Genomic DNA, 53,928 nt, shown 5'->3' with positions numbered 1-53,928 from the left:
TCTCGGGCTCGAGGACCTGGATCAATTCGACACCATCATTCGTCGCCGTCCTCCCTTGAGGAAGGGCGAGTTGCTGTTTCGGCAGGGTAGCCCGTTCACCGGCGTTTATGCCGTGCGATCCGGAAGTCTCAAGCAACTCACCGCCGAGGGTGGCGGCGAGGAGCAGTTGACCCATTTCTATCTGCCCAGTGAACTGGTGGGGCTCGATGGCATCGACGAGGCCGCTTACGCCGGCTCGGTGATCGCCCTGGAAACCTCCACCGTCTGCGAGATTCCCTTCGACCGGCTCGATACGCTCTCCGAACGGATGCCTGTGCTGCGTGCCCAGCTCTACCGCTGCATGAGCAAGGAGATGCGCGAGGACCTGCGGATGATTCGACTGCTGTCGCACAAGACCGCCGACCAGCGGCTCGCGACCTTCTTCATCAGCATGTCCGACCGTTTTCGTCGGCGCGGCTACTCGCCCTACACGTTTCGGCTCTCGATGACGCGGGCGGATATCGGCAATTACCTGGGCCTGGCCGTGGAAACCGTCAGCCGCGTGCTGGGGCGCTTTCAGCAGCAGGGCCTGGTCGCTGCGGCCGGTCGTGAGATCCACATCCTCGATATGGACGTCCTGATCGCCGTCGGCGAGGAAAAGGGCGGTCGCTGACGCTTGCGCGGCACTCCTCTGCCTCGGAATCGAGCGTTGATGGCAGATATCCGCTAGCGGGCGACGCTTGCCGTTCCCACGCTTCATGGAGCGGCTTCCATGTATGGCAGAAATCTCGCCATACACGGGGCTCTGCGCTATGCCTGCTCATGTCAGGACATGTATGGAGCGGTAAAGCCTTGAGATTCGGTAGCTTGCGGGGTGCGGAGAAGCGAATCTGGAAGGGCCGTTGGAGCGGGTGAAGGGAATCGAACCCTCGTCTTAAGCTTGGGAAGCTTCTGCTCTACCATTGAGCTACACCCGCGAGGCGGATTTGATAGTAAATCCAATACCTTGGCCTTTGCAAGCTGTCTCACGTTTTTCTGATTTTTCCCTCGATAAGTGCTTGTTTCTGCGATTTTGCCTAGGGTGGCGTGAGACAGCCGGCCGGCCTATTTCACCGGCCGAATGGTGCGTTTCTTTCGACGGTAGTGCTGGCGCGTAATGCTCGGGTCGCTGTGGTCGAGCAGCTCCTGGGCGCGGCGTTCGTCCTCGGCGTCACTGCCCACCTTGGCTCGCAGGTCATGCCGGGTGAATGGCTCCTCCAGGTCGGTTTCCTTGATTGCCTGGCGCATGGTCTGCCGCCACTTGTCATCGAACGGCTGGCTCTTGCCGCTGGGGCTGACCTGGCAGCGGCCGAAGCGATTGGGCAGCAGGTAGAGCGAGGGTGCCGGCTTGCATGCCCTGGCCTGCTCGATGGCGGCGCGTAGAGCCTTGGTCATCTCGAACACGACCGGCCGGCTGTTCTTGCTGACGTGAATCGTCAGGGTTTCATCGGTGATGTGGGCTTCCATGATGCCCAGGCAGTCGCCCTTGCGAATACCGGTGAGCATGACGATGGCCGCAAAGGCCCGTTGTTGAGGCGTGGCCACGCTCTGCCAGGCGGCCAGCTCCCAGTCCTCGACGTAGCGATCCCGCTCTTTCTTTAAGCCATCCCGCTTGCCGAAGTACTTGACCGCCCCCTTGAGCGGGTTGCGCTCTATGATCCCCCAGCGCACCGCTGCGTTCATCACCTGGTTCAGCACCTTGAGGTCAGTGTTCGCCACCGACATGCCCTTGGCCTTGGCGAGGGCATCCATGTAGCGATAGGCCACTTTCGGCGTGATCGCCGCCACCGGGTTGTGGCCCAGGCCCTGGCGCAGACGGCGGATCGCCACCCCGTAGCCGTTTTGGGTGCTGATGCTGCGTTTCCCCAGCACCTCGACCTTGTAGCGATCGATGACACTGATCAGCTTCTCGCTCACCTGCAGTTCTTGGATGCCAGCGAATGTGCGCAACGCTTCGCTGTAGGTGCGGCCCAGGCGGTACCAACTTTTGTCGTCGAACAGCTCCCGTTCGCTATCCCTAGGCCGGTAGTAGTAGGCGCCGTGCTTGTAGGCCCAGCGCTTCGGCATGTCCTTCATGAATCGAGGAACCTCATGTTGATAGTCGCCTCCTCGTGGCGCGCGTCGTTGGCTGCCTCGCCGCCCAGGGCCTTCACTGCGGCGTCGCGTAGCACCACCGGCCATCCCTGGGCATTGACGCCGTAGGGGACGCCCAGGGCATCCAAGTGCTGGCGCTGGAGCGCGCGCTGGGCGCACCCCGTTAGCTCGCGCACTTCATCTCTGGAGAGTACCAAGCCCATCGTCAGTCTCCTGTGTGCCGGCGGCCGCCGTGGCCACGGCCGCCCCCATCTCGCCATTCCTGTTCACGCTGGACCCAGTCCGGCGGCTCCTTTTCCTTTTTCGCCTTCCTTGCCTGCAGTGCCTTCTGTACCTCGGGGAATGCCAGCACCTGGTCCCGCTGCTCGATGATCCGCGCCTGGCGCCGGATGATGCCGAGGGCGACGTCGGCCACCTGCCAGCGATCTTCCGGCGTCTCGCCGTCTTGGCGCACCTTCCCGAGCCCGAGGCACCCGCCACATGGGGCGGCCTTGTTGCCCTTGATCTGGTCGGTACCGGTGCCCATGCACACGGTGCAGTCGTCGGCGGCCACCTGGCGCCACTGCTTGCGCCAGTCCTCTAGGGTGGTAGCACCCTGAACGTCCTTGGTGAGATCGTGGTAGACGACCAGCGTCTGCCCTTGGAGCGGCCCGGTGCCGGGTGTCTCAGTGATCAAGGCGAAGCGCCCGCCCTGGAACTTGTGGGTGTGGGTGGGCTGGTTCATGCAGCCACCTTGAGTGCGCCTATCACGTCCCTAGCTACTGGTGGGCACACGGCATTGCCCAGCATGTGGAGGGGCAGGCTTTGCCTTTTGTGCTGGCGCTGACGAGTCAGAGCCCCGGCCCTGTGATGTAAGCCGACAAGGGCGAAGCGGCCGCCATTCAGGAGTGGTCGAAACGGTTGGGCCTGGGCTAGGGTGGTAGGCCCAATGATGGAGGTCCTTATGCAATGCCTTGTGTGCGGCGGTCTTGCCGAGGAGCTAGTCAGCTGCGGAGACCTCCGGGGATGGGATTGCCCCGAATGCGGTCCATATCGCGTCTCGGGTACGCTACTCATTTTGCTAAGTCGGCGTCGTTTTGACATAGGGAAAACTCGATCCAGGCTAGAGGAGGCTCGTCAGGAGTACGACACGCCCACCCTCAGTACGCTTGATGAAGATTTGCTGCATGAGCGAGGGGGCTTTAACTAGCACATCGTTTCGTCCGTGACTCCATAGTGAGGCCGCCAATCAGTGGTGGTTGGGGCGGATGGGCTGGACTAACTTGAGGTTCCAGACGGGGATGGAGGTGTTGAAAAATGAGAGAAACGTCGACGAATTACGGGGAGTGGCGCGGGTACCACTACAGCGTGCGTGTTTCTGAAGTTGTCCACCCATCTGGCGGATCGACTCCGGTGGCTGAATATTGGATTGCCGACAATAGAGGATCGCTGTGCGGGCACAAGATGATCGCAGATGAAGAAGCAGAAACTTACGAAGCAACCCTAGAAATCGGGGAGCGCCACGCGAGGGCCGCGATCGACAAGGTCCTCGATTAGCCTTAGCCCAACCTCTTCGCCTGCCGCTGGACTCTTCTCTTGGCACCAGGCTCGGGCTGTCGAGCCTGGTGAACAGATCGATAGCTATCATGCGCTCTTCCTTTTTTCGTGCTGGCGATTGGAGGCCTTGCGCCGCTTCTTGGCGGCGTCGATCCGGCCGATGGTCATGCGCGGCCACGACTGCCAGAGCTCATCGCCCATAGCGGTGCGCAGCGCCTTGATCTCGATGCCGATGTCGTGCGCGAGAGCGGTACGAGGCAGGCGCCGCTCGCGGTACCAGAGGGCTATCCGCGCGAGGGGCTTGCCGTGCTGGCGCTCGAAGCGGGCGATGCACGCCTGGCTGCTGCGGTTGGGGTGAACCAGGCCGCGCTCGGCGGCTCGGGTCTTCACGGCATAGATGCTGTGCCCGGTGTGCTGGGCTATCTCATCCAGCGGCACGCCATCGGGATAATCCCGATCGAGGATGGCGTGCTGTCGCGTGGTCCATTCTTTCCAGGTGCGCATTGCGACCTCCTCGTGTTGCCAAGCCAGTGGTCAAGCAATCCTTGACGACTGCTTCACCGCTGCCCTGAAAAAGCCCGGCCCGAAGGCCGGGAAGCGCAGGGAACTGATGGGGTGCTGGCGCTCGGGCAATGGTGAGAACCCGTCACCAGCTGCCGGCGTTTTGCTCGTGATCCCCGTGGCACTGGCCGGCGATGCCTGGGGCGAGGCCCTGGTGCGACCAGGGCGACCGGAGAGTGTTAGGCGGCCTGCTCTTGCTCTTCCTGGTAGCCGAGGAGGTCGCAGAGTTCTTTCACCACATCGGTGATCTGCTCGACTTCATCCAGAGCTGTCATGCGCCAGGCGTGGGCAGCGTCATCGGCGTCCTCTGACTCGTCGTCTTCGATGGGGCTGAAGTTGATGGACTTGAGGCGGAACTGGCTTGTGAGGCGGAAGTGCATGCGGCTGAGCACCATGCCGAGATCCTCGACCTGATAGCCTGCCTCCAGCTGCTCGAGCAGTTCGTGGTTGTTCGCCACGTCGGTGCCGGCATAGGTCACCTTCTCGACCTCGTCGAAGCGCCGGACGAGCTGGGCGTGATCGTCGATCCCCAGGCGCCCGAACGGTGCCTCAACGTCGCCACTGATAAGCTGCCGCAGGCGAGTGGTGACGCCGTGCTTGATGTCGCTGACATGGATCGTCTCGGTCTTCACGCTGCCGATCAGCTGGATCAGCGTCTGGGCGAGGCGGTCGGCCTTGGGCTTGCCTGCGGTATCTACGATCAGAAGCTGTTCTGCGGCGTGGTAGAACGCCCAGGTGTAGGTGGTGCTGGTCAACGCCTGGGCGCAGAGCGCGAGGAAAACCTCTTCCTTGATGGCGGTGCGGGACTTCCTGGGCAGCTTCTCGCCGTTGCGCTCCTCGATCTCGGCGACCTGCTTGTCCGTCTCGGCCTGGACGACGGCCGGCGGGACGATCTTCTCGTCGGTGCGCAGGCGCAGGGCGAAGCCTCCGGGGAAGTCGGTCACCAGGTCGCCGGTGGTTTCGTTCGCTACGAAACAGCTGCGGCGGTACTCCAGGTCATTCAGCTCCCGCCACTCGATTTCCTGGAGGTGCTGGCGCACCGCGTCGATGCTGGGAAGTTCGGCCTTGAAGACGATGGCGTTCTTGATCATGTTGGGTTTCCTCAATGTTGCTCAGGCGACAGCTGGTAGGCCGCCGGCTGGTCATCGAATAGGTCAGTGGCGGCGGGGATCAGCACACCCTGCTCGGCGAGCGCTTCGATCGTGCGGTAGTGAACTGGCGTGCCGTCGAATAGGCGCCACCCCCCCCCCATGCAAGTGGTGAACGAGCTGGCTGCGTGCCTGCAGGGCTGTGATGAGGCGCTTCTGTGGCTTGGTGAGGCGGAGAGTCATGCGGCTATCTCCTGCGCATCGAGGCGGCGGAACTCGACGACCCAGACCCAGGGGTTGGCGTCCCAGCTGTCGGGGCCGTTGATGCGTTTCCAGAGGAATCGAAAGGCTCGGCGCGGATTGTCGTGCCATGGAAGGCGGGCGGCGGCAGCTTCCGCCTCGCCGTCAACGCCCTCGGCTAGAGCATCGGTCTCGCTGATGTCCTGCAGCCGCTCGACGCGCACGGCGGTCACTTCGAGCAGGATGCGGCAGGCCCAGCGCGGCATGTGAATGGAGGGCCTCCAGCGTGCGACAACCTCGTCCTCATGGGCGTCGAAAAACTCGCAAGAGTCGCCGGAGGCGCGATAGGAGCAGTGCGCTGGGTCCTCGTAGGTGGAAAGGTCTTTGGCCCAGGTTGGGTGTTCCATCATCTCGTCTTCGCTGACCAGTGGCCCTTGCCACGCCTCCCGCACCCACAGCCGGTCGCCGGGCTGGCCGTAGGGGCAACCCACGTACATCGTGTCTCGGAAGTGGTACTCGGACTCCTTGATGCCCCAGCTGAACTTCCCCTCATCCTTCCGGCGGGAAGACTCAATCACGTAGCCCTTGAACGAATGCGTGGCCGGCGGCTGCGGCTTCACCAGCCGCCGCGTCTGCGTCTTCCGGCCGTCGAGCAGGGCGCGGACCATCTCGTCGTTGAACAGGATCGGACGTTCCTTCATTCCAGCACCTCCGCATCGTCCACCGGGGTCATCAGGGCGAGGGCCAGCGCGGTGGCTGGCTTCACTGCCAGCAGCACGATCTCTGCCTCCTCGGTCTCCCAGCGGCCCAGCTCGGTGAACCCATCCGGCACGTCGAAGTCCAGTCCCTCCAGGTAGGCGTCCGGGTCTTCGGTGAAGCGCTGATGCTCCTCCGGCATGTCATCCGGGCAGGGCGACTCCACGCTCTCGACGTGAACCTCGAATCCCATCGGCTCGAGCACGTGCTTGATGGGGCGCTCATCGAGGAGCGGGTGGGCTGTCAGCTGGTCGATCAGTCGCATGATGGCTCTCCTCAGAACTGCACCAGCTGGCGCTGGGCGGTGTGATCCATGGGTTGCACGCGGGCAGGGCACTGCTCGTCGGCGATCTGGCGGTAATCGGGCTGCCCAGCGCGGCGGTTCAACGGCACACCGCGCTCGACCTCTGAACGCCACAGGGCGACGTCCTGGCAATACTGGCGGTGCGCCTCGCTGGCCACCTGGGTGTCGATGCGGGTGACTGCTGCCATGGCGAGCATGCCGGCGGCGGCCATGACCAGGGCGGCGAACCCACCAACGATGCCGCCGGTGTTGCGGTCTGTGCGTGTCATGCGCATGGGGTGGCTCCCTCGTTGGCCATCAGGGCATTCAGGTGATCGAGCATGGCGCCCAGGTTGGCGCGGGCTTCACTGCTGGCCTCGGCGACCGTCATGCCGCTGGCGCTGGGAAACATGACCTCCCGAAGGCTGGCGGTGATGCGGGTGGTGTCCTTGCTGGTGGTGGCGCAGCACCCCGGACGGGTCACCAGCTCGAACACCGCGTAACCCTGGCCGACGTCCAGTTCGCAGCGCACGCTTGTATGCCCCTGCAGGGCGAGGTCGGTGGCGCGGTCTTGGATGCCGGCCATCAGGAATCGAAGGTGGCTCGGGATATTCATGCGATCAGCTCCCCCAGGTCCGGTCCGCGGCCACCTGAGGCGGCGCGGGCGGTGACAGTGGTCTGCTGGCGCGTGCGCACCGGCATGCGGGCTCGCAGGCTCTGGCCATGGAGGTCGGCGCACATCAGCAGGATCACGATCGGGGCAATCCAGGTACGCCGCAGGCCCTTCACGATGGCGTCAGCGGCGCGGGTGGCGTTCAGCCGGTAGTAGATGGCCTCGGCGGTGCTCTTCACGGTGGCCGGGCTGATGCCGCGCTCCCGGGCGATTTCCTTCTGCGTCATGCCGGCGGCGAGGCCGGCGAGTACCATGGCCTGCTTGGCGGTGGGCCAGCTCGACCCGCGGCCGCCGATGCGGCAGCGAAAGCCGGCGAACTCGATGTGCTGTGGTGCGTGATCCATGAGATGTCCCCTCATCCATGTCGTTACCTGGTGAGGTAACTATTACCCACGGGTAATTATCAGGTCAATACCTGTAGGTAATTTTTTGGTGAGCAGGCACAAAAATCCCACCCCATGGGCGGGCTATTGGCTATGTCTATGACCTAAGTCTATTGAGGCGATAAGTGGAGTCGGGTTAGCATCTTTCGCCCGGGTGAACCCCGGGAATGAAGATAATACCTACTACGCAAGGGAACTTATGAAAATCAAGGGGATGGCTGTCGCGGTTGCCGCGGCTAGCGTGATGACGCTCAGCGGTTGCGCGAGCATTGTGGGAGACAAGGAACAGGCGATCACCATCAATAGTACGCCGTCACAGGCGGATGTGGTGATTACCGACGAGCGCAGCATGGACGTGTTCGAGGGTCAGACCCCGACTACCGTGACCCTGCGCAAATCGGATGGCAGCTACTTCGGCGGCAAGGACTACAGCGTCACCATCAGCAAGGATGGATACCAGTCCCGCACGGTGGCGATCTCCAGCTCACCAAATGGCTGGTACATCGGGGGCAACCTGGTGTTCGGTGGTCTGATCGGCTGGCTGATCGTGGATCCGCTGACCGGTTCCATGTATTCACTGAGTCCGAACGAGATCAACACCAGCTTGGGTGAGAGCGTGGCCACCGCCGAGGATGGCAGCCAGGCGCTAAACATCGTGCTGGTGCAGGATGTGCCGCAGGAGCTGCGCGGCGACATGCAGCTGCTTGGCCAGCTGTAAACCAGCCGGTGGAACGAGAGAGGCCCGCGCCGGTTGGTGCGGGCCTTTTCGTTCGCGCATGAAAACCCGCCTGTAGGGCGAATTGAGACTGTGTCGAAGCCTCGCCGGTCAGTGCAAGGGGAGGGTGCCGGCGGCCCGGTGCTGAAGATCGGACAGCAGGGTAGCATGGGTCATGCGCCCCAGAACATCGCGCTCGGCTTCGGCCTTGAGCCGCGATGAACGGTCATCAATCACGAACAGCATGTCCGGGGTGTCCTCGTCACTTTGGAGCATCAACACTTTGCGAAGTCGGCTGTTGATGCTTTGGGCATTGGGGCGCAACGCATCCACGTAAGTGCTGCCCCAGCGAAGATCGAATCTGACTTCGCCTGAAGGGGTACTGAGTGTCGGCGAACGGATGACCTCTCGACTTGGCTCCAAGAAGTGCAGCAGCCGTTCCACTTCCTCCGTTAAACTGAAGTCCTGGTCGCCTTCGGTATAGTGCTCGCGCTCCCAGGCGATCAGCGCCGAGTAAAGCTGTAACAGCCTGTCGACGTGGCTTCCCAGTCGCTCTCGAGGAAACACAGCTGTCAGCTCGCCGTGCTCGGTGAGTTCGAAGCCGTATTCATTGGCCAGACTGATTAACCCCTTCCAACGACGTTTGTCTTCCAAGGCGTAGCCAATGCGATGAAAGTGGCTAAGGGTGTCGCCATCATCCGATAGGCGCAGACGACCACCGGGTTCCTCAAAGACGTAGATGTCACAGGGATGCCCCGTCGCGAATGTCACCGGCAGGGAAACGTACAGGCATGGTGTACCCTTGCTCGCCTTGATGGGCGTGCATCGCCAGCCTGATGCCTTGAAAAACTCGGTGCATTCCATGGTTCACCCGAACAAGTCGTCTCCGAAGGGGGGAAGGAGGATGGTAGAAGTATGGCCGAGCCAGGCTAGCTTGCCAAAGCGGCGGGCCCAGTCTCTCCAGTGGTCTCGCTCCGGCGGGACGCGCCATTCTCGCACACAATAGCTGCCGGCGCGTTTGTCGCCGAGCTGTACGTGGGTGCCGTAGATGTCCGTACCGTCTGGCTCAGCGTGGGTACGTTTCCAAACCTCGTCAATTTCGACACACAAAACTCGCCGATGTTGGCCCTTGGGTATCGGATCACGCCACATCAACTGGAAGTCGTACGTCTCTCGCCCCGTGCGTATGCCCAGGCGGTATTCGGCCTTGAAGTAGAGGTTTGGCATCGTTTCGCGCCGGGAATTTAACACCTGGGCGCGTAGCCACAGGGTGTTGGGTTGCTTCTCGCGCCACTCCTGGTGCTCCGGCTGGATCGCAAGGTACTTAACCTGTTGGCACCAGGCATGACAGTCATCGATCCATGTTGGGGCTTTCGTCATGCCTCTCTCCCTCGCGCGCTATCTCCTGCCAGGTGTGTAGTTCATAGCCGCGTCTTGGCCTCCACGGCCACGCCGAGGATCCGGCAGTTACCGTTGATGGGGATCAGCGGGTAGGCCGGGTTGAGTGCCTTCAGGTAGCGCTGCCCACTGTCCTCGATCAGCTGCTTGAAGGTGGCCTCGTTGCTGTCGGCCAGCAGGGCGGCCACCAGCTTGCCAGGCGCAGCCTCGATGCCGGTATCGAACAGCACCAAGGTGCCTTCGGGGACGCTGGGGCGCATGCCAGGCGGGGCGGTCATGGAGTCGCCTTGCACCTCCAACCAGAAGGCCTTGCCTTGGGCGCGGTAGTCGGTGGACTCCTCGTGCGGCTCGGCACCGGGCTCGTAGGGCGTGACGCATTCCGTCCAGGCGCCGGCCTGCACCCGGCTGATCACTGGATAGCGGTGGTAGTGCAGCGGCTGCGGGGCTTCGCGAATATTGGTGACCGACGCTCCCTCACTATTTGGGCGCTCACTCGCTTGAGGCACTGCCTCCGTGGTTTCCCGATCCATCCAGCCATTGGGAAGGGCCAGCGCCTTCTCGATGTGCCGTGCGAAGTCCTCGCCGATCTTCTTTCGGTGGGCCTTGTCGCTCAAGCAGCGGGATATATAGCTCGGCTCACGCTCGATGGCATGAGCCAGGGCGGCTTTCTTCCCCTCGAACCGCTCATTGAGCAAGGCCCGCAGGTTGTCACGGCGTAGGTCGGCAATGTTCATGTGGCTATATTCGGGCACTGTTACTCATAGGTAAATTACCCTCAGGTATTGACTAAATGATTACCCATGGGTAATCCTTTCGGGCAGCAACCAAAGGAGCTGCCCCATGAAGACCCGCCATGAAGGCCTGCTTTGCTGGCTGAGGAACGCCAGTGATAAGCAGGTCTCCGCCACTGGCACCACGCGTGCCTATCTCAAGCAGATCGCCTATGGCCACAAGCCAGCATCCCCAGAGATCGCAGTGCGTGTCGAAGTGGCTTCCTACGGTGCGGCAACTCGCAAGTCTCTTCGGCCGGATGATTGGCATGTCCTGTGGCCGGAGCTGCTTTCTTCCCATGCCCCAAAGCTTACGCCCGGCCGGGCTCCGGCAACGACCGCCTGACCGGGGTGGATAGCCATACAGGAAAAGGACAGGGGGACGAGATGACTGCCGCATTGATGCTGCCGAGCTACGGGAATAGCTCACGCACTGACTTAATCCTCGAGGTGGCCAGCCTCGGGCTTGCCGTTGAGAACGCGCTGCACGAGCTGGGGCCGGCCGGTGAGGCCCGCGCCCGGGCGCAGTTCCATCACGCCATGGCATCGCTGCTGGCGCTGGTGGAAGCCGAGCAGGAAGACGACGAGGCCCGAGAGCGGGTTGTCGAGAACTGGAGCCACCACGCGCAGCTGGTAGAGGAGTACAAGGCCGAGCTGGCGCAGCTCGAGGGAGAAACGCTGTGATGGAAGAGCTTCTTTACCTGGCCGCTGGGCTGGCGCTCGGTGCCTGCTTGGGGCGGCGGCGCAAGCCAGCCCGGTCATTCTCGGTAAGGCCTGAGCCATTGCCATGCGCGATGTTTTCGTCAGACACGTCGCCGGAGGAGCGAATTCGCTGGCTCCGCTGGATGGCAGATCGGCTAGAGGCCGAACAGGCGAAGGATGAGGGTAGTGATGATGCCAGCTAACACGCCCACGGCCACATCAGGCGTCCATCTCTTGAGGTGGGGCCGAATGGCCTCCCAGCGCGCCCGGAGCGGAGGTACAACCGGGAAGAAGCCAATGATCTGTGAGTCATCAATGACCTCGATGTCTTTCTCCCAGTGCTTGGCTTTCCAGCGCTTCCACCATTCCTTGAGCCGTCTCATGCCGATCCTTCAGCGGGGTGTGGGCAAGCTCAGCTTATCAGTGGGCACCGAGACCTTCTATTCGCCTGGAGGTGGCCATGTCGGTTGAAGCTACTTCCTGGGCCCTCCACCAGCAGGCTGTCACCGACCCTGGCGCCCGGGCGGTGCTTTTCGGCCTGGCCAATCATGCCAACCACGAAGGTCGCCATGCCTTCCCGAGCGTCGACCTGCTGCGCCGCTATACCGGCTTGGGCCGTCGCACGGTGATCGCCAAGCTCAAGCTGCTTCAGGAAGAAGGGCTGATCCGCAAGGGCAACCAGCGGGTTGCCGCGGCGATCATCGATCGGGCAGACCGTCGCCCCACGGTATATGACCTGGCACTGGGGGTGGGGCTGGAGGACCTCGAGCCGGTCGGCGACGAGCAGGAACCGGACATGCCCATCGAGCCGGGTGCAAATGCTGCACCCCGTGGAAAGGACTCGCGGGGTGCACAGGATGCACCCCGTGAAGAGAACGGGGTGCAGAATTCTGCCAACGGGGTGCAAATGACGACGCTACGGGGTGCAGGAGCTGCACCCGAAACGTCCTTAACCAACCCCTACTCTCTCTCCGGCGCGAGCGGCAATCCGAACGAGCACCAGGTGTTCGGCCAGGCTGCCGGTCGTGATGACGATGGCCAGCCGCCGGCCAGTGATCACCGCTTCGCCATGACACTCGACTGGCAGCCCGAGCCCGAGGCGTTCGCCATGGCCTGCCAGCGTGCTTGCCTGGCTGCCGACACCGAGTACACCCCGGCCCAGCTTGCCAAGTTCACCGCTCACCACGCCGATGCCCCAGGCCGCCGTCACGGACAGGCCGCCTGGCTCGCCAAGTTCGTCGACTGGATCCGCAACGATGACCGCCGCGCTCAGGCTGCGAAGAGCGCCACCACGGGAGGACAGCCTCATGGAAACCGCACAGGACATGCTGGCCAGCGTCAGCGCTTCGCCAACCTCAGCGCCGCGGAAGCTCGTCGCATCGTTGAGCAACGCCGCCGAGAGCAAGCAGCGGGCCCGTCAGGGGGCGAGGTCTACGACGGGGACACTGGCCCCGGTCACTGAGCAAACCATCGACTGGCTGTTCGATGCCCTGGGCCAGCTCTATGGCGTGCACTGGCGTCGTCGTTGCGCTGATGCCGGCTGGGGCGAGGAGGTCGAGGGCCAGTGGGTTTGCCTCGACGTCACCGGCGAGTGGCTGCGGGCCCTGCAGCACCTGAGCGAAGCCCACGTGACCTGCGGGCTGGCTGCCCTGAACGAGGCTGCCGCCACTGCCGTGGCCGAGGGGCGTACCGCCTGGCCACCGGATAGCCCGATGCTGTTCGCCAAGGGCTGTCGCCTGCGTCCGGAGCCGTTGGGGCTGCCGAGCACCGAGGAGGCTTGGCGCAACGTCCAGGAGCATGCCTTCGCCGGAAAGCCGTTCCTTCATGACGCCGTGGCGGCCGCCGCCGAGCACGTCGACCTGCACAACCTGCGTAGCGCGAGTTACCACCAGCTCGGCGAGCACCGCCGGCAGTTCCAGCACTACTACGCCAGCGGCAATCGAGACTGCGTTGTTGAGCGGGTAGCGCGGGGCGACAGCATGCGCCCCCGGGCGTCCCTGGAGCACGACGCCAAGCGGGGCCGTGCCGAATTGGCCGAGCGGGCGGGGCGCGAGGAGGCACAACAGCGCGTGGCCGATGCCGGGCTGCCGCAAAGCATGAACGCCGACCAGGGGCTCCGGTTTCTGCGGGCCGCCTTGGCGAGGGGATGACCATGAGCGCAGTGATGCAGCCGTCAGGCAATGAGGTTTCCCGCGAGGCCTATGACGATGTGCGCCGTTCCGGGCGTGCCAACCAGCAGCACAAGCTCGTGCTCGAGGCGCTGAGGCAGCACGGGCCCAGCACACGGCATGACCTGGTCGAGCGTACTGGTCTCGGCCTGCAGACCGTGTGCCCGCGCTGCCACGAGCTGCTGGACCGGGGCGAGATCGAGGTAGTCGGTACCGCTGGCCGGCCGGCACGCCAGGTGCTGGCGCTGACAGAGGAGGATAGCCCCGAATGACGATGATCAAGCACGAGACCGGCGAGCCGTGTGGCGGATGTGGCAGCCAGTCGGGACAACACCATGCGCCGGAATGCCCGAGCGTGAATGCCTTCCGTGCTGGTCGCATCCCGGCCAAGGGCGGCCAGCAGGCGCGGCGTGCAGCGATCCTGTGCCAGAACGCACGCTTCCGTCTCTACCTCGACCACACGCAGCGGCGTCGGCATGGCCTGAGCGTCACCGACCTGCCGGACGGTACCCATACCGAGCAGGATGCCGCCGACGCTGTCCGCCGAGCCTGTGGCGTGGGTAGCCGCGCTGAGATCGACCACGACGACGAGGCGCGGGCAATGCTCGACCGGATCGTCGCTGACTACCAGCGCTGGGAGCGGCAGCAGCGCCGGGCCGTATCCCCTGTAGGGGATAATCGCGAAATATCCGCCATGGGGGATAAAGCCCAGCCACAGCAACAGGAGCGGTGCCTATGACCATTGGGAGCAAGGCGCGCCCGGTCCGCTGCAAGCGCACCTGGCGGGAGAGGTCGCTCAACGCGCCGGCACTGGGCAGCAACGGGGCAGGGCGGCCGGCCGCTCCCCGCGTCGACCACGAGGGCAACGAACAGAAAGCGCTGATCCTGTGGCTCTACGGGGAGTGGCAGCGCGGTACCGAAGTGGGCCAGGCCTATCCGGTGACCTATCACGTACCCAACGGTGGCCAGCGCAGCAAGAAGACCGGCGCCGATCTGAAGCGCCAGGGCGTGAAGGCAGGCGTGTCAGATTTGGTCGTGATGGAGGCGCGCGGCGGCATGCATGGGCTCTACCTCGAGTTCAAGGCGACCCCGCCGAACCATGCCGCCGTTGCCGCCTCGCAGATCGACTGGCTGGCGCTGGCGGATGCTCGGGGATATGGCGCGGTGCTGGCGCAGGGCATCGAGGAGGCGCGGGAGGTGCTGCGGGAGTATATGGCCCTGTCCCCGACTCGGGTGGCTGGCGCTGTGCAGCGGATCGAAGCAGGGACGAACTGGAGGAAGTGATGCGAACCAGCCAACTGGTCGGTGGGGACCTGTCGCGTATGTCAGTCCGCCAGCTGGAGACGGTGATTCGAACACTGGGGCCGAAGGCGTCGAGAAGCCTCGAGGCGGCTCGGGCCATGGTAGCCGAGTTGATGGAGATCGAGGCGGAGTGGCGGCTGGGCCATCGCCATGCCAACCAGGGCTTCGCGCCCGTGTCTCCGGTGGCGGGGATCGGAGAGGGGCGAGGGGAGACGACCGGCGCCATCGATCACATGGCCGAGGCGGCGACCCGGTATCGCTACGAGAGTGAGCTGGCGCAGGTGGCCCATTCCTTGGTGGGTGGCCTCACCGAGCACCAGGCGGCGGCGGTGCTGATGTGCACCCGGATGGTGGCCAGGGCCATGGCGCCCCGCGACGAGCGCCGGGAGCTGACCAGCCAGCAGCTGGTGCATCCGTCACGGCAGGTGTGGGCGCTACAGCGTCTCGGCTTCGCTCCGGGTGGTGGCTGCCGGTTCCTGTCGGCAGGCGTCATGCGCAAGGCGGCGACCCAGGCTCGAGGGCGAATGCTGGACAATGTTATCCACAGAATTCACAGGGAATACACAACACCTTGCGCTTTGGTAACTGGATAGCTACTATATAGCCATTGTCGATTACTGCGCCCTGGCGGGCTTTCCCGCCGGGGCGCTTCTGTTTGTGCCGCCCAGTGCTTGTCGTCCCCTCAAGCACGTACTCCCGTGGGCGGCTCCCTATGTCTCCTTGCTCGCCTTGTGCGAGCTTTTTTGTTCCCGATTTGCAGGTTTGCCCATGCCTATCGATACCGGCCGTTGGATCGCCTACGGCGGCGGCCCAACAGTGACCGCCACCAGTCTTGTCTCTAAGGCGCATGCCTCGGCGGTTTCTATTACCCCGGAGCCGAGCGGTGTGGTGTCGGTCCTGCAATATCCGCTGTTCCAAACCGGCGGCGTCCAGCTGGTGGCGGCCGACCTTATTAGCGTTGGAGGCATCGCCCTGGTGGCGTGCCGGCTGACGTTTGATGTCTGGAAATACCTCGATCAGCGCCGCCGGGCGAGGGGGCGCGATGACGCTTCGTAAGCGACTAACCCGGGCGGTCGCCGGTGGGGCGGGGGCCATGGCTCTGGCCGCGATTATCGTGCCGCAATTCGAGGGTACCGAGCTGGGCAGCTATCGCGACGCGGTGGGGGTGTGGACGGTGTGCACCGGTCACACCGCAACGGCGGGCCCGGGGCAGCACAAAACGCCTGCCGAATGTCGGGAGCTACTTGAGTCTGACCTGGGCGTCGCGCTGGACGCCGTCGATCGCAGCGTCAAGGTGGAGATCGCCCCCGCTACCCGGGCGGCCCTGGTGTCGTTCACGTTCAATCTCGGCGCCGGCGCGCTGCGCCGCTCCACGCTGCTGGAGAAGCTCAACGCCGGTGACATCGTCGGCGCCTGTAACGAGCTGCCGCGGTGGATCTATGCCGGTGGGCAGCGTCTGCGTGGCCTGGCGCGCCGCCGGGCCGCCGAGCGGGATCTATGCCTCGAGGGGGTCAACGATGACGGGACTGCTGACACGGGCGCTGCCGTGGCTGATGACGGCGGCGATGGTAGTGATAGCTGGTTTGACCTGGCGACTGGCTGACGTCACCGGCGACCGCGATGCCCTGGTTATTGAACGTGACCGCGCCCAGGACGCGGCGGCGGTAGCCCGGGCGTCGCTGGCCATGCGCTCGCAGCAATACGGCGACCTGGTCGAGGCGATGGGGCAGCGGGAGGCCCGTCTTGAACAGTCCGAACGAACGATCGCGGATCACCGCGCCGCGGCCCGGCAGCTGGAGGACGATGACGATGCGACGCGCGATTGGGCTGATTCTCCTGTGCCCGCTGGGGTTCGCCAGTGGGTGCGCGACCTCGCCGCCGGCACCGATGCCGGTGATGACATGCCCGGCAGTGCCGGGGTTCATGATCGAGCCGAGGCCAGCCCCGACCAGGGTGGTCACCCATAACCGCGACTTGCTGCAGCTCCTCGCCGACTACGAGGCCCAGCGTATCCGCTTCAACGCCGACCGGCTGGGTGTGGCCCTGATCCTGGGCCACGACGAGGTTGGTGAAGAGGTCGAGTAGGAGGAAGTATGCCGCGTCGTCCTGCTAGTCCATGCCGCGTCCGCCTGTGCCGCAACCTGACCCGTGAGCGTCACGGCTACTGCGAGGAGCATGCCGATCACGCCAAGCCCTGGTCGCACGGTCGGGCAGGGCGCGGGCGTGGCGGTCGGCCATGGCGTCGTCTGCGCGACCAGGTGATGACGCGAGACCGGCACCTCTGCATGCCTTGCCTGCGCAAGGGCCAAGCGACGCCGGCTGCCGACGTCGACCACATCGTGCCAGAGGCCGAAGGCGGCCCCACAGCGGCGCATAACCTCGAGGCGATATGCAGCCCCTGCCACAAGGCCAAGACGCAGGACGAGGCGCGACGGGCCCGGGAGCGGGCCACCTGAGGGGGAGGGGGTGGTCAAATCCCTACAGCTCTCGCCACCGGACACCGCCCGTGCAGTCGTTTTTTTATGCATGAGAAATAACGAAAGTTTTTCTGGAGGGCCCGATGACCAACGCCGCACCGGTTCGGGCCTCTGGCGGAGGCCGAAAGCGGAAGACGCAACATCAGCACAAGAGCTCGCTGACCCGCATCGCACCGCCGGATGACCTGGTCGACGAGACGGCCGTCCGTATCTGGAAGACCCAGTCCAAGATCCTGATCGAGCGCGGGACCTTCGAGCTCGAGGATGCTCCGCTGCTGATCGCCTACTGCAACAGCTTTGCCTACATGCTCCAGGCCGAGCAGGAGATCGCCGCCCAGGGCATGACGGTGCCCACCGCCGACGGGAGCATCAAGAAGAGCCCCTATGTCGCGGTGCGCAACGACTGCATCGCCCAGCTCACTCGGACTGGCTCGCTCCTGGGTCTGGATCCGCTGACTCGGATCCGCATGCTCGGCGGCGGTAATAACGGCGACGAGAATAACGAGGGCAACGAATTCGACGAGTTCTGATCCATGGCCGCCTACCCGAATGTGAACGCGGCGCAGAGGTATGCGCGCGATGTGGTGGGCGGCCGGATTGTCGCCTGCAGTTATGTGAAAGCCGCCTGCGCGCGGCACCTAGACGACCTGAAGGCCGCCAAGGCCAAAAGCTACCCCTATCGCTTCGACCGAGACATCGCTGAACGGGTCTGCAAGTTCATCCAACTGCTGCCCCACACGAAGGGCGAATGGGCCCGGGGCTCCAAGCGGATCGAGCTTGAGCCCTGGCAGCAGTTCATGTTCGCAGTGGCGTTCGGCTGGGTCCGCAAGAAGGACAAGGCCCGCCGGTTCCGCGAGGTCTACATCGAGGTGCCGCGCAAGAACGGCAAGTCGATCATCGCCGCCGGCGCCGGGCTTTACGCCTTCTGCGCCGACAATGAATACGGCGCCGAGGTCTACTGCGGGGCGACCAGCGAAAAGCAGGCGTGGGAGGTGTTCCGCCCGGCCATGAAGATGGCCAAGAAGCTGCCCAACCTGCGCAAGAAGTTCGGTGTGGTGGCCTGGGCTAAGAAGCTTGAGCGAACCGACGGCAGTGTCTTCGAGCCGGTGATAGGTGACCCTGGCGACGGTTCGAGCCCCTCTTTCGCCATCGTCGACGAGTACCACGAGCACCCTGACTCGCGCCTCTACGACACCATGATCACCGGCATGGGCGCCCGGACACAGCCGCTGATGTGGGTGATCACCACCGCCGGTTACGACGTCTCCGGACCCTGCCACGAGATGCGCGAGCGCCTCGCAGAGATGCTCGACGGCGTGACCCGCGACGACGAGCTCTTCGGGATCATCTACACGATCGACAAGGGCGACGACTGGACCAGCGAGGCTGCGCTCTACAAGGCGAACCCGAACATCGGCGTGTCGGTGAAGCTGGACTACCTGCGTAGCCAGCAGGCGAGGGCAGTGGCCCGGGCCCGCTACGCCAACCAGTTCAAGGTCAAGCACCTCAACGTCTGGGTCACCTCCAAGGAAGGCTACTTCAACATGGAGGCCTGGCGGGTCTGCGAGGACCCGTCGCTCTCCATCGAGCAGTTCCGCGGCGAGGACTGCGTGCTGGCTTTCGACCTGGCGCGGAAACTCGACATGAACTCCATGGCCCGGCTCTTCACCCGGGTCATCGACGGCAAGGTCCACTACTACAGCATCTGCCCCCGGTTCTGGGTGCCGGAGGACACCGCCTTCGACAACGACGATCGCCGCCTCGGCGAGCTCTACCAGGGCTGGATCGAGGCCAAGATTCTCGACCCCACCGAAGGCAGCGAGGTGGATTACCGCGAGATCCTCGAATGTGCCAAAGAGGCCAACCTCGAGACCCCGGCCAGCGAGTCGCCCATCGACCCGCACGGCGCCGCCAACCTCTCCCACCAGCTGGACGACGAGGGGTTGACGCCGATCACTACGGTGCAGAACTACACCAACATGTCGGACCCGATGAAGGAGCTGGAGGCGGCCATCGTCTCCGGGCGCTTCCATCACGACGGCAACCCGATCATGACCTGGTGCGTGGGCAACGTGGTGGGCAAGCACCTGCCGGGCAATGACGACGTGGTACGCCCCATCAAGCAGGGCGACCACAACAAGATCGACGGCGCGGTGGCCCTGATCATGGGCATCGGTCGCGCCATGGCCGCGGCCCAACAGGGCGACAGCGTGCTCGACACCCTTTCCGATGACGACGTCCTGGTGATGTGATGCGCCACTTCCTGTTCGACACCCTGGGCCTGGCCGGCTTCGGGGCGATGACCTATGGCCTCTATCTGCGCTTCGGTCTGGCGGACGCTTTGATCACCTCGGGCGGGCTGCTGCTGTTGCTGGCGCTAGCCGGCGCCCGGGCCGCCAAGCGCGCCGCCGCCAAGGGGGATGCCGCATGATCCTCGACTCCTTGTTCTCGCCGGGAGCCGAGGGCCGATCCCTGGAGAACCCCGACGAGCCGCTGACCGGCCAGAACCTGGCCGAATACATCGACGACGGCGCCCCCGGCATCAGCGTGAACAACCAGAACGCGCTGACCCTGTCGGCGGTATACGCCTGCATCTACGTGCTGTCGTCCTCCATCGCCCAGCTGCCGCTGCACGTGATGCGCAAGCAGGGCGACAGCATTGAGGCCGCCAAGGATCACCCCGCCTACTGGCTGCTCCACGACGAGCCCAACGAGTGGCAGACCAGCTACAAGTGGCGCGAGACCAAGCAGGGTCACGTGCTGGGATGGGGCAACGGCTACACCCAGGTGGTGCGCTCCAACCGCGGCGAGCTTCGCGAACTGGTCGCGCGGCGCCCCTGGGAAACCCAGCTGGTCCGCAACGGTAACCGCTACCTCTACGCCGTCACCCCGGACGACGAGGAGAGCCGGGCGGTGCAGCTCGAGGACATGATCCACGTCCGCGCTCTGGGCTCCGACGGGCGCCTCGGCAAGAGCCTGATTCGTCAGCACGCCGAGACCATCGGCCTCGGCCTGGCCGCCCAGCGATACGGCAAGGACTTCTTCACCGGCGGTGGCCGGCCGACCGGCCTGGTGTCCGTGAAGGAGTCGCTCAACAAGGAAAGCTGGGAGCGACTCAAGACCACCTGGAACAATGCCGTCGGCAAGCTCAAGCAGTCGGAGAACAAGACGCTGATGCTGCCGGTGGGGCTCGACTACAAGTCGATCACCATCCCGCCGGAAGACGCCCAGTTCCTCGAGACCCGCAAGCTCAACCGCTCCGAGATCGCCGGCATCTTCAACGTGCCGGCGCACATGATCAACGACCTGGACAAGGCCACCTTCTCGAACATCAGCGAGCAGGCCATCCAGTTTGTTCGACACACGATGATGCCCTGGATCGTGAACTGGGAGCAGGAGATCAACCGCCGGATCTTCACCCGCGCCGAGCGGCGAGCCGGCTACTACGCGAAGTTCAATCTCGCCGGCCTGCTGCGCGGTACCGCCAAGGAGCGCGCGGAGTTCTATCACTACGCCATCACCGACGGCTGGATGGACCGCAACGAGGCCCGCGTCCTCGAGGACATGAATCCCCGCGACGGCCTCAGCGAGATGCTGATCAGCGTCAATGCCCAGCCGGCCAGCCAGCTCGGCCAACCCGACAACTCCCAGGAGCCGACCTCATGAGCGAAGTCGAAAAGCGAGCGCTCGCCGCCGAAGTGCGCGCCGAAGAAGGCGAGGAGGGCCAGCCCGCGCGGATCGTCGGGCATGGCGCCGTCTTCAACAAGCGCAGCGAAATGATCATGGGCATGTTCAAGGAAGAGATCGCCCCCGGCGCCTTCGACGACGTGCTTGGCGACGACGTCCGCGCCCTGTTCAACCACGACGCCAACTTCGTGCTGGGGCGCACCCGCGCCAAGACCCTCGAGCTGTCTGTCGATGCCGAGGGCCTGCGGTACGAGATCACTCCGCCGGACACCCAGTCCGTGCGTGACCTGGTGCTGGCGCCGCTGTCGCGCGGCGACATCACCGGTTCCAGCTTCGCCTTCCGCGTCGCGCCCGACGGCGACGAGTGGCGGGAAGAAGACGACGGTCTGATCGTGCGCACCATCACGCGCTTCAGTCGTCTGCTCGATGTCTCGCCGGTGACCTACCCGGCCTACCCGGATGCGGGCGCCGCCGCGCGCTCCCTCGAGGCCCGCTGCGCCGAGGTCCAGAACCTCGCGCGCAAGGCCATCAACGAGCGCCGCGCCCGCGAGCGCTTCCTTGAAATGATCCACGCCTGAATGCCCTGGAGGGCCAGCCATGAAACTGCACGAGCTGAAGCAGCGCTATAACACCATCGCCAAGGAGATGCGGGCGCTGCATGACAAGATCGGCGATGCCGAGTGGACCGACGAGCAGCGCACCGAGTGGAAGCGCATGAAGGGCGAGCTCGACGGCCTGAACGACAAGATCGAGCGGGAGGAGGAGCTCCGAGACGCCGACCAGCGCTTCGTCGAGGAGAACGACGAGGAGCAGCGTTCGGGTGCCGGCGATGAGGAGCGTGGTGCCCCTTCTAAGGACGAACAGCGCTCCCAGGCCTTCGACGCCTTCCTCCGCCACGGCGCCGCCGAGATGAGCGCCGAGCAGCGCGAGCTGCTGCGCGAGATGCGCGCCCAGGGCACGTCCTCCGACGAGAAAGGCGGCTACACCGTGCCCACCGAGCTACTCAACCAGGTCCACGAGGCCATGAAGGCCTACGGCGGCCTGGCCAGCGTGTCCCAGGTCATCACCACCGATCGGGGCAACCCCATCGAGTGGCCGACCAGTGACGGCACCGCGGAGGAAGGCGAGCTGCTCGGCGAGAACTCGGCGGCCTCCGAGGGCGACGTCGACTTCGGCATGGAGACCCTGGGCGCCAAGAAGCTCAGCTCCAAGGTCATCCGTGTGTCGAACGAGCTGCTCAACGACAGCGGCATCAATATCCAGGGCTTTCTCTCCAGTCGCATCGGCCAGCGTCTCGGGCGCGGCGAGGCCAAGTATCTGGTGCAGGGCTCCGGCGCTGGCACGCCTGTGCAGCCCAAGGGCCTGCAGGCCTCCGTGACCAACGTCAAAAATGCCGCGTCGCTGGCTGAATTCACCTGGCAGGAGGTGAACGGCCTGATCCATTCCGTGGATCCGGCATATCGCCGTTCGCCCGGCTTCCGCTTGGGCTTCAACGACAACACCCTGCAGCTGCTCACCGAGATGGAAGACGCCAACGGTCGCCCGCTGTGGCTGCCGGCCGTCGCCGGCGCGGCGCCGGCCAGCATCCTCGGCAAGGAGTACTTCGTCGACCAGGGCATCGCCAGTCTGGGCGCCAGTGCCAAGTTCATGTACGCCGGCGACTTCAAGCAGTTCGTGATTCGCCGTGTTCGTTACATGGTGCTGAAGCGCCTGGTGGAGCGCTACGCCGAGTACGACCAGACCGGCTTCCTCGCCTTCCACCGCTTCGACTGCGCGCTGCAGGACCGCGCCGCCATCAAGGCGCTGCAGGCGCCGGCCACCTGATCCACCGGGCCGCCACCGGCGGCCCCTGACTTCCTGGAGCCACGATGCTCGAGCTGGACATCATCAAGCAGCACGTCCGGCTCGAGCCGGACGAGGTCGAGGAGGACACCCTGCTCGACACCTACGCCACCGCCGCCCGGCGGATGGTGGAGCACCAGACCGGCCGGAACCTCTACGCCACCGAGGGCGAGATTCCGACCGACGCCGAGGGCAATGCCACCGACGAGCATGCCCTGGTGCTCGACGATGACCTGACCACCGCGATGCTGCTGCTGATCGGCCACTGGTACGAGAATCGGGAGGCCGTGGCGCTGGGCACCATCGCCACCGAACTGCCCATGGCGGTGCAGGCGCTGATCAGCCCTTACCGCCACTTCCACTTCGACTGAGGAGGCCGCCATGGCCAAGTCACCCGCAAAGCCACGTGCTGGGCGGCGCACTGCTGCGTCGGCCGAAACCGCTACCGCGTCACCGGAAGACATCGCCGTTCCGCCGGAAGCTGGCGCCGAGACGGCCACCAGTGAGCCCGCCGAGGAACGCCAGGACGTGCCCGGAGCAGGCTCCCCCGAGGACGAGCCAGCCCCGGCAGCGGCGGAGGGCGAAGGCGCGCCGGCCAGCGATGCCGAGCCTTCACCGGATGCTGCACCTCCCCGCGAGGACTCGGCGGAGGAGGGCGTCGCACCGCAGCGCGCCACTTCGGCGGGCATGGTCGAAGCCAAGCTCAAGGTGCGCTGGGCCAGCGGCGGGCGACCCCACGAGGCCGGCGAGACGGTGCCCATGACCCGCGGCACCTACGAGCGCCTGAAGAAGTTCGGCCGGGTGGAGTGACATGCGCGCCGGCAAACTCCGCCACCGCGTCACCCTGGAGTGGTACCAGAAGGGCCCGCGATCCGACTCCGGCGCCACGCCGCCCGATTGGGTGGCGGGCGCCACCGTCTGGGCCAGCGTCGAGCCGCTCAGCGGCCGGCTGCTGCTCGCCGCCCAGGAGGCCCAGAGCGAGACAAGTGGCAAGATCCGCATGCGCTGGCGGGCCGATGTGGCCGCCGCCACCGGCAAGACGCTACGCCTCCAACACAACGGATTGACCTATCGCATCGAAGGACGGCCGCTCGACCTCGACGGTCGCCGCCGAGAACTGGAGATCATGGTCCATGAGTGGGTTTGAGTGGCAGGTCGAGGGCGAAGGGTTCGATGCCGCCCGCCGCGACATGGCCGACCTGGAGCGCAAGCTGCAGCAGGGCGCCGTTCGCTCTGGCCTGGTGCGTGCCATTGGCCCCACCAAGCGTCTGGCCAAGCGCCTTGCGCCACACGATACCGGTGACCTGGCCAGGGCCGTGGGGCATCGCTCGATCAGCAAGACGGCCAAGGCACGGCTCGGCATCGAGCCCGACACCGTTGCCCTGCTGGTCGGCACCAACCGCCGCATCAACGGCCGATGGCAGGGGCGGAAGGGCCTCTGGCATGAGCGCGGCACCGAGAACATGGACGCCAATCCGTTTCTCTCGCCGGCCCTGGAGCAAACCCAGTCCGGCTTCGCCGGCCGCTTTTATGACGGCCTGACCCGCTACCTCGATCGCAAGGGCCTGCGCACATGATCGACACCATTCTCGCCGCGCTCGACAGTGCCGGCGTCACCGCCTGGCGCTCCAGCGATGCCGATCCCAGCCGGACCGACACCGTGCCCGGGTTGGTGACGCTCGTCGACCCGGTGGTGGGCGGCAACCTGTGGCCGGTGCATCTCCCCAACGACGCCCCGGACACTACCGGCGTCTACAGCCTGGCCGGCCAGGGCGACATCGAGGTCGATGGCTACCGCCTGAGCCGCGTTGACACCTACGTGCTCAGCCTGCGCAGCCCGACGTTCGACCCGCTGCGCACCATGAGTGACGACCTGATCGCCAGGGTGGCGGCGCACGCTGGCCTGGAGAGCTGGGAGATCACCGACGCCGCCACCGACTACGAGTTCGACCCGCGCCAGTACCGCGCCCACTTCGAGCTGCAGGCCACCAGCCTGGCCACCGCTGCCCCGGCACTGCCCGCAGCGTTTGTGCATCCGGTGCAGGCTGATGCCGAGCCCAACGCCATTGGCACCTTCGAGGTTCGCCAGACCGTTCACGAGCACATCGCGGTGACTCTGGTCGCCGAGCAGGGCGATCTCGATGCCCAGCGCCAGGCCGTGGCCGACGCGCTGCTGGGCCTTGAAACCGACGATGCCGTTTCCCCGCTGGAGTATGCCGGCGGCCAACGGGTGGCCGTTTCTGGCCGCCTGGTCTTCTGGCGCGAGCTCTACCGCTTCCAGCGCCTCCTCTCCACCTGACCCGACGGAGGTCCCCATGCCCAACCACGGTGGCCGTTACGAGATCCGTGACGGCAAGCGCGTGCTGGTCGAACGCACCAAGCCCGCGCCCGAGGCCCGGCCCGAGGCCCGGCCCAAGGCAACTGCCAAGGCCGAACCCAAGCCCGCCGCCAAGCCGGCGTTGAAGAAGCCAAGCAGCGATGTGAAGGAGCCGAGCGATGGCTAAAAAAAAGAAGTGGCAGAAGCGCTATGTGGTGGTCAAGGTTGAATCTGCCTATGGCGTTGCTAGTCCCGACATGACCGGCGCCACCATCCTTGAGGTGGTGATGCTCGATGGTGGTAATCCCTACGCTGGTAATACCGCGGAACGCGAGCGGCAGCGTGAGGGCTTTGGCGCCTTCGAACAGGTCAATACGGGACCCTACGTGGAACGGCAGATTCGTGTGCCATATGCCGGCTCCGGTACTGCCGGCGAGGCGCCGGCCTATGATCCACTGTTGCGCGCCTGCGGCATGAGCGTGGACGTCACCGCCGATCCCGCCCCCAGTGTGGTCTATCAACCTGGCAGCGAGGATGAGGAAAGCCTCGAGATGTGGTGGATGGAAGACGGCCAGATGCAGCACGTCAGCGGTGGTCGTGGAGACTGGTCGCTCACCGCCGATAGCCAGGGGCTACCGTATATCCAGTTCGATCTCACCGCTCTCTACAGGAAGCCCGAAGTGGCGGCGGATGCCTCGATGGCGACTCAGGCGGTGCAGGCCAAGGAATTGCCGATCAACAAGCAGAACACCACGGCAAACATTGATAGCCACCAAGCCTGTATGTCTTCGCTGTCCCTCGCCCTCGGCAACACCGTGCAATATCTCAACGACATCAACTGCGAGTCGGTAGAAATCACCGGTCGCCAGGCCACTGGATCCACCAACATCGAGGCGCCGGACCTGGCTTCCAAGGATTATTTCTCAGCGGTGGAGAGCCACAACGGCGTGTCCCTGGTGCCGGTGACACTGACACATAAGGATGCTGCTGGCGGCATCATCGAGCTCAAAGGCAGCCAGGTGCAGCTCAGTAGCATCTCGCCGACCAACAGCCAGGGCATCATGCACTACGACATTGGCCTGCGGTTTCTTCCCACGGGCTCCGATGACAACGACTTCACCCTCACCTTCAAGTAACCCGCCCGCGCCGTCGCCGGGCGGCGCTTGGGCATTGCTTCCATCGAGGACACCATGACCTTCGTACTCAAGCAGATTCCCGACATCGCCGTACCTGTCACCATTCAGGTGCCAGGTGATGACGAGCCTTCCACCATCCACGCCCGCTGGACGCTGCACCCGGTCAGCAAGACCCAGACGATCATGGAGCAGCAGCGTGCCGGCGAGCTGGACGACGACGCCCTCGTCGCCCAGGACCTGCTCGGCCTCGAGGGCATCACCGACGACAAGGGCAACGCCGTGCCCTTCAGCCAGGACCTCGTTGCCCAGCTGATGGAGCTGGCCTACGTGCGCCGGCCGCTGGTGATGAGCTGGTTCGCCGCTCAGCAGGGCCGCGTCGAGGCCGCGGCAAAAAACTGAGGGCCGCCGGCCGGTGGTGGGCGGGCGCCGGTCTGGTGGAAGATACTCGAGCAGCCGACGCTGAGGCATTCGGTATTGCGCCCCCGGACGACCCGCCCGAGGAAACGCTCTGCGAAGTGTGGGCCGAACACTGGCCCGCCCTCGAGCTGTTCACGGCGCTGCGCACCCAGTGGCAGGTCATCGCCGGCATGGGCGGTGTCGTCTACCGGGGCCTGGATTATCAGGCCCTCTATGGCCACCCGCGCTACGCCCGCCTGGACTACGACGCCCAGGGCGAAATGCTCGAGCAGATCCAGCAGCTGGAGGCCGGCGCGCTCGAGGGTCTGAATGCGTGACCCTTCATCAGGGCTTGCTGATCGATTACCTTGTATGGCTCAACACAACATCTCTTCGCAGGGAGATAACAGATGAAGCTTGCCATGGTGGGCATTGCAGCCTTGATGTTGACGGGGTGTGCTACATCCAGCTCAGTGAAAGAAGCACCTCTCAGTGCAGGTGTTTCGCGGGACTATGAAGCCCCATACCCTCAAGTGAAGCGCCTGGCACTGGAAAGCGTGCAGGGACTGAACGTCGACGTAACGTCAACCGATGAAACTGGAAGCGTCTACACGATCACTTTCACCAAGCCTATGAGTGCGTTCAGCTGGGGTGAAGTGGGGCTCGTTCGCGTCATGGATCTTGAACCTGATAGCCGGGTCAGCGTGGTGTCAGAGAAGCGCTATAAGATTCAGGTAACGGGCACCGAGGAAGATGAGTTCGCTTCCGCAGTTTTCGAGGGCATCGATCATGCGCTTGATCGCCGTTAGTGCCTGTACCTTGCTGGTCGGCTGCGGAGGCCTGGAAAGGCAACAGTATCCGGCAGCGGCAGATGAGGCTCTGCTGGTGGGTACAGTGAAGCATGTACAGCCCTTTGAAGGAGATACTTCAGAGAGCGGCTGGTCGAGGCTGGGATGGGGAACGCTGGCCGGTGGCGTCATCGTGGGTGCTGCTGCCGGATTGGCAGAACCCGGAGAGCACTCGTTTGATGCCTACAGCTACGTCGTGAAACCTTCTGGTGGTCGACCTCAGATAATCAACGCCTTCGACTCTCTGGAGGTGGGCGACTGCGTTGCTGTCTACCAAAGCGTGCGAGAGGGTATGCGCTCTTTGTCGCGCCTGCCGCCAGGGCGCTGCGACACTTAGCCCACAAAGCCCGCCTCGGCGGGCTTTGTGCATTGAGCGCTCGTCTGCTGGACTATACCGCTATCGCGGGGCCCCGTTGGGTGCTCTGCGGGTGTCGGTGCGGTGGCCGGTGCCGCCGAGGGTGGTGGTAGCGCGGTTGTCGCCCAACGGCGCGCCGTGCACAAGTGCCTGGAAGGGCGCGGCTATAGCGTCTTGCAGTAACCATCATAGCTTTCGCCCGAAACGGAGTTTTTGGTATGAGTACACCAGATAGATGCAGATGGGACGGCTGGGTGACATTTGTATGGCTGATAGCCATTCTGGCTTGTATTGCCGCCGTATTCCTTATCAATCAGTTGGGCACGATGCGCGTCCCTGAGCGCGATGTCCTAGGTAATATCAGTTGGACCACTGGGCCCAACATCCCAGTATGGGCGGCGGCAATTGGTCAAGCAGGTGCCGGGGTGCTGTTCGCTGTCCTGTTCAGCATGGTCAACAGCATCTACAAGAACTCGTGCGATCAATTGGCAGCCACTAGCTTGGGGTCTGCCGAATCTGCTGATACGAACGACGACGAAGAGGAGCTCGCAAAGGCGAAATACGTTGATCAAGGCGAGGAGTTGGAAGATACCGCTGAGTACTCCGCGCCGACCTTGATGGTTGATTCGGTGAGAAAAGGATCGCCATTTTATGGGCAGGTGGTGGCGGGGTATGCACTGATGGCCGTCAATGGCCAGGAAGTAGAAAGCGAAGATGATATTTCCTCGAACATGGTCGATGGATTGAATGAGTTCACTTTCAGAAACCGTAACTGGAAACAGATAAAGCGCTACGTAGAAATGAGTCCAGGGAGTTTGGGCATCAACTTCTACTACTGATCCGCTCATCAACAGCAACAGCAACAGCAACAGCAACAGCAACAGCAACAGCAACAGCAACAGCCCGCCACCCGGCGGGCTTTTTTGTGCACGAATGATGAGGTAGCCCATGGCCCGCCAGTACCGTACCGGCCTGATCATTACCGGCGATGCCAGCGGTGGCCTCAAGGCCATCCAGGCTACCGAGAAGGAACTGAACCAACTCAATCAGCGCTTCGAGCGCGGCGGCCGTCAGGCCCGGCAGTTCGGCGATGACGCCGGCCGCGCGGGGCGTCAGCTGGATGGCGTGACCGATGCCGCCGGTGAGGGCAGCCGCGAGCTGGACGTGCTGCGTGGCGCCGCCGTGAGCGTGGGCGCGGCGCTGGCTGGGGCCTTTGCCGCTAGCAATCTGGCCGGCCAGGCACGGATGATCGCCGACACCAATTCCCTGGCCCAGTCGCTCCAGGTCAGCACGCGCACCCTGCAGCAGTGGCAGTTCGCCGGGAAGTCGGTGGGGCTCGAGGCCGACAAGATCGGCGACATCTTCAAGGACGTCAGCGACAAGATCGGCGACTTCGCGTCCACCGGCGGCGGCGAGGCGGCGGACCTGTTCGAGAACCTGAATCTCAATGTCCGTGAGCTGCAGTCGCTCAGCCCTGACCAGCAGATCCTGCGCATCGCCGAGGCCATCGGTGAGCTCGAAGACCCCAGCCAGCGCACCTTCTACTTCGAGTCGCTCGGCGACGAGATGGTCCGCCTGCAGCCGCTGCTGGCGAATGGCGCCGAAGGGCTGCGGGATGCGGCGGAGATGGCCGATGCCCTGGGCGTGGCCATGGACGACATCGAGGTTCAGCGCGCCGTGGAAGCGGCGGAGTCCATGGACCAGCTGCAGGGCGTGGCGCAGGGGCTGGCCAACACCCTGATCGCCGATCTGGGGCCGGGGCTGGCTGACGCCACGGCCAACGTCATCGACTTCGTCGACGCCATGGGCGGCGCCGACGAGATCGTCGAAAGTCTAATGGTGGTCGGCGGCGGCCTAGCGGCGATGTATGGCGGCAAGCTGGCTCTGGCCATCGGTAAGAAGACGGCTGCACTGGTCGCCGACATCAAGGCCACCGATGCCGCCACGCTGGCCGATTCCCGCGCCGCCCAAGCCGCCACCGCGCGCACCGCCGAGATCCTGCGCGTCGCCCAGTCTGAGCAGGCCGCCGCGCAGCGCGCCCTGGCCAATGCGCGGGCCACGGCCGCCGCGACTGGCAGCACGGCCAACCGCAGCAAAGCGCTTACTCAGCTGGCCGCAGCGAACCAGCGAGTCGCCCAGGCGGAGGCGGTCAGCACTGCCGCGATGAACACGCATACGGCTGCCATGCAGAGAGCCAGTGTCGCCTCGCGGGCGCTGGCGGGGGCAAGCCGCGCCGCCTCGGGGGCGCTGGCGCTGGTGGGCGGGCCGCTCGGCCTGCTGGTCGGGGCAGGTGGTCTGCTCTATATGTTCCGCGACGAGCTGGGACTGACCCAGCACCGTATCGGGCTCACCGAGGACGAGCTGGAGAGTTTCCGCGAGGAGTTGGGCGAGATGTCCGGGGAGGACCTGGGCCAATCGCTCGCTTCCCTGAATGCCTCCCTGGAAGAGGCTACCCTCAAGGCGGCGGCCGCTCGTGAAGAGGTCGCGAAGCTGCGCGCCGAGGATGACGGTTACAGCATCACCGGTGTGGGCAACCTCTCGGAGCAGGTGGCCGGCATCAATGCCCTGGCCGAAGCTCAGGAGAAGCTGCGCGGGCTCGAGCAGCAGCGCAACGAGAGTCGCATCGAGCTATGGGGCCGTTGGTCCAGTGCCGTCGTCGATGGCACCAACGCCACGGACGAGAACAGCGAGTCCAACGACCACAACACCGAGACGATCGTCAGCCAGACGCAGGCGGCCGCGGAGCTGACCAAGCAGCTCGAGCAGCAGGCCACCGGTGCCCAGTCTCTTGTCGACGAGCTTTATCCGCTCCAGGCCTCACAACGCCAGTACGCAGAGGACAAGGCGTCCCTGGTCCAGTACGCCTTACAGGAGAACAAAAGCAACGAGTGGCTGGCGGAGTCCATGCGCCGGCTTGACGACAGCTACCGCAACGCCGGCACGGCTGCCGAGGCGTATGGACTCGAAGGCGAACGAGCGGCTGAGGGCGTCGAGAGCGCCTTTGATGCGTCGCTGACCGTCATGGAGCGGGGCGTGGAGCGCCTGGACGATGCGTTCGTGGATCAGTGGCGTGGCCTGCTGGATGGCTCCCAGGATGCGATGGACTCGCTCGAGGACATCCTGCTCGACAGCATGGCCCAAATCGCCCACAACCTCACCACCCGTCAGTTGATCATCCCGATCCAGGCGATGATCACCGGCGAGGGGCAGGCTGGCGGCGGGATCCTGGGCGGCAGCCAGTCGGGTGGCATGGACATGGGCACCCTCGCGAAGGGCGGCAAATGGGCCTATGACCAGTTCTTCGGTGGCGCTTCTGCTGGTGCGGCCGGTACGGCTGCGGTCGGTTATGGCGGCGGTGGCTGGGCGTCGTCAGTAGGGACGAACACCTATGGCGGATGGGCCGGGAACGCCTCTGGCGCTGCCAGTGCGTCGGGCGGCTCGCTGGCGAGCGGTGCTATGTCAGGCCTCTATACCGCTGGCGCCGGCATGGCGGGCAGCTGGGCAGGCTCCCAGGTCGGCGGCATGGTCTCCGACAAGCAGGCCAACTCCAACGTCGGGGCCACCGCCGGCACCGCCATCGGCGCCTATGTCGGCTCGATTTTCCCGGTCGTCGGGACGTATCTCGGCGCCGCCATTGGTGGGTTTCTCGGCGGCGTGGGCGACACGCTGTTTGGCTCGCCGAACAACGACCTGGACATCGCGCTGCAGCGTCGCCCATCGGAGCAGGGCCACCGCTGGGATAACGGCATCGTCGCGACCGGCGGCCTCGGCGCGGTGGGGTTCGACGCATCCAACAGCCACGAGATCAAGGATCTCTGGGACGTCGACGAGGCTCAGAGCGTTGTCGACGCGATCGCTCAGATGGACACCATGGTGGCCGGGCTGGCGCAGTCCTCCGACGAGCTGGCGCGGATGCAGGAGATTGCCCAGGGCTACTACGGCGAGACCAGCACCCCGGGGGACATCGCCGGGATAATGACCGAGCGCTATGGCCAGGTGTTCGAGGAGATCAGCGGTGCGCTCGGCGAGTATGTCAGAGGTCTCGAGGGCAACACCCAGGAGATCGTTCAGCAAGCGGCGCTCGCCAATGGCGCGTATGCGGTAATGGAAGGCGCGGTCGAGTCGCTGAATCTGCAGCTCGACATGACTCAGGTGTCGGCCTATGAAGCATCCGCCGGCCTGGCCGAGCTGGTGGGCGGGACGCAGAACCTGGCGTCGTTGCAGCAGGGCTACTACGACGCCTTCTACTCCGAGGACGAGAAGATCGCGCGGCTGGGCGAGGATCTTGCGGCGCGATTCGGCGAGCTGGGCCTCGAGCTGCCGACCACCGAGCGGGGCGTTCGCAACCTGGTGGAGGGCCTCGAGCAGGCGACCGAGTCCGGCCGCGAGCAGTATGCGGCGATCCTGCAGCTGGTCCCGGAACTCGACCGCTACGTCGAGGCGATGGAGGCACAGGGTAGTGCCCTGCAAGACGCCTTCGCCGGCATCATCCTCCCCGAGTCGTCGATCGACACCATCCAGGGCGCGCTGTCGACCTATCAGCAGGTGATGACCACCGCCGACGATGTCGCCAAACAGCGTGAGGCGCAGCTGGCCGATGAGCGCAAGGCCATCGCCTCGCTGCAATCGCTGTTGCGGGAACTCGCCCTGGGCGAGGCCTCGACGCTGTCGACGCCGGCGCGGCTGGCGACGGCGCGGGGGCAGTGGTCCGACCTGGTCGACCAGGCCGGTGGCGATCCGGATGCCGTGAGCGCGCTGTCCGGCGCGTCTCGTGACTACCTGGATCTCGCCCGTGACAACGCCTCGACCTCGCTCGAGTATGCGCGGGCGTTCGGCCAGGTCACCGGCGACATCGCCGGCCTGGAGGACGAGTACGGCGAGAGCGTGCACGAGCTGGGCTCGATCGAGTCCATCGCCTCCGATCAGCTGGCGCTGCAGGACCAGGCCCGCGAGACGTTGGTCGAGCAGCTGACCACGCAGATCGGCATGCTCGACGGCATCCACACGTTCAGTGCGCTGCTCGGCTCGCTGCCGGCCCACATCGCCGATCAGCTCGAGGGCATCATCGCCTCGCCGAGCGACAACGGCCGGGGCGACGTGCTACCCGACGGCGAGTACGTCGACGCCAGCGGGCTGTCACCCGCCGGCCAGGCCATCAACGACATCTATAACGATGTGCTCAATCGCAACGCCGATCAGCTGGGCCTCGAGTGGTATCTCGACCGCATGCGCGAGGGCGCATCGCTGAGCGACATCCGCGGATGGATCGAGGACGACAAGGCCCACGGCGCCCACCGCGACGGCCTCAATCGTGTGCCGTTCGACGAGTACCGCGCGATTCTGCACAAGGACGAGCTGGTGGCCACCGCCGAGGAGGCGCCGGCCGTGCGCGCGCTGCTCAACGGTGACCTGCCGATGCGCATGCCGGTACCGGTGCCGATGCCGCTGGGCGGTGGCACCGGCGGCGGGGCCAGTTATAGCGAGCTGCTCGAGGAGATACGGGCGATGCGCCAGGAGCTGGAGCGAGTGCGCGGCTATGCCCGCACCACCGCCGACAGCGCGTCCCAAAGCGCCGACCTGCACCGCCGGTGGGAGTATGCCGGCCTTCCTGAATCGAGGGTCTGATATGCAAATGATTCGGCCCATCGCCGTGGATGACACGGTGATGACGTCCGTCAATGTGCCCGAGGATGACGCGCCCGAGTGGTCCTCGGGCGATGCGCCGTATGCCAACGGTGATCGGGTCATCAAGACCGTCACGCACCTGGTGTACGAGTCGCTCGTCGACGACAACGGCGATGATCCCGAGGAAGGGGTCGAGCTGACGGCACCGTCCTGGGCGGTGGTCGGGGCGACCCGGCCGTGGCGGATCTATGACGAGCGGGTGCGCAACGCCAGCCGGGCGCTCGAGCCCTACGACCCCGCGGTCTATCACGCCTATGACGACGCCCAGACGGCAAACGGGATCGCCCTGACGCTGACGCCGGGCGCGTTCGTCGACAGCGTGGCGCTGCTGAATATCAGCGGCGTGTTTGCCCACGTCATCGTCGAGACCCCGGCCGACGGGCGCATCTACGAGAAGCGCGAGCCGCTGTCGGGCGGGCTCGAGGAGTCGAACTGGCACTCGTATTTCAACACCCCGATCGACCGCCGCACGCAGCTGATCCTGACCGACCTGCCGACCGCGCTGGATGCGGTGATTCGCGTTGCCGTCGAGGAGGTCGACCACGAGGCGCAGATCGGCGAGCTGATCGCCGGGCGCTCGGTCAATCTGGGCAACACCCAGTGGGGCTCGGGCACGAGCATCATCGACTACTCGAAAAAAGAGCGCGACGAGTGGGGCAACCTGCGCATCGTCGAGCGGCGGTACACCAAGGTGGCGGACTACCGGATTCGCATGGACCGGCGCATCACCGACACCGTGGCCCAGGTGCTCGCCGATGTGCGGGCCCAGCCGACGCTGTTTGTCGGGGTCACCTGGCATACCTCGCTCGTCGTGTACGGGATCTATCGCAACATGCGCATCACGTTCGAGAACCACGCGTTTTCCGAAGCCACTATTGAAGTCGAGGAGGTCTGATGGCCATCCCTGAAAAGCCCACGCTGACCCCATTGCCGCCGGCGCCGCAGCGCACCGACACGCCCACGGCGTTCGCCGACAAGGCCGACCCGTTCGTCGCGGCGCTCGACCCGTATCGGCAGCAGCTGGTCGCCGCCATCAACTGGCAAGAGGCCGTGTTCGAAGCGACCGAGGGTGAGGCGACCGCCGCCGCGCAGGCCCGCCAGGGCGCTCAGTCGGCGCAGTCATCGGCGGTGGGGGCCCGCAACAAGGCCGAGGCCTGGGCGGACGAGATGGAAGACGTCCAGGTCGAGACCGGCAAGTTTTCCGCCCGCCACCATGCCGCCAAGGCCCGGGGATACCACGACTCGGCCGAAGTCGCCGCGGCGGCCGCCCAGGCTGGCGCCGGGCTGCCATCGCTGGAGGGCAACGGCCGCCGCCCGTTGATCGTCAAGGCTGATGAGAGCGGCGTCGAATGGGGGGATGCCCTGCAGACCGGGTATACCGAGTTCACCAGCTCGGGGTCGTTCACGCCCGACCCGTCCTCGAGCTGGGTGTATGTCGAAGCCATCGGCGGCGGTGGGGGCGGGCTCAATGCCGCCGCGCCCAATAGCGGCACCGGGGGCGCCGGGGGGCATTATGCCGCCCGGCTGTTCCGGGTCGCCGACCTGGCGGCCTCGGTAAGCGTTGTCGTCGGCGCGGGTGGTGTGGGGGCCAGAAACCCCACCGGGGGCGGCGACAGCCAGTTCGCTGCGCTGGTGGCGCCGGGGGGCATCGATGGCAAATCCCAGGCCGAGTCCCTCGGGGGGCTGCCGGGCTACGCCAGCGGCGCGGGTGGCGATGAATATGGCCTCCATGCTCGCGGCGGCGACAGCGTGATGGGCGGCGGCGGCGGTGGGGCCCGCACCTCTCCCGGTGGAGCGTCAGCCAACGCCGGTGACGGTGGTGCGGGGTCACTGACCGGCGTGGCCGGCGACGGCCAGTTCCCCGGCGGCGGCGGGGGTGGCACCCAAGGCAATACGGCAGGCGACGGCGCTGATGGCGTCGTGCGGGTATGGGAGTGGTAACGATGAAAGCAGCGATCATTGAGAACGGCACGGTCGTCAACATCGCCCGTGTGAACGACGAGGCGTTCGCCGCGGACCAGGGGTGGGTCGTCAGCGACCGCGCACGGGTGGGCGACCGCTACGATGCCGCGACCGGGACGTTCGTGTCGCCGCCGGTGGCGGCGGTCGAGCCGCCAGCGGGCGAGGTCACGCGCGAGGATCTACGGGCCGAGCTGTCGCGGGTGCATGACGCTTATCGACAGGGCACCACCGCGCATCGTGGCGTCGAGATCCGTATCGACCTGGAAGCGCGGGTCAACGCCCGCGACAAGCTCGACGAGCTGCTCGCTGGCGCGCAGCCGCTGCCGTTCACCTGGTTCGCCACCGGCGAGGCGCTGACGATCGACAGCGTCGAGGCGATGCGCGCGCTGTACGAGGCGATTCTCACCGCCCAGCGTCGCGGTTTTGCGGCCAAGGCCAAGGTCCTGGCGGCCATCGACGGCATCGAGAATACCGCCGAGTACGATGTCGGCGTCGCGTTCCGCGCCCACCTGTAATCCCGAGGAAATCCCATGCGTTTGACCGGCGTTCTGTACAACGCGGGCGGGCCTCTTGCGTCCGTCACTATCCAGTTTGAGGCCACTCACACCACCATCAACGGGGTGCTGGTCGGCAGTGACGCCTATTTCACGACCCAGGTCGATGGCACCTACTCGATCGACCTGGAGCCGGGCTATTACAACGTCTACTGGCTCGAGAATGGCCGACGCGTTCGCCTCGGCGCGCTGGTCGCTGACGCCAATTCGTCGATGAGTCTGCCGGCGGCGATCGAGGCCGAATATGCCCCGGTGCAGCCGGGGCAGATCCAGGACGCGCTCGATCAGATGCTGGCCTATCTCGGCGAGGCCCAGACGGCACAGGAGGCGGCGGAGGCCTCGGCGACCTCGGAGGTCATCTACACCGAGGCCGCGGCGGAGGAGGAGACATACACCCTGGACGCGTCGGCGGGCGATGGGGTGTTCGATCTCACGCTGAGCGCGCCCAGCGTGGCGTTGACGATCCCGACGCCGGCGATCGACAACGGGCGGGCGCGGGTGGTCACCCTGCTGCTACGCCAGGGCACGGGGGCCAACCAGGTGACCTGGCCGGCGAACATTCACTGGGTCGGCAACCGGGCGCCGGTGCTCACCTACGATGCGGGCTCGCTCGACTCGGTGACGCTGATGGCGCACCTGGTCGACGGCGCGCCGGCGTGGCTGGGGTACTACAACGGGGGGTGGCACCATGTTTAATCCGACCGGCACTCGCAGCTTTCGGCCCTATGACGCCGGCGGCTGTGCCGCCGCCGTCAACATGATCGAGGGGCATCACCGCTTCCTGCAGGCCAACACCGGCGACACCCAGGACGCTCACACCGATCATTTCGTTCAGAACACCCAGGGCGTGTTGGCCAACAATCGTCATTTCCTGGGCGATACCCGGATGGAGTACCAGCCCAACGGGGACGCGACCACCGAGGGGCAGGCGCTGCACATCATCGGCTATTGCTACGCCTATCTAGCGACCGGCAAGCCCGAGTATCTCGAGGCGGCCGAGTTCCACTGGGATGCCTACGTCGCCTATTTCTACCGCGGCCAGCCGGTGCCCGAGACGCCGCAACGGTGGATTTGCAACTGGCTGGTCAACGGCAAGGAGCCGGTGCTGGCCAACTATCCGGTCAACCCGAGCGACCCCACCGGCGGCGGTTTCAAAGGCGTGCCGCTCGTGTTCACCAATGGCCGCGCCCAGATCCCCCACGGGGCGCCGTATTGGGGCGAGTATCTCGACGTGGCCACGTTCGCCCACCGGGGGCATATGTCCTATTCGGCGATCAATGCCTCGGTGCGCGCGATCCAGGAGGACGTCGACGGACTGATCGACTGGCAAGCGGTCTACGACAGCCACCAGGTGGCGGCCCCGTCACAGCCGTGGGACCCGCTGGCGTGGATCGACTGGCCGGGTTATCTCGGTGCCACCTATACCCCGGTGTGGGGCGGGGAGGCCCCGCCGCCGACCTATCCGGTCGCGTGGATTCAGACCTGGGCCGGCACGCGGGTCAGCGGCGCCGGCGACATCCTCCAGGAGGGGGTGGCGGCGGCCGATCGCGGTCTCGTGCAGCTCGAGGACACCACGATCAACGGCGTCTATCTGTTCAACTATGCCGTGCGCCTGCCGGTCGCCGATGGCGGCTATGAGTTCGCCCGCAATGAGCCCTGGCACAACCGGCCGGTGCATGCGCCGCTCCTGGGCGGCAACAACCAGATGGGTAACGCGGCCGACGCCGAGGTGTGGTTCGTCGATGCCTGCTACCTGCTGTGGCAGATCACTGGCGACACGCGCTATAAGAAGGCGCTCGATAGCGTGTTCTTTACCGCCCACGAGTACACCTACATCGACTCGACCGATCGGTTTTTTCGGCAAAGCCCGACGGCGGGAACGCCGTTCACCGACGGGATCAGCTACGACTACACCTACCCGAGCGCACTGGCGGTGAGCTACGGCCGAGACGCTGAGGGTTATATCACCGCGAGCCTACCCGAGGCCGGCGACCTGTTCCTCGAGCAGCAATCGGTGTGGTTCCGCATCAATGCGGACTCGGTGTTGCGGGTGACCGTTGGCGCCGACGTCTCTGACGGTAGCCCCATGGCCTGCCGCGCCACGCTGAATATCAACCAGGCCAAGGAGGACACCCCCGAGCAGGAGGCCTGGTTCGTCGACCTGCCGGCCGCGTCCAGCGCGGTTCCGGTGGTGCATGACGTGCCGATCAGCCACCTGGTCCGCGAGGTCGATCCCGCCACCGGCGAGGCATACCTGGTCGCCGAGTCGTCGGCGGTGACCGACTACGGTGGGTGCACCTGGGCCGAGCGCCTCGAGGAGGGGATCTACGACGGCCGGCCCGGCAAGATCGTCGAGGCGGCATTCCCCGACAGCGACGCCGGGTTCATCATCGGGTTCTGGGGGACGAGCACCGGCCGCGCGCCCGTGACCCAGATCGTCTACCGCTCCGATGCTGAGTTCGACCTGCGCATCGAGGATGACGACATGTGGCGCTGGTACTGGATCCTGCCGGCGACCGAGGGCGGCTGGCAGCTGGCGACCCTCGATCCCAACGACATGGTGTTGTCGGGCTATCAGCCCGAGCATGACGGCGACCCCGATCCGGCTGCCCCGGTGCTGAGCACCGTGGACCAGCTGACGGTGCTGCTGGAAAACGGCGGCGACACCGATCGCACGTTCAGTTACTACTGCGTCAATGCGCTGCCCGAGCGATTCGGGCTAACCGATGGCTGGACGATCCTGTTTACCCTCGAGCTGTCGGCAACGGCGGCGTTCACCGCCATCGTCGGTGACTGCACCATGCGCCATTACCGGCTCGATTCCCTGGACTACTGCCCCGGGACGATCCCGTTTTCGAACATCTATGAGGACGGGTCGTCCCAGATCGGGCCGTGGCGCGGCCTGCCGTACCCGGGCTATCAATACCCGATGATCTACACGATCCACGATGACCCGCAGTACGACACATGGATCGACAATCAGATCGAGTTCCTGTGGGACGCGCAACAGTGGTATGCCACCGAGATGGGCGTGCTGGGCCCGGTGGCCTCGGCGTATATCTGGAACCGCTGGGACGCGACCGAGTACGGCCCGGCGAACACCTGGACGATGTACCACTGGGGCGACGGTCACGCGTGGGACGGCTACCAGCCGAGGGCGATGATGGCCGGCGCGCGGGCGTGGTTCGAACTCGCCCACCGAGGCCAGCCGGTGCCGCCCCGATTGCGGGCGTACACCGAATATTGGTGCCTCTACCTGGTCGATTTCATGCAGCGCAGCGGCGGCCGGGCGCCTACCGAGTTCCCTTCGGCCAGCGCCCCGGATCCGACGGCCGAACACGATTTCGTGGGCCACATGAGCGGGCTGTACCTCGGTGCGGCGTGCTTTGCGGCGATGGCCGGCAGCGAGGTCGAGGGGCTGTCCTGGCTGATCGAGACGCTGTTCACCCAGATCCAGAACAACTACACCGTCACGCCGACACCCGGGCATCCCATGAACGGCAGCTGGACGCCCTGGGCCTCGCCCAGCGATGACGAGGGCATGTTCTACGGGTTTTGGGCCGGGGAGCTGCTGCGCGGGCTCGGCCTCTACACCCTCTACAAGGAGCATGGGCCCGGGGTGGACATCTATGCCCTGAGCGCGGCGGGTGAGGGGTGAAGCGTCACACTCTCTGACGCTATCCATGATCCGATAGTTTGGTAGCTGGCTGGAAGGTGAGGCTCGTGTTCGACAGTATGAGGAACCTGGTACTACGCTGAATCCGTGACGCGATCTCAGCATGCGCTTCACAGAGGTTGCAGTGCCACACTCCCTGCGTCACAGTCGGTGGGCAAGGGATTGTCCCGGCCAGGGAAGGCCACTCTTTCTATACTCCTCCCTATGTGTGGACGCTTCGCGATCTACTCCGACCCACCACCCCCACTGCAGCGGCTTTCGCCGCGCGAGATGTGGGAGTTGCTCACCGGGCGATACAACGTCGCACCGGGCACGTGGATTGCTGGCGTTCGGCGGAGAGACGATGACGCAGCTCCAACTCTCGACCGACTGTGGTGGGGTTATCGTCCATCGTGGGCAGGCCCCGACGCACCCCAGCCGATCAATGCTCGTGTAGAGAAGCTCACATCCAGCCGCTACTACCAGGCAGCGTTCAAGCACCATCGCTGCGTCATCCCTGCGGATGGCTGGTATGAGTGGCTCCCCATGCCTGGCGGCAAGGAGCCTCACTTCCTATGCCGGTCCGATCGCAAAATGCTCTGGCTGGCCGGTATATGGGCCGACTACGGTGATGACGCAGCCTGCTGTGCCATCATCACCGAACCGGCCCGTGGATGTGCTGCCGACATCCACGACCGCATGCCGCTCGTCCTTGCCGATGACAGTTTCGATGATTGGCTCGATCCTGAGTTGCAGGAGCGTGAAGCCATTCGCTCAGCTGTGCACCACCTCGATGGCGCTCTCCTTACACACTGGCCGGTAAGCCGCCGCGTCAATCGACCAGCAAACGACGATGCATCGTTGATTGAGCCGGATGACAACGCGCGGGCGTGATCTCTTACAATGCGGAGGCCCCCTAGGGACTAGGGTGAGATTGTGATGTCAGGCGCATGCGCGCTCTCGCTGGAGCCGCCGCCAGGAGGCTAGCCGACGCCACATCTCCGCAAGTAAGTTGAAGACCATGGCCAGGGATGGCCCTACTGCCATGGCACGCGTTTGGCAACCTGTCCCAGCCGCGCCCCGCGACGCCGGCAATACCGCCACACTCCCTCCGTGACATCGTGCCGCCGTTCGAGCAGATACGTCGGCGACCCCGGCTCCCACCATTCTGATCGACGATCACGTCGGCCCAGCTGCACACGACCGCTGATCAGCCAGCCCTGCCACACTACGTGATATTCCACCACTTGGCCGCTGGGCGCCGGCCCCCGGCGCAAGCTGACCCACCCGCGACGCTCCAGCCGTTTCCGCCACAGCAAAGCCTCACGGCCGGTGGCCATTTCACACCTCCGACGGAACCCAACTGACCAGCCAGCCCTCCGGGGTTCGCGTGATGGCCACGTTCTCGTTCTCGTCGATCTCGCCGATGATCCGCTCCCATGCCTCGACGTCATCGTCCTCTCGGGGACGCAGATGCACTTGGCGGATCTCGCGGCGGTTCGCTCCGGCGATCTCTATCTGGATGCGCTGGGCAAGCTGTTCATAGGCGGACGTGTCCGACATGGCCGGGTCCTCGTTTAACTGTATGGATGAACAGTATTAGAGGTGTTGGCCCAGAGACGCAAGGCCGTCATGGCTTGCTGGAATATTCAACGGGGGCAGATTGAAGCGTGAGACAATCGCCGAAAAGTGAGACAGAGGGTAGGGCAGAGCCCTGATACGGAAGGGGAATCGGGCCGGGTGTGGCTCTACCATTGAGCTACACCCGCGAGGCGGTTTGCCAGTATATCCAGTGGCTTAATGATTACAACCCCGCCCGCTGCCGCACAGCGGATAGATAGCGTGAAATTTTTTCGTCGCGGTGCTGAACTTTCCGTGCCAAGACTGTCATAACAGGTGCAGACGACATCAGCGATGGCAGTCGCTAGCACTGTCGCTCTGGCTTGCGATTCGATCCTTGACCGCCTCATCATCGATGAGGCGGTTTTTTTCGTGGCCCGGAAAAGCCGACACCCGGCGCCGGGCCGGGTGTCGGGCACATGACGAGAGGCTCAGCTGTGACGCATGCGCAGGATGGCGTTGAGTACGTCGCGCCGGGTCACGATGCCGACCAGCCGGCCCTGCTCGGTGACCGGATAGACCTTGGGCTTGGCACCCAGCATTTCCTGGGCCAGGTCGGTGATGCTCTTGGCGGGCGTGACGGAGAGCACCTCGTTGCGCATCAGCTCATGAACCAGCGGCGGCTCGTCGTCGAGATAGGCGCTTTCCAGCAGCTTGCCGATCACGTCCTGCTCGGAGATGAAACCGATCAGCCGATCATGCTCGTCGACCACCGGGGCTCCGGGAAGCCGGTGCAGTGCCAGGCCTTGGGCGAGGGTGATGACCGACGTCTTGCCGGTGACCCGGTAGCAGTCGCGAGACATGATTTCGCGCACGATGGTGGGGGCCTTGCTTTGCATGGCGGTTCTCCTTGTGCCGATGGGACCTCTCGCCTGGGGCTCCGGTCCGGGCGACTTCCCTGCACCCTTGGCCAGCCGGAGACCATGGCGTGTCTCGCGTTCATCATAGCCGACTCCCCTTGTGCTGCACGCGGGCGTTCACCAACGCAGAAGGGGCGTCTTGGAACCCGCCCTTGAGCCTCTACTCCAATGAGGCACAATGCCGCATCCCTCGATTGATGGAGACGTCCCATGGATGCCCGTGAATACCTGGCCCGCAAGGGGCTGGATGGAGAACGCGATCGCGAGCGCCCCAATACCCTGGAGGAGAAGGCCTGGTCCCGTGCCAGGGAATCCGGGGATCATCGTCCCCGGGCCGGCACGCCGCATGACTGGGAGGACTGGGAGCGTTACCACGAGCAGCTTGCCGAGGGCGCCGAGACTCTCGAGCAGAAGATCGACCATGACGCCCATCGGCGTGCCCTGGAGCACGAGCACGATAGCGTCCAGCATTTCACGCCCGATACCCCCGAGCGGTCGGCACCTGTCGAGACGACGCCAGCGGCCAGCGAGGCGTCGTTAGTGGAACGTCCTGGGCCCTTCGCGGCCCTGGTGGCCCTGGCCGTGCTGCTCCCGCCGCTGGCGGTGGGCCTGGCCGGGGGCGGGAAGCAACGGGTGCTGATCGCCCTGGGGCTGACCCTGCTCGGCTGGTTGCCCGGGGTGGCCTACGTTTTGTATCGGCTATATCTGATGAAACACTGACGGTTGGCAGGCGGGATGTCGCCGGTATAATCCCTGTCGACTTCCTTGTCATCACGGAGTTGACTCTTGGGTTATCTCGTCGGCATCACTGTACTCTGGGCGTTCTCGTTCTCGCTGATCGGCGCCTACCTGGCCGGTCAGGTGGACAGTTACTTCTCGGTGCTGACCCGCATCGCACTGGCGGCGCTGCTGTTTCTGCCGATGCTGCGTCCACACCTGCTGCGAGGACGCCAGCGCCTGGCGCTGATGGGGCTGGGTGCCGTGCAGCTAGGGCTGATGTACATCTTCTTCTATCAGTCGTTCCTGCTGCTGTCGGTGCCCGAGGTGCTGCTGTTCACGGTGCTCACGCCGCTTTATATCACCCTGCTCGACGACCTGCTGTTCCGGCGTTTCTCGCCCTTTCACCTGGTGACCGCGGCGCTGGCGGTGCTGGGGGCTGCGGTGATTCGCTATCGCGGCCTCGACGGCAATTACTGGCTGGGCTTCCTGGTGGTCCAGGGCGCCAATATCTGTTTCGCCCTGGGCCAGGTCGGCTATCGTCGTCTCTCTGGCGAGCTGCCCGCCGCCCTGCCGCGCCTGGCGGTGTTCGGCTGGTTCTACCTCGGGGCCCTGGCGGTGGCACTGCCCGCCTTCCTGTGGTGGGGAGATGCCACGGCACTGCCTTCCACTCCGCTGCAATGGGGCGTGCTGGCCTGGCTCGGGCTGGTGGCCTCCGGGGTCGGATATTTCCTGTGGAACCTGGGCGCGACGCGGGTCGATGCTGGAGCGCTGGCGGTGATGAACAATGCCCTAGTGCCGGCGGGGCTGCTGGTCAACCTGTTGATCTGGAACCGCGATGCCGACCTGCCGCGTCTCGCGCTGGGCGGGGCGATCATCCTGGCCTCGCTGCTGATCAACGAGTGGTGGCGGCGTCGGCGCGCGCCGCGACCGGCCTGAGGACGGTTTGCTCGGCCGGGGTCCAATCGCCATAATGAGCCGTCGCGAAGCGAAGGACCCGCGCATGCAAGCCTTCAATAACCACGCTTTCAAGAACATAGGCCTGATCGGCCGCCTGGGCAGTGCCAAGGTGGTCGAGACCCTCAAGCGGTTGAGCCGTTTCCTGGACGATGCCGGCTATCACGTCATCCTCGAGGACCGGACCGCCACCGTGCTGCTTGGCCACGCTCATCCCGAGGCCAGCCGACGCCGGCTGGGCGAGCTGTGTGACCTGGTGATCGTGGTCGGCGGTGACGGCAGCCTGCTCGGCGCCGCCCGTACCCTGTGCCATAGCGGCACCCTGGTGCTGGGGGTCAATCGGGGCCGCCTGGGCTTTCTCACCGACATTTCCCCCGACGAGCTCGAGGAGCGCGTCGGCGAGGTGCTGGCCGGGCGCTATGAGCTCGAGGAGCGTTTCCTGCTCGATGCCGAGCTCTATCGCGACGATGTCCTGGTCGGCGATGGCGATGCGCTGAACGAGGTGGTGCTGCACCCCGGCAAGGCGGTGCGCATGATCGAGTTCGAGCTGTTCATCGACGGCCAGTTCGTGCACAGCCAGCGCAGCGACGGGCTGATCATCGCCACGCCGACCGGCTCCACCGCCTATGCGCTGTCCGGCGGAGGGCCGATCATGCATCCCCGGCTGGATGTCGTCACCCTGGTGCCGATGTTTCCGCATACCCTGTCGAGCCGGCCCATTGCCATCGATGCGGCCAGCGAGATTCGCATCCACATCGGCGAGACCAACCAGACCTATCCGCACATCAGCTGCGATGGACAGACTCGCGCCGTGGCCAAGCCCGACGACGTTCTGGTGATCCGCCGCAAGCCCCAGCGGGTGCAGCTCGTCCATCCCCTGGGGCACAATTTCTACGAGGTCCTGCGCAGCAAGCTGGGCTGGAGCAACCGCCTGGGAGACTGAGGTGAGCAGAGCGCCCCTGGAAGGCTATGACCTGATCGGCGACGTGCACGGCTGCGGTGCGACGCTGGCGACCCTGCTCGAGCGCCTCGGCTACCACCAGCGCGGTGGCGTCTACCGCCATCCGCGTCGCAAGGTGATCTTTCTCGGCGACCTCATCGACCGCGGGCCGCGCATTCGCCTGGCGGTCTCCATCGCTCGGCGCATGGTCGAGGAGGGCGAGGCACTGATCGTGATGGGCAACCACGAGATCAACGCCCTGGCCTACAGTCATCGTGCCCCGCCCGAGCTGGGGCGGGAGTGGCTGCGCGAACACAGCCCTCGCCACAATCGCATCGTCCGCGAGACCCTGGAGCAGTACCGCGATCATCCCCAGGAGTGGGAGGAGGCGCTGGCCTGGTTCCTCGAGATCCCGCTGTACCTGGACCTCGACGGCCTGCGGGTCGTGCATGCCTGCTGGGACCAGGCGCTGATCGACGAGCTGCGCGTCTCGCGGCCGGACGGGCGTATCGATCTCGATTTCCTGGCCGCCGCCGTCCAGCCGGGTACCCGCGAGTTCCGGATTCTCGACCGCCTGACGCGAGGCAGCCACATACTGCTGCCCGAGGGGGTGCAGATCCACTCCGGAGACGGCTTTACCCGGCGCAGTTTTCGAGCGCACTTCTGGGCCCATTCGCCGCTTACCTGGGGCGACGTGGTCTTCCAGCCCGACAACCTGCCGGACGATCTCGAGCGGCGTCCGCTCACCGAAGCCGAGACGGCCCGCTTGAGCCACTACGGCCCCGAGGAGCCGCCACTGTTCATCGGCCACTACTGGTGCGAGGGCATTCCGGCACTGCCGGCGCCCAATATCGCCTGCCTGGACTACAGTGCGGTGAAGTTCGGCCGCCTGGTGGCCTATCGCTGGAGCGGCGAGAAACGCCTCGATGCCAACCGCTTCGTGTGGATTCGCGTGCCTCGCGAAGAACAGGCGCGACCCCAGCCCTGGGAGATCGATTTCGATTGATACAAAACGTTACCTAATTTTCGAGCGAGGGGGCGAACTTGCCGTCCACCGCGCCGTCAGAGTAGGTGTTCCCTTGAATGATCCCTTGCTCTTGTCCGGCGGCCCCCTCCGCCGGACTTTTTCTTTGTGCCCGGCACGCCCGGTTGGCCGACCCTGGGAGAGACCATGTATCGGGTGATGCTGCTGCCCCGTGACACCGACACCCGCGAGCTGCGCCAGGCACTCTGGGCGCATCGCATCGGCCACTTCTTCACCGATGAGGACGAGGGCCAGGTGCTGTGGCTGGTCGACCCACAGCAGCAGCAGGCCATGCAGCGCCTGGTAATGCGCTGGCAGCGCGGCGAGCCGCTGATGCCCAAGGGCGGTGACGGATCGCGGCCGCGGGCCCCTCGTTCCGGCATGCCCGCTTGGCTGGCGCCTTTTCGCCAGGCCCCGGTGACGGCCGCCGCGCTGGCGCTGTGCCTGATGGTATTCGCGGTGATGAGCGTGCTGGGCGACCTGGTGATCGCCGCCATGACCATCGTGCCGGTAGGGGTGGCAAAGGGCCAGTTGGCCGTCGGCAGCCTGGCCGAGACATTGGCCTCGGGACAGGTTTGGCGGCTGCTGTCGCCGGCGTTTTTGCATTTCGGCTGGATGCACCTGATCTTCAATATGCTGTGGCTGTGGTACTTCGGCCGTCAGGTCGAGGCATTCCATGGCCGCGGACGCATGCTGACGCTGCTGCTGGCCGCCGGCATCGGCGGCAACCTGGCCCAGTACGCCACCGGCACGGTGCTGTTCGGCGGCATGTCCGGGGTCGACTTCGCGCTGCTCGGTTACGTCTGGTTGATGTCGCGCCGGCGCCCCGGCGACGGCTTCTTCGTCCCCCAGATGCTGGTGGTGTTCATGCTCGGCTGGATGGTCTTCACGATGACCGACGTGGCCGAGCTGTTCGGCTTCGGCAACGTGGCCAACGAGGCGCACCTGGGGGGACTGGTCGTGGGGCTGGCGCTGGGCTGGTATCATTCGCGCCGTATCCAGCGACCCTGACCAGGGGCCTCGCCCGTCAACGACCGGTCTCGCCCCGATTCGTTTCTTCCGAGAGATTCCGCCATGAGCGATATGACCTTCGAGCGCATGATCCAGCAGATGACGCCGGCCATCTACGAGAGCCTCAAGCAGGCAGTGGCCCTGCGCAAGTGGCCGGATGGTCGCTTCCTGACGCCCGAGCAGACCGAGCTTTGCCTCGAGGCGGTGATGCGCTTCGAGGCCGAGAACAACGTGCCTGCCGATCAGCGCGTCGGCTATCTCGAGCGTCGCACCTGCGGTGCCGACAGCAGCGGCGCCGGCGTGTCGCCGGAACAGGCCGGCCTCGGTCGGGACGTCGGCCGTGACTGATGCCGTCGCCCTCACGGGCTGCTTGACCAAGATGGCCGTCGAGCCGGGGTCGCCGGCGCGCTACACCCTGCGCGCCGGCGACGAGCGGCTCGACCTCAACGCCCGGCTCGGCCAACCGCTGCGGCTGACCTGGACCGGTGCCATCGCCTGCACCCACTGCGGGCGGGCGACGAAAAAAAGCTTCGGCCAGGGCCACTGCTATCCTTGTTTCAAGAAGCTGGCGCGCTGCGACAGCTGCATCATGAAGCCCGAACAGTGCCACTATTTTCAGGGCACCTGCCGCGAGCCTGAATGGGGCGAGACCCACTGCTTCCGGCCTCACGTGGTCTACCTGGCCAACGCCTCCGGGCTCAAGGTCGGCATCACCCGCGAGACTCAGGTACCGACCCGCTGGCTCGACCAGGGCGCCGTCCAGGCGCTGCCGATCCTCGAGGTCGATTCCCGTCAGCAGTCCGGCTTCGTCGAGGTGTTGTTCAAGGACGAGGTCTCGGATCGCACCAACTGGCGAACCATGCTCAAGGGCGAGGCCGTGGAACTCGACCTGCCCGGCGAGCGCGACCGCCTGCTCGAGCGCCTCGCACCGGGCTTGCTCGCGCTGCGCGAGCGCTTCGGCCATGACGCCATCCGCGAGCTCGACGGCGCGCCCTGGGCCTTCGAGTACCCGGTGCTCGAGCATCCCACCAAGGTGGTTTCGCACAACTTCGACAAGCGGCCCGAAGTCGCCGGTACCCTGCTCGGCATCAAGGGCCAGTACCTGATCCTCGACAGCGGCGTGATCAACCTGCGCAAGTTTACGGGCTACGAGGTCACCGTCGAAGCCTGAGGCACCGCCTGGCCCGAGGGGGATTGGTGGCTGCGCTATGCTCGGAAGATGATCCGCACGAGGAGCGTCCCATGAGCGAGATGCGTGCCATGCGCCTGCACGCCGCGAATCAGCCGCTGCGCCTCGAACGCGTGTCGATTCCCGAGCCCGGCCTCGGCGAGGTGCGGGTCCGGGTGCTGGCCTGCGGGGTGTGTCGCACCGACCTGCACGTGGTCGACGGCGAGCTCGAGCACCCCAGGCTACCGCTGATTCCCGGCCATGAGATCGTCGGCGAGGTCGATGCGCTGGGGGACGGCGTCGCCGGTCTCGAGACGGGGCTTGAGACGGGGCTTGAGACAGGGCTTGAGACAGGGCTTGAGAGAGGCCAACGGGTCGGCATTCCCTGGCTCGGCTGGACCTGCGGCGAGTGCGAGCCCTGCCGGGCCGGTCGCGAGAACCTATGCGAGCGCGCCGAGTTCACCGGCTACACCCGCGACGGTGGCTACGCCGAGTACTGCGTGGCCGACGCCCGCTACTGCTTCGCGCTACCCGCCGACGACGCCCAGGCCGCCGCGCCGCTGCTGTGCGCGGGGCTGATCGGCTATCGCACCTGGCGGCTGGCCGGCGGCGACGAACCCAGGCGGCTGGGGCTCTACGGCTTCGGCGCCGCGGCGCATATTCTTGCCCAGCTGGCTCTCTCCCGCGGCCAGACTCTCTACGCCTTCACCCGGCCTGGCGACAGCGAGGCCCAGGCCTTCGCCCGGCGCCTCGGCGCCGCCTGGGCGGGCGGCAGCGACGAGGCCCCGCCGGAACCGCTGGACGCCGCCCTGCTGTTCGCCCCGGTGGGCGAACTGGTGCCTCTCGCGCTCTCCCACGTGCGCCCTGGCGGCACGGTGGTTTCCGGGGGCATTCACATGTCCGATATCCCGTCGTTTCCCTACCGGCTGCTGTGGGAGGAGCGCAGCCTGAAGTCGGTGGCCAACCTCACCCGCCGCGACGGCGAGGAATTCCTCGCACTTGCCCCGAAGGTACCGATCCGCACCGAGACCGTCGCCTACCCCCTGGAAGAGGCCAACCGCGCCCTCGACGACCTGCGCGCCGGACGACTGTCAGGCGCCGCGGTGCTGGTGCCCTGAGGCAGGTCGCGGTTAAAGCATGCGGCCTTCCATGCATGGAAAAGCCCCGCCGTGGCGGGGCCTTGTCGATAGTGCTGAAGGGCTCTGAACCGTCAGTGTGTCTGGAATTCTTGTGGTGTCCTGGTGTCGCCTGAGGCGTGTGTCGCCGAGTCGGTGCGCCAGATGGCGATGTTGGCAAAGCCATAGAGGATCGTGATGGCCAGGACCAGCAGGTGGTACCACAGGAAAGGCAGATAGGTGAGCGTCGAGACGCCCAGGGTCGTTGCCATGAAGACGCCGCCGTCCGTCCAGGGCACCATTGGGGTCGTGATGGTCCCGCCCGCCTCGGCGTTGCGTGACAGCACACGGCGATCCACGCCCTGGTCGTCGTAGTTCTTCTCGGTGATGGTGCTCGCGGTGATCAACGAGACATAGGCGGCGCCGCCGAAGAAGTTGCCGAAGAAGCCGCCCAGCATGGTGGAAAGCGTCAGGCGTCCAGGCGTGTTGGCCCAACGCAGGAAACCGTTGCTGATGGCCTGCAGAATGCCGACCTGTTTCATCAAGCCGCCGAGACCGAGCGCGAACAGGATGAGGGCCACCACGCCCAGCATGGATTCGATGCCGCCGCGATTGAGGAGGGTATCGAGGAAGGGCACGTTCGACTGCATGGCATTGCCGGTGTAAGCGATGCGAATCGCCTCGATGGGATCCGTTCCCTGTGCCAGCCAGGCACAGGCGCTACCCAGAACGGCACCGAAGGTGATCACGGGAATGGCCGGGTAGCGACGCGTCAGCAGGGCGATGACGACCACGGCGGGCATCAGCAGCCAGGGGCTGATCGAGAAGTGGCTCTCGAGGGCCTGCATGGCGACAGCGGCGCGAGAGGTATCCGCACTATCGCTGATGTAGAAGAATCCGACCACCAGGAACAGGATCGAGGCGATGACGATCGAGGGCACGCTGACCCACATCATGGAACGGATATGGTCGATCAGCTTGACCTTGCAGAGCGAGGCGGTCATCACCGTGGTATCGGATAGCGGGGACATCTTGTCGCCCACGTAGGCGCCCGAGATGACGGCGCCGGCGACCAGCGGCAGGGGAATGCCGAAACTGTGGCCGATGCCCATCATGGCGACCCCGGCGGTACCGGCCGTGCCGAAGGAAGTCCCCGTGGCCAGGGAGGTCAAGGCGCAGATGATGAACGCGGCGAACAGGAAGATCTGTGGACTCATCACCGACAGGCCATAGTAGATGATGCTGGGGACGACGCCGCCGGCGATCCAGGTGCCGATCAGGGCCCCTACGGTGGTGAGGACGAGCACGGCTTCCATGCCGTTGTGAATGCCGTCGATCAGCCCTTTCTGCATGCTCTCGTAGGATACCTTGAGCCGTAGGCCCAGGCCCATGACCAGGAACCAGGTGGCGAACAGGGCAAGCTGTATGGGAAGTTGCAGCTGGTTGATGCTGAGGAACATGATGGCGATGAAGCCGATCATGATGGCAAGGACTTCTGCCATGGTGGGCAGTCGTGACGGACCCGCGGATACAGTCATTTTGACTCCTTTGATGTTGTTGTCTGACGTCTTGGGTTGAGGGTTAGGCGAAGCGACTCAGCCGATAGGGCTGCAAGTCAGGGAGAGACCGCCCGCCGACGGTCTCGCGAGTGTCCCCGGATGTCGCCAGGTGCTTGACGATGTCGGCCGTCAGCGCCGCCTGGGTGAGGCCGAGGTGATGATGCCCAAAAGCCAGCAGGACCCTGTCGTCCATGACGGAGTCGATGATGGGCAGTGAGTCGGGCAGGGAGGGACGAAAGCCCATCCAGGGGCTCGCGGAGCCGGCGTCCAATTCCGTCTCGAAGAGGCCATGACTCAGGCGATGCAACTGCCAGGCCCGCTGCATGTTGGGAGGGCGCGTCAGTCCGGCAAACTCGACGGTGCCGGCCAGCCGCAGGCCATGTTCCATGGGCGTCATGATGAAGCGTCGTTCGAGGGACGTGACGGCCACGGGGAGTCGCTCACGCTCGTTGGGCAACATGAGGTGATAGCCCCTTTCCGTGTCCAGGGGGACCTTGATACCCGTCAGCGAGGCGGTGAGGGGCGCTGAGTGAGCCCCGCAGCTCACCAGGACCTTGCTGGCGGTCAGCTTCCGGGTGCGAGTGTCGAGGATGACGCCTCGGTCATCGACCCGTCCGCTCACGGCCTCGTCCCGGGCAAAGATGACGCCGCTTTCCCGGGCGGCGTCGACGAGGGCCTCGACGACGCGCTGGGGATCCACGACGTGTCCCGTCTCCGGAAAGAAGAGGCCACCCCGGATGCCTCGCGACAGCGCAGGGGCGATGTCGCGAACCGCATCACTGTGCCAGTGCTCGCTGAGCACTCGCTGATCCCGCATGCGCGCCTGTAGTGCCTCGATCTCGTGACTCGCCTCCTCCCGCTCGTACACCAGCAAGGAACCGTCCGTCCTCAGCAGATGGGGCTGGTTGACGGCGTCCAGCAACTGGCGCCAAGCCGCCAGGCTCCTCTCGTTCAGCGCACGGATGCCCGCTACGCTGCGACGATAGGGGGCTTCGCGGAGGTTCCAGAGTAGCCGTGCGAACCAGGGCAGAGCCTTGGGGAAATGCCGCCAGTCGAGACGCAGCGGTCCCGTCGGGTCCAGCAGCATGCCGGGGAGTCGGGCCAGGATCGAGGTGTCGGCGATCGGAAAGACCTGCTCGGTGGCCATATGTCCGGCATTGCCGAACGAGGCCCCCATGCCGGGGAGCTGCTTGTCCAGGACCATCACGCGCTGGCCTTGTCGACTGAGCGAGAGGGCGCATGCCACCCCGATGATGCCGGCTCCGACCACGACGATATCGGCGTCGACGGTCGAGGCGTGTGCTGTCCGATGTTCCGAGGGCATGGTGGTTCTTTCCTCTCATTTTTGTCGATTGTATAAAATATATGTTAGCCAGATGCTGGCTGCAATGTCGATGTCGACGAAAGTTGGAATCGGCAGGTCGGCTAAGCGTCGGGGAGGCCGCCGGGCGGCGTGGTTTAGTGCCGTAACAGGGAGGCGTCAGATAGGGGCAAACGAGCCTGGAGAGACGGTCGGCGGACGATAGGCGGGAGAGCCGTGCGCCAGGCGAAGAAATAAGAGGCCGATGACCCATCGGCATCCAGGGCGATTCGTTCGGCCCCTATGCGAGGGCAGAGAGGTGGGGGCAGGAAACGTCAGGCTTCCTGAAGATCCTGGGAGCGCTTCTCCAGTACGGTCACGATGCCCTCGCAGGCTTCCGCGATATGCTGCTCCAGCAGCGCGCAGGCGCGATCGATATCGCCCTGGCGTGCCAGTTCGAGCAGATCGTGGTGTTCCCGCTCCGCCTTCTCGATCTCCTGGGTATACAGCAACTGCATGCGAATGTAGCGATCGGACTTGGTGTTCAACTGACTGATCAGCGACATCGTCTCGGGGAGTCCGGCGGGCGCATACAGGGCCTGATGAAAGGCGAAGTTGTAGTCGCTCCAGTTGTCGATCTGCCCGCCGGAATCCAGCGCGGCGTCGTACTGGCGCAGGAGATTCTCGGCATGCTGGAGGTCGGCGTCGGAGAGTTCGGGGATCGCGCGCTTCAGGACATAGGTCTCGAGGAGGATGCGTAACTCGAACAGTTCGCGAATCTTGGCCACGGAGAGTTCCGTCGTGAAGGCGCCACGGTGCGCGTGGAACTCCACCAGCCCCTCCGATTCCAGGGCCAGCAGGGCTTCCCGTACGGGAATGCGACTGACCTCGTAATCCTTGGCCAAGGCGTCCTGGCGTAGCTGGGTGCCGCCCTTGAACTCCCCGCCGAGAATGCGGCGGCGGAGATCGTCCGCCACGAACTGTGCCCGTGTCTTGTATGTCGGCATGACCTCGCTCCCCACCTGTGCGCGTAGTATTGCACATTGTATACAAACTACGATGGGTGTCCATGGCTCCGAGCCGCGAGGCCAGAGTCGATGGGGTGGCAGGGGGCGGCTCGGCCGTGTCGAGGAGGCCGACATGCATGGGCCTGCCCGCCCTCGACCATGAGGAGGGCGGGCAGGTGGCTTGCCAGGGAAGTCTCAGGCCTCGCGCTTACCGTCTACCAGGCGGCTGACGCCGGCCGGGTTGCCGTCGCGGATGGCCTCGGGCAACAGGCCCTGGGGCAGGTTCTGGTAGCACACCGGGCGCAGGAAGCGATGGATCGCCGCGCTGCCCACCGAGGTGGTGCGCGCGTCCGAGGTGGCCGGGTAGGGGCCGCCGTGGACCATCGCATGGCACACCTCGACGCCGGTCGGCCAGCCGTTGGCCATCACCCGGCCGGCGCGGCGCTCCAGGGTCGGCAGCAGCGCACGGGCGGCGTCCAGGTCGGCGTCGTCCATCTGCAGGGTGGCGGTGAGCTGGCCTTCCAGGGATTCCGCCACGCGCTTGACCTCATCGAGGTCGGCGCACTCGACCACCAGCGAGGTGGCGCCGAAGACCTCGGCCTGCAGGGCCTCGTCGGACAGGAAGTCCTCGGCGGAGGCCACGAACAGCCCGCTCTGGCAGGCGTTGGGGCCCTCGCCGGCGTTGCCGCGTGCGACCTCGCGGGCCTTGCTGCTTTGCATGAGGCCGTCGACGCCCTGCACGTAGGCGTCATGGATGCCCGGGGTGAGCATGGTCTGGGCCGCGGAAGCCTTCACCGCCTCGGCGGCGGACGCCACGAAGGCATCCAGCGCCTCGCCCTTCACGGCGATGACCAGGCCGGGATTGGTGCAGAACTGGCCGGCGCCCATGGTCAGCGAGCCGATAAAGGCCTCGCCGAGATCCTTGCCGCGATTGTTCAGCGCTTCCGGCAGCAGGAACACCGGGTTGATCGAGCTCATCTCGGCGTAGACCGGGATCGGCTCGGGGCGCGCCTGGGCGGCCTGCATCAGCGCGGTGCCGCCGCTGCGCG

Annotated in this window: 67 protein-coding genes and 1 tRNA gene (1 of these 68 only partly in view); 47 read left to right on the top strand and 21 right to left on the bottom strand. The window is 65.4% G+C overall.

Going from position 1 to position 53,928, the window contains the following annotated elements:
* Window positions 1-652 carry the 3' portion of a fumarate/nitrate reduction transcriptional regulator Fnr gene (fnr, locus tag FHR96_RS15395; protein ID WP_246392989.1) on the top strand. The gene continues 86 nt to the left of window position 1, outside the view, so only the last 652 of its 738 coding nucleotides appear in the window; its start codon lies off the left edge, out of view; the stop codon is at window positions 650-652.
* Window positions 653-882: 230 nt separating this feature from the next.
* On the opposite strand, the gene FHR96_RS15390 is transcribed toward fnr, so the two are convergent.
* The 11 genes from FHR96_RS15390 to FHR96_RS15340 form a co-directional block, all read right to left on the bottom strand.
* Window positions 883-956, bottom strand: a tRNA-Gly gene (locus FHR96_RS15390).
* A gap of 127 nt (window positions 957-1,083) precedes the next feature.
* On the bottom strand, window positions 1,084-2,094 hold the full coding sequence (locus tag FHR96_RS15385; RefSeq protein ID WP_183388602.1) for a site-specific integrase: 1,011 nt from the start codon (window positions 2,092-2,094) through the stop codon (window positions 1,084-1,086).
* Window positions 2,091-2,315 (bottom strand): DUF4224 domain-containing protein, encoded by a 225-nt coding sequence (locus FHR96_RS15380; protein ID WP_183388601.1) that lies wholly within the window; start codon window positions 2,313-2,315, stop codon window positions 2,091-2,093. The genes FHR96_RS15385 and FHR96_RS15380 overlap by 4 nt, the downstream gene beginning before the upstream one ends.
* A gap of 2 nt (window positions 2,316-2,317) precedes the next feature.
* Window positions 2,318-2,836: a hypothetical protein gene (locus tag FHR96_RS15375; protein ID WP_183388599.1), complete on the bottom strand. Its 519-nt coding sequence runs from the start codon at window positions 2,834-2,836 to the stop codon at window positions 2,318-2,320.
* Between the two features lie 899 nt (window positions 2,837-3,735).
* Window positions 3,736-4,152, bottom strand: coding sequence for a hypothetical protein (locus FHR96_RS15370; RefSeq protein ID WP_183388598.1), 417 nt, complete (start codon window positions 4,150-4,152; stop codon window positions 3,736-3,738).
* Between the two features lie 236 nt (window positions 4,153-4,388).
* Window positions 4,389-5,300, bottom strand: coding sequence for a recombination-associated protein RdgC (gene rdgC / locus FHR96_RS15365; RefSeq protein ID WP_183388596.1), 912 nt, complete (start codon window positions 5,298-5,300; stop codon window positions 4,389-4,391).
* Window positions 5,301-5,536: 236 nt separating this feature from the next.
* Window positions 5,537-6,238 carry an ASCH domain-containing protein gene (locus tag FHR96_RS15360; protein ID WP_183388594.1) on the bottom strand — a complete coding sequence of 234 codons (702 nt, stop codon included), beginning with the start codon at window positions 6,236-6,238 and terminating at the stop codon, window positions 5,537-5,539.
* The gene (locus tag FHR96_RS15355; RefSeq protein ID WP_183388593.1) at window positions 6,235-6,558 is read right to left on the bottom strand and encodes a hypothetical protein; all 324 of its coding nucleotides are present in this window, start codon (window positions 6,556-6,558) and stop codon (window positions 6,235-6,237) included. The genes FHR96_RS15360 and FHR96_RS15355 overlap by 4 nt, the downstream gene beginning before the upstream one ends.
* A gap of 11 nt (window positions 6,559-6,569) precedes the next feature.
* Window positions 6,570-6,866: a hypothetical protein gene (locus tag FHR96_RS15350; protein WP_221195845.1), complete on the bottom strand. Its 297-nt coding sequence runs from the start codon at window positions 6,864-6,866 to the stop codon at window positions 6,570-6,572.
* Window positions 6,863-7,192 (bottom strand): hypothetical protein, encoded by a 330-nt coding sequence (locus FHR96_RS15345; RefSeq protein ID WP_183388591.1) that lies wholly within the window; start codon window positions 7,190-7,192, stop codon window positions 6,863-6,865. Before FHR96_RS15345 ends, FHR96_RS15350 begins: the two co-directional genes overlap by 4 nt.
* A complete protein-coding gene (locus FHR96_RS15340; protein WP_183388589.1) occupies window positions 7,189-7,593 on the bottom strand; it encodes a response regulator transcription factor in 405 nt (134 codons plus the stop codon). Before FHR96_RS15340 ends, FHR96_RS15345 begins: the two co-directional genes overlap by 4 nt.
* Window positions 7,594-7,831: 238 nt before the next feature.
* Here FHR96_RS15340 and FHR96_RS15335 point away from each other — a divergent pair, with 238 nt between their 5' ends.
* On the top strand, window positions 7,832-8,350 hold the full coding sequence (locus tag FHR96_RS15335; RefSeq protein WP_183388587.1) for a hypothetical protein: 519 nt from the start codon (window positions 7,832-7,834) through the stop codon (window positions 8,348-8,350).
* Window positions 8,351-8,458: 108 nt separating this feature from the next.
* On the opposite strand, the gene FHR96_RS15330 is transcribed toward FHR96_RS15335, so the two are convergent.
* The 3 genes from FHR96_RS15330 to FHR96_RS15320 are packed head-to-tail and all read right to left on the bottom strand — an operon-like array spanning window position 8,459 to window position 10,479.
* Entirely contained in the window at window positions 8,459-9,211 is a 753-nt protein-coding gene (locus tag FHR96_RS15330) for a DUF1828 domain-containing protein (protein ID WP_183388585.1), read from the bottom strand.
* 3 nt (window positions 9,212-9,214) lie between these two features.
* Window positions 9,215-9,727 (bottom strand): hypothetical protein, encoded by a 513-nt coding sequence (locus tag FHR96_RS15325; protein WP_183388584.1) that lies wholly within the window; start codon window positions 9,725-9,727, stop codon window positions 9,215-9,217.
* A gap of 41 nt (window positions 9,728-9,768) precedes the next feature.
* Window positions 9,769-10,479 (bottom strand): LexA family protein, encoded by a 711-nt coding sequence (locus tag FHR96_RS15320; RefSeq protein ID WP_183388583.1) that lies wholly within the window; start codon window positions 10,477-10,479, stop codon window positions 9,769-9,771.
* A 106-nt stretch (window positions 10,480-10,585) separates the two neighbouring features.
* Here FHR96_RS15320 and FHR96_RS15315 point away from each other — a divergent pair, with 106 nt between their 5' ends.
* A complete protein-coding gene (locus FHR96_RS15315; protein ID WP_183388581.1) occupies window positions 10,586-10,861 on the top strand; it encodes a hypothetical protein in 276 nt (91 codons plus the stop codon).
* A 41-nt stretch (window positions 10,862-10,902) separates the two neighbouring features.
* Window positions 10,903-11,199 carry a hypothetical protein gene (locus FHR96_RS15310; protein WP_183388580.1) on the top strand — a complete coding sequence of 99 codons (297 nt, stop codon included), beginning with the start codon at window positions 10,903-10,905 and terminating at the stop codon, window positions 11,197-11,199.
* Between the two features lie 173 nt (window positions 11,200-11,372).
* On the opposite strand, the gene FHR96_RS15305 is transcribed toward FHR96_RS15310, so the two are convergent.
* The gene (locus tag FHR96_RS15305) at window positions 11,373-11,600 is read right to left on the bottom strand and encodes a hypothetical protein (RefSeq protein WP_183388578.1); all 228 of its coding nucleotides are present in this window, start codon (window positions 11,598-11,600) and stop codon (window positions 11,373-11,375) included.
* 77 nt (window positions 11,601-11,677) lie between these two features.
* Between FHR96_RS15305 and FHR96_RS15300 the strand changes: the two genes are divergently transcribed.
* The 35 genes from FHR96_RS15300 (at window position 11,678) to FHR96_RS15130 (ending at window position 40,495) form a co-directional block, all read left to right on the top strand.
* Window positions 11,678-12,679, top strand: coding sequence for a DnaT-like ssDNA-binding domain-containing protein (locus FHR96_RS15300; protein ID WP_183388577.1), 1,002 nt, complete (start codon window positions 11,678-11,680; stop codon window positions 12,677-12,679).
* Complete coding sequence (locus tag FHR96_RS15295) at window positions 12,600-13,367, top strand: hypothetical protein (protein ID WP_246392987.1); 768 nt, start codon at window positions 12,600-12,602, stop codon at window positions 13,365-13,367. The genes FHR96_RS15300 and FHR96_RS15295 overlap by 80 nt, the downstream gene beginning before the upstream one ends.
* 2 nt (window positions 13,368-13,369) lie before the next feature.
* Window positions 13,370-13,657, top strand: coding sequence for a helix-turn-helix domain-containing protein (locus FHR96_RS15290; RefSeq protein WP_183388576.1), 288 nt, complete (start codon window positions 13,370-13,372; stop codon window positions 13,655-13,657).
* Complete coding sequence (locus FHR96_RS15285; RefSeq protein ID WP_246392986.1) at window positions 13,654-14,124, top strand: hypothetical protein; 471 nt, start codon at window positions 13,654-13,656, stop codon at window positions 14,122-14,124. The genes FHR96_RS15290 and FHR96_RS15285 overlap by 4 nt, the downstream gene beginning before the upstream one ends.
* On the top strand, window positions 14,121-14,669 hold the full coding sequence (locus FHR96_RS15280; RefSeq protein ID WP_183388574.1) for a VRR-NUC domain-containing protein: 549 nt from the start codon (window positions 14,121-14,123) through the stop codon (window positions 14,667-14,669). The genes FHR96_RS15285 and FHR96_RS15280 overlap by 4 nt, the downstream gene beginning before the upstream one ends.
* Window positions 14,669-15,280, top strand: a complete 612-nt coding sequence (locus FHR96_RS15275; protein WP_183388573.1) for a hypothetical protein — start codon at window positions 14,669-14,671, stop codon at window positions 15,278-15,280. Before FHR96_RS15280 ends, FHR96_RS15275 begins: the two co-directional genes overlap by 1 nt.
* A 175-nt stretch (window positions 15,281-15,455) precedes the next feature.
* Window positions 15,456-15,743, top strand: coding sequence for a hypothetical protein (locus tag FHR96_RS15270; RefSeq protein WP_183388571.1), 288 nt, complete (start codon window positions 15,456-15,458; stop codon window positions 15,741-15,743).
* Between the two features lie 37 nt (window positions 15,744-15,780).
* The gene (locus tag FHR96_RS15265) at window positions 15,781-16,290 is read left to right on the top strand and encodes a lysozyme (protein WP_246392985.1); all 510 of its coding nucleotides are present in this window, start codon (window positions 15,781-15,783) and stop codon (window positions 16,288-16,290) included.
* Window positions 16,271-16,654, top strand: coding sequence for a hypothetical protein (locus FHR96_RS15260; RefSeq protein ID WP_183388569.1), 384 nt, complete (start codon window positions 16,271-16,273; stop codon window positions 16,652-16,654). Before FHR96_RS15265 ends, FHR96_RS15260 begins: the two co-directional genes overlap by 20 nt.
* Before the next feature lie 126 nt (window positions 16,655-16,780).
* The gene (locus FHR96_RS15255) at window positions 16,781-17,143 is read left to right on the top strand and encodes an HNH endonuclease (protein WP_183388568.1); all 363 of its coding nucleotides are present in this window, start codon (window positions 16,781-16,783) and stop codon (window positions 17,141-17,143) included.
* 104 nt (window positions 17,144-17,247) lie between these two features.
* Window positions 17,248-17,694 (top strand): phage terminase small subunit P27 family, encoded by a 447-nt coding sequence (locus FHR96_RS15250; RefSeq protein ID WP_183388567.1) that lies wholly within the window; start codon window positions 17,248-17,250, stop codon window positions 17,692-17,694.
* A gap of 3 nt (window positions 17,695-17,697) precedes the next feature.
* Window positions 17,698-19,416, top strand: coding sequence for a terminase large subunit (locus FHR96_RS15245; protein WP_183388566.1), 1,719 nt, complete (start codon window positions 17,698-17,700; stop codon window positions 19,414-19,416).
* Entirely contained in the window at window positions 19,416-19,595 is a 180-nt protein-coding gene (locus FHR96_RS15240; RefSeq protein ID WP_183388564.1) for a hypothetical protein, read from the top strand. Before FHR96_RS15245 ends, FHR96_RS15240 begins: the two co-directional genes overlap by 1 nt.
* On the top strand, window positions 19,592-20,830 hold the full coding sequence (locus FHR96_RS15235) for a phage portal protein (protein WP_183388563.1): 1,239 nt from the start codon (window positions 19,592-19,594) through the stop codon (window positions 20,828-20,830). Before FHR96_RS15240 ends, FHR96_RS15235 begins: the two co-directional genes overlap by 4 nt.
* Window positions 20,827-21,429 carry an HK97 family phage prohead protease gene (locus tag FHR96_RS15230; protein ID WP_183388561.1) on the top strand — a complete coding sequence of 201 codons (603 nt, stop codon included), beginning with the start codon at window positions 20,827-20,829 and terminating at the stop codon, window positions 21,427-21,429. The genes FHR96_RS15235 and FHR96_RS15230 overlap by 4 nt, the downstream gene beginning before the upstream one ends.
* A gap of 19 nt (window positions 21,430-21,448) precedes the next feature.
* Window positions 21,449-22,675, top strand: a complete 1,227-nt coding sequence (locus FHR96_RS15225) for a phage major capsid protein (RefSeq protein WP_183388559.1) — start codon at window positions 21,449-21,451, stop codon at window positions 22,673-22,675.
* Window positions 22,676-22,719: 44 nt separating this feature from the next.
* A complete protein-coding gene (locus FHR96_RS15220) occupies window positions 22,720-23,064 on the top strand; it encodes a head-tail connector protein (RefSeq protein ID WP_183388557.1) in 345 nt (114 codons plus the stop codon).
* Between the two features lie 10 nt (window positions 23,065-23,074).
* Complete coding sequence (locus FHR96_RS15215) at window positions 23,075-23,503, top strand: hypothetical protein (RefSeq protein WP_183388556.1); 429 nt, start codon at window positions 23,075-23,077, stop codon at window positions 23,501-23,503.
* Window position 23,504: 1 nt separating this feature from the next.
* The gene (locus tag FHR96_RS15210) at window positions 23,505-23,840 is read left to right on the top strand and encodes a phage head closure protein (protein ID WP_183388555.1); all 336 of its coding nucleotides are present in this window, start codon (window positions 23,505-23,507) and stop codon (window positions 23,838-23,840) included.
* Window positions 23,827-24,270 (top strand): HK97-gp10 family putative phage morphogenesis protein, encoded by a 444-nt coding sequence (locus FHR96_RS15205; RefSeq protein ID WP_183388554.1) that lies wholly within the window; start codon window positions 23,827-23,829, stop codon window positions 24,268-24,270. Before FHR96_RS15210 ends, FHR96_RS15205 begins: the two co-directional genes overlap by 14 nt.
* The gene (locus tag FHR96_RS15200) at window positions 24,267-24,992 is read left to right on the top strand and encodes a phage tail terminator protein (RefSeq protein WP_183388552.1); all 726 of its coding nucleotides are present in this window, start codon (window positions 24,267-24,269) and stop codon (window positions 24,990-24,992) included. The genes FHR96_RS15205 and FHR96_RS15200 overlap by 4 nt, the downstream gene beginning before the upstream one ends.
* A gap of 16 nt (window positions 24,993-25,008) precedes the next feature.
* The gene (locus tag FHR96_RS15195) at window positions 25,009-25,197 is read left to right on the top strand and encodes a hypothetical protein (protein ID WP_183388551.1); all 189 of its coding nucleotides are present in this window, start codon (window positions 25,009-25,011) and stop codon (window positions 25,195-25,197) included.
* A complete protein-coding gene (locus tag FHR96_RS15190; RefSeq protein ID WP_183388549.1) occupies window positions 25,190-26,146 on the top strand; it encodes a phage tail tube protein in 957 nt (318 codons plus the stop codon). Before FHR96_RS15195 ends, FHR96_RS15190 begins: the two co-directional genes overlap by 8 nt.
* A gap of 54 nt (window positions 26,147-26,200) precedes the next feature.
* Complete coding sequence (locus tag FHR96_RS15185) at window positions 26,201-26,545, top strand: hypothetical protein (protein WP_183388547.1); 345 nt, start codon at window positions 26,201-26,203, stop codon at window positions 26,543-26,545.
* A 35-nt stretch (window positions 26,546-26,580) separates the two neighbouring features.
* Window positions 26,581-26,880: a DUF1799 domain-containing protein gene (locus FHR96_RS22615; RefSeq protein ID WP_221195844.1), complete on the top strand. Its 300-nt coding sequence runs from the start codon at window positions 26,581-26,583 to the stop codon at window positions 26,878-26,880.
* A gap of 72 nt (window positions 26,881-26,952) precedes the next feature.
* Complete coding sequence (locus FHR96_RS15175; protein ID WP_183388546.1) at window positions 26,953-27,351, top strand: hypothetical protein; 399 nt, start codon at window positions 26,953-26,955, stop codon at window positions 27,349-27,351.
* Entirely contained in the window at window positions 27,332-27,727 is a 396-nt protein-coding gene (locus FHR96_RS15170; protein WP_183388545.1) for a hypothetical protein, read from the top strand. Before FHR96_RS15175 ends, FHR96_RS15170 begins: the two co-directional genes overlap by 20 nt.
* A 236-nt stretch (window positions 27,728-27,963) precedes the next feature.
* Window positions 27,964-28,584, top strand: coding sequence for a hypothetical protein (locus tag FHR96_RS15165; protein ID WP_183388544.1), 621 nt, complete (start codon window positions 27,964-27,966; stop codon window positions 28,582-28,584).
* A 109-nt stretch (window positions 28,585-28,693) separates the two neighbouring features.
* Window positions 28,694-33,370, top strand: a complete 4,677-nt coding sequence (locus FHR96_RS15160; RefSeq protein ID WP_183388543.1) for a coiled-coil domain-containing protein — start codon at window positions 28,694-28,696, stop codon at window positions 33,368-33,370.
* 7 nt (window positions 33,371-33,377) lie between these two features.
* Complete coding sequence (locus FHR96_RS15155; protein ID WP_183388542.1) at window positions 33,378-34,325, top strand: hypothetical protein; 948 nt, start codon at window positions 33,378-33,380, stop codon at window positions 34,323-34,325.
* Window positions 34,325-35,371 carry a glycine-rich domain-containing protein gene (locus FHR96_RS15150; RefSeq protein ID WP_183388541.1) on the top strand — a complete coding sequence of 349 codons (1,047 nt, stop codon included), beginning with the start codon at window positions 34,325-34,327 and terminating at the stop codon, window positions 35,369-35,371. Before FHR96_RS15155 ends, FHR96_RS15150 begins: the two co-directional genes overlap by 1 nt.
* Window positions 35,372-35,373: 2 nt before the next feature.
* Complete coding sequence (locus tag FHR96_RS15145) at window positions 35,374-35,907, top strand: DUF4376 domain-containing protein (protein WP_183388540.1); 534 nt, start codon at window positions 35,374-35,376, stop codon at window positions 35,905-35,907.
* Between the two features lie 15 nt (window positions 35,908-35,922).
* Window positions 35,923-36,642 (top strand): hypothetical protein, encoded by a 720-nt coding sequence (locus FHR96_RS15140; RefSeq protein WP_183388539.1) that lies wholly within the window; start codon window positions 35,923-35,925, stop codon window positions 36,640-36,642.
* The gene (locus tag FHR96_RS15135; protein WP_183388538.1) at window positions 36,635-39,604 is read left to right on the top strand and encodes a phage tail protein; all 2,970 of its coding nucleotides are present in this window, start codon (window positions 36,635-36,637) and stop codon (window positions 39,602-39,604) included. Before FHR96_RS15140 ends, FHR96_RS15135 begins: the two co-directional genes overlap by 8 nt.
* 222 nt (window positions 39,605-39,826) lie before the next feature.
* On the top strand, window positions 39,827-40,495 hold the full coding sequence (locus tag FHR96_RS15130) for an SOS response-associated peptidase (protein ID WP_183388536.1): 669 nt from the start codon (window positions 39,827-39,829) through the stop codon (window positions 40,493-40,495).
* 447 nt (window positions 40,496-40,942) lie between these two features.
* Here FHR96_RS15130 and FHR96_RS15125 read toward each other — a convergent pair whose 3' ends face one another.
* The gene (locus tag FHR96_RS15125) at window positions 40,943-41,164 is read right to left on the bottom strand and encodes a DUF1654 domain-containing protein (RefSeq protein WP_183388535.1); all 222 of its coding nucleotides are present in this window, start codon (window positions 41,162-41,164) and stop codon (window positions 40,943-40,945) included.
* 488 nt (window positions 41,165-41,652) lie between these two features.
* Entirely contained in the window at window positions 41,653-42,060 is a 408-nt protein-coding gene (locus tag FHR96_RS15120) for a CBS domain-containing protein (protein ID WP_183388533.1), read from the bottom strand.
* 231 nt (window positions 42,061-42,291) lie between these two features.
* Between FHR96_RS15120 and FHR96_RS15115 the strand changes: the two genes are divergently transcribed.
* From FHR96_RS15115 to FHR96_RS15080, 8 genes are all read left to right on the top strand, one after another.
* Complete coding sequence (locus FHR96_RS15115) at window positions 42,292-42,801, top strand: YqaE/Pmp3 family membrane protein (protein ID WP_183388532.1); 510 nt, start codon at window positions 42,292-42,294, stop codon at window positions 42,799-42,801.
* A gap of 66 nt (window positions 42,802-42,867) precedes the next feature.
* The gene (locus FHR96_RS15110; RefSeq protein WP_183388531.1) at window positions 42,868-43,737 is read left to right on the top strand and encodes a carboxylate/amino acid/amine transporter; all 870 of its coding nucleotides are present in this window, start codon (window positions 42,868-42,870) and stop codon (window positions 43,735-43,737) included.
* A 64-nt stretch (window positions 43,738-43,801) separates the two neighbouring features.
* On the top strand, window positions 43,802-44,698 hold the full coding sequence (locus tag FHR96_RS15105) for an NAD(+) kinase (RefSeq protein ID WP_183388530.1): 897 nt from the start codon (window positions 43,802-43,804) through the stop codon (window positions 44,696-44,698).
* A gap of 16 nt (window positions 44,699-44,714) precedes the next feature.
* A complete protein-coding gene (locus tag FHR96_RS15100) occupies window positions 44,715-45,701 on the top strand; it encodes a metallophosphoesterase (RefSeq protein WP_183388642.1) in 987 nt (328 codons plus the stop codon).
* Window positions 45,702-45,866: 165 nt separating this feature from the next.
* The gene (locus FHR96_RS15095; protein WP_183388529.1) at window positions 45,867-46,730 is read left to right on the top strand and encodes a rhomboid family intramembrane serine protease; all 864 of its coding nucleotides are present in this window, start codon (window positions 45,867-45,869) and stop codon (window positions 46,728-46,730) included.
* 63 nt (window positions 46,731-46,793) lie between these two features.
* Window positions 46,794-47,078 (top strand): YeaC family protein, encoded by a 285-nt coding sequence (locus tag FHR96_RS15090; protein ID WP_183388527.1) that lies wholly within the window; start codon window positions 46,794-46,796, stop codon window positions 47,076-47,078.
* Between the two features lie 31 nt (window positions 47,079-47,109).
* Window positions 47,110-47,901, top strand: coding sequence for a DUF2797 domain-containing protein (locus FHR96_RS15085; RefSeq protein ID WP_183388641.1), 792 nt, complete (start codon window positions 47,110-47,112; stop codon window positions 47,899-47,901).
* 71 nt (window positions 47,902-47,972) lie between these two features.
* A complete protein-coding gene (locus tag FHR96_RS15080; protein WP_183388526.1) occupies window positions 47,973-49,016 on the top strand; it encodes a zinc-dependent alcohol dehydrogenase family protein in 1,044 nt (347 codons plus the stop codon).
* Window positions 49,017-49,108: 92 nt separating this feature from the next.
* On the opposite strand, the gene nhaC is transcribed toward FHR96_RS15080, so the two are convergent.
* From nhaC to FHR96_RS15060, 4 genes are all read right to left on the bottom strand, one after another.
* Window positions 49,109-50,551: a Na+/H+ antiporter NhaC gene (nhaC, locus tag FHR96_RS15075; RefSeq protein ID WP_183388525.1), complete on the bottom strand. Its 1,443-nt coding sequence runs from the start codon at window positions 50,549-50,551 to the stop codon at window positions 49,109-49,111.
* Window positions 50,552-50,594: 43 nt separating this feature from the next.
* The gene (locus FHR96_RS15070; protein ID WP_183388523.1) at window positions 50,595-51,896 is read right to left on the bottom strand and encodes an NAD(P)/FAD-dependent oxidoreductase; all 1,302 of its coding nucleotides are present in this window, start codon (window positions 51,894-51,896) and stop codon (window positions 50,595-50,597) included.
* Window positions 51,897-52,207: 311 nt separating this feature from the next.
* Entirely contained in the window at window positions 52,208-52,879 is a 672-nt protein-coding gene (locus FHR96_RS15065) for a GntR family transcriptional regulator (RefSeq protein ID WP_183388521.1), read from the bottom strand.
* 195 nt (window positions 52,880-53,074) lie between these two features.
* Window positions 53,075-53,928: aldehyde dehydrogenase family protein (locus FHR96_RS15060; RefSeq protein WP_183388520.1), on the bottom strand; the 854-nt coding region annotated here is incomplete at its 5' end.

Source organism: Halomonas organivorans, from assembly GCF_014192055.1.
Lineage (GTDB): Bacteria > Pseudomonadota > Gammaproteobacteria > Pseudomonadales > Halomonadaceae > Halomonas > Halomonas organivorans.
This window is presented reverse-complemented; position numbering and strand designations above follow the sequence as displayed.

Coding starts and splice junctions, on each gene's coding strand:
- FHR96_RS15385 (WP_183388602.1), bottom strand. CDS start 2,094: ATGAAGGACATGCCGAAGCGCTGGGCCTACAAGCACGGCGCCTACTAC.
- FHR96_RS15380 (WP_183388601.1), bottom strand. CDS start 2,315: ATGGGCTTGGTACTCTCCAGAGATGAAGTGCGCGAGCTAACGGGGTGC.
- FHR96_RS15375 (WP_183388599.1), bottom strand. CDS start 2,836: ATGAACCAGCCCACCCACACCCACAAGTTCCAGGGCGGGCGCTTCGCC.
- FHR96_RS15370 (WP_183388598.1), bottom strand. CDS start 4,152: ATGCGCACCTGGAAAGAATGGACCACGCGACAGCACGCCATCCTCGAT.
- rdgC (WP_183388596.1), bottom strand. CDS start 5,300: ATGATCAAGAACGCCATCGTCTTCAAGGCCGAACTTCCCAGCATCGAC.
- FHR96_RS15360 (WP_183388594.1), bottom strand. CDS start 6,238: ATGAAGGAACGTCCGATCCTGTTCAACGACGAGATGGTCCGCGCCCTG.
- FHR96_RS15355 (WP_183388593.1), bottom strand. CDS start 6,558: ATGCGACTGATCGACCAGCTGACAGCCCACCCGCTCCTCGATGAGCGC.
- FHR96_RS15350 (WP_221195845.1), bottom strand. CDS start 6,866: ATGACACGCACAGACCGCAACACCGGCGGCATCGTTGGTGGGTTCGCC.
- FHR96_RS15345 (WP_183388591.1), bottom strand. CDS start 7,192: ATGAATATCCCGAGCCACCTTCGATTCCTGATGGCCGGCATCCAAGAC.
- FHR96_RS15340 (WP_183388589.1), bottom strand. CDS start 7,593: ATGGATCACGCACCACAGCACATCGAGTTCGCCGGCTTTCGCTGCCGC.
- FHR96_RS15335 (WP_183388587.1), top strand. CDS start 7,832: ATGAAAATCAAGGGGATGGCTGTCGCGGTTGCCGCGGCTAGCGTGATG.
- FHR96_RS15330 (WP_183388585.1), bottom strand. CDS start 9,211: ATGGAATGCACCGAGTTTTTCAAGGCATCAGGCTGGCGATGCACGCCC.
- FHR96_RS15325 (WP_183388584.1), bottom strand. CDS start 9,727: ATGACGAAAGCCCCAACATGGATCGATGACTGTCATGCCTGGTGCCAA.
- FHR96_RS15320 (WP_183388583.1), bottom strand. CDS start 10,479: ATGAACATTGCCGACCTACGCCGTGACAACCTGCGGGCCTTGCTCAAT.
- FHR96_RS15315 (WP_183388581.1), top strand. CDS start 10,586: ATGAAGACCCGCCATGAAGGCCTGCTTTGCTGGCTGAGGAACGCCAGT.
- FHR96_RS15310 (WP_183388580.1), top strand. CDS start 10,903: ATGACTGCCGCATTGATGCTGCCGAGCTACGGGAATAGCTCACGCACT.
- FHR96_RS15305 (WP_183388578.1), bottom strand. CDS start 11,600: ATGAGACGGCTCAAGGAATGGTGGAAGCGCTGGAAAGCCAAGCACTGG.
- FHR96_RS15300 (WP_183388577.1), top strand. CDS start 11,678: ATGTCGGTTGAAGCTACTTCCTGGGCCCTCCACCAGCAGGCTGTCACC.
- FHR96_RS15290 (WP_183388576.1), top strand. CDS start 13,370: ATGAGCGCAGTGATGCAGCCGTCAGGCAATGAGGTTTCCCGCGAGGCC.
- FHR96_RS15285 (WP_246392986.1), top strand. CDS start 13,654: ATGACGATGATCAAGCACGAGACCGGCGAGCCGTGTGGCGGATGTGGC.
- FHR96_RS15280 (WP_183388574.1), top strand. CDS start 14,121: ATGACCATTGGGAGCAAGGCGCGCCCGGTCCGCTGCAAGCGCACCTGG.
- FHR96_RS15275 (WP_183388573.1), top strand. CDS start 14,669: ATGCGAACCAGCCAACTGGTCGGTGGGGACCTGTCGCGTATGTCAGTC.
- FHR96_RS15270 (WP_183388571.1), top strand. CDS start 15,456: ATGCCTATCGATACCGGCCGTTGGATCGCCTACGGCGGCGGCCCAACA.
- FHR96_RS15265 (WP_246392985.1), top strand. CDS start 15,781: ATGGCTCTGGCCGCGATTATCGTGCCGCAATTCGAGGGTACCGAGCTG.
- FHR96_RS15255 (WP_183388568.1), top strand. CDS start 16,781: ATGCCGCGTCGTCCTGCTAGTCCATGCCGCGTCCGCCTGTGCCGCAAC.
- FHR96_RS15250 (WP_183388567.1), top strand. CDS start 17,248: ATGACCAACGCCGCACCGGTTCGGGCCTCTGGCGGAGGCCGAAAGCGG.
- FHR96_RS15245 (WP_183388566.1), top strand. CDS start 17,698: ATGGCCGCCTACCCGAATGTGAACGCGGCGCAGAGGTATGCGCGCGAT.
- FHR96_RS15240 (WP_183388564.1), top strand. CDS start 19,416: ATGCGCCACTTCCTGTTCGACACCCTGGGCCTGGCCGGCTTCGGGGCG.
- FHR96_RS15235 (WP_183388563.1), top strand. CDS start 19,592: ATGATCCTCGACTCCTTGTTCTCGCCGGGAGCCGAGGGCCGATCCCTG.
- FHR96_RS15230 (WP_183388561.1), top strand. CDS start 20,827: ATGAGCGAAGTCGAAAAGCGAGCGCTCGCCGCCGAAGTGCGCGCCGAA.
- FHR96_RS15225 (WP_183388559.1), top strand. CDS start 21,449: ATGAAACTGCACGAGCTGAAGCAGCGCTATAACACCATCGCCAAGGAG.
- FHR96_RS15220 (WP_183388557.1), top strand. CDS start 22,720: ATGCTCGAGCTGGACATCATCAAGCAGCACGTCCGGCTCGAGCCGGAC.
- FHR96_RS15215 (WP_183388556.1), top strand. CDS start 23,075: ATGGCCAAGTCACCCGCAAAGCCACGTGCTGGGCGGCGCACTGCTGCG.
- FHR96_RS15210 (WP_183388555.1), top strand. CDS start 23,505: ATGCGCGCCGGCAAACTCCGCCACCGCGTCACCCTGGAGTGGTACCAG.
- FHR96_RS15205 (WP_183388554.1), top strand. CDS start 23,827: ATGAGTGGGTTTGAGTGGCAGGTCGAGGGCGAAGGGTTCGATGCCGCC.
- FHR96_RS15200 (WP_183388552.1), top strand. CDS start 24,267: ATGATCGACACCATTCTCGCCGCGCTCGACAGTGCCGGCGTCACCGCC.
- FHR96_RS15195 (WP_183388551.1), top strand. CDS start 25,009: ATGCCCAACCACGGTGGCCGTTACGAGATCCGTGACGGCAAGCGCGTG.
- FHR96_RS15190 (WP_183388549.1), top strand. CDS start 25,190: ATGGCTAAAAAAAAGAAGTGGCAGAAGCGCTATGTGGTGGTCAAGGTT.
- FHR96_RS15185 (WP_183388547.1), top strand. CDS start 26,201: ATGACCTTCGTACTCAAGCAGATTCCCGACATCGCCGTACCTGTCACC.
- FHR96_RS15175 (WP_183388546.1), top strand. CDS start 26,953: ATGAAGCTTGCCATGGTGGGCATTGCAGCCTTGATGTTGACGGGGTGT.
- FHR96_RS15170 (WP_183388545.1), top strand. CDS start 27,332: ATGCGCTTGATCGCCGTTAGTGCCTGTACCTTGCTGGTCGGCTGCGGA.
- FHR96_RS15165 (WP_183388544.1), top strand. CDS start 27,964: ATGAGTACACCAGATAGATGCAGATGGGACGGCTGGGTGACATTTGTA.
- FHR96_RS15160 (WP_183388543.1), top strand. CDS start 28,694: ATGGCCCGCCAGTACCGTACCGGCCTGATCATTACCGGCGATGCCAGC.
- FHR96_RS15155 (WP_183388542.1), top strand. CDS start 33,378: ATGATTCGGCCCATCGCCGTGGATGACACGGTGATGACGTCCGTCAAT.
- FHR96_RS15150 (WP_183388541.1), top strand. CDS start 34,325: ATGGCCATCCCTGAAAAGCCCACGCTGACCCCATTGCCGCCGGCGCCG.
- FHR96_RS15145 (WP_183388540.1), top strand. CDS start 35,374: ATGAAAGCAGCGATCATTGAGAACGGCACGGTCGTCAACATCGCCCGT.
- FHR96_RS15140 (WP_183388539.1), top strand. CDS start 35,923: ATGCGTTTGACCGGCGTTCTGTACAACGCGGGCGGGCCTCTTGCGTCC.
- FHR96_RS15135 (WP_183388538.1), top strand. CDS start 36,635: ATGTTTAATCCGACCGGCACTCGCAGCTTTCGGCCCTATGACGCCGGC.
- FHR96_RS15130 (WP_183388536.1), top strand. CDS start 39,827: ATGTGTGGACGCTTCGCGATCTACTCCGACCCACCACCCCCACTGCAG.
- FHR96_RS15125 (WP_183388535.1), bottom strand. CDS start 41,164: ATGTCGGACACGTCCGCCTATGAACAGCTTGCCCAGCGCATCCAGATA.
- FHR96_RS15120 (WP_183388533.1), bottom strand. CDS start 42,060: ATGCAAAGCAAGGCCCCCACCATCGTGCGCGAAATCATGTCTCGCGAC.
- FHR96_RS15115 (WP_183388532.1), top strand. CDS start 42,292: ATGGATGCCCGTGAATACCTGGCCCGCAAGGGGCTGGATGGAGAACGC.
- FHR96_RS15105 (WP_183388530.1), top strand. CDS start 43,802: ATGCAAGCCTTCAATAACCACGCTTTCAAGAACATAGGCCTGATCGGC.
- FHR96_RS15095 (WP_183388529.1), top strand. CDS start 45,867: ATGTATCGGGTGATGCTGCTGCCCCGTGACACCGACACCCGCGAGCTG.
- FHR96_RS15090 (WP_183388527.1), top strand. CDS start 46,794: ATGAGCGATATGACCTTCGAGCGCATGATCCAGCAGATGACGCCGGCC.
- FHR96_RS15085 (WP_183388641.1), top strand. CDS start 47,110: ATGGCCGTCGAGCCGGGGTCGCCGGCGCGCTACACCCTGCGCGCCGGC.
- FHR96_RS15080 (WP_183388526.1), top strand. CDS start 47,973: ATGAGCGAGATGCGTGCCATGCGCCTGCACGCCGCGAATCAGCCGCTG.
- nhaC (WP_183388525.1), bottom strand. CDS start 50,551: ATGACTGTATCCGCGGGTCCGTCACGACTGCCCACCATGGCAGAAGTC.
- FHR96_RS15070 (WP_183388523.1), bottom strand. CDS start 51,896: ATGCCCTCGGAACATCGGACAGCACACGCCTCGACCGTCGACGCCGAT.
- FHR96_RS15065 (WP_183388521.1), bottom strand. CDS start 52,879: ATGCCGACATACAAGACACGGGCACAGTTCGTGGCGGACGATCTCCGC.